Source organism: Campylobacter jejuni, assembly GCF_001457695.1.
Lineage (GTDB): Bacteria > Campylobacterota > Campylobacteria > Campylobacterales > Campylobacteraceae > Campylobacter_D > Campylobacter_D jejuni.
Window position 1 is genome coordinate 692,060 of record NZ_LN831025.1, and the last position, 57,671, is coordinate 749,730.

At 30.4% G+C, this 57,671-nt stretch carries 54 protein-coding genes and 1 pseudogene (2 of these 55 running past the window's edge); 33 read left to right on the forward strand and 22 right to left on the reverse strand.

Going from position 1 to position 57,671, the window contains the following annotated elements:
• From grpE to AT682_RS03630, 9 genes and pseudogenes are all read left to right on the forward strand, one after another.
• A protein-coding gene (grpE, locus tag AT682_RS03590; RefSeq protein WP_002882524.1) for a nucleotide exchange factor GrpE crosses the window boundary here: on the forward strand, positions 1–22 show its end. The gene continues 509 nt to the left of window position 1, outside the view; only the last 22 of its 531 coding nucleotides appear in the window; its start codon lies off the left edge, out of view; it ends in the stop codon at positions 20–22.
• A gap of 21 nt (positions 23–43) precedes the next feature.
• Entirely contained in the window at positions 44–262 is a 219-nt protein-coding gene (locus tag AT682_RS03595) for a hypothetical protein (RefSeq protein ID WP_002882525.1), read from the forward strand.
• Positions 263–307: 45 nt separating this feature from the next.
• Entirely contained in the window at positions 308–2,179 is a 1,872-nt protein-coding gene (dnaK, locus tag AT682_RS03600) for a molecular chaperone DnaK (protein ID WP_002882526.1), read from the forward strand.
• 132 nt (positions 2,180–2,311) lie between these two features.
• Entirely contained in the window at positions 2,312–4,222 is a 1,911-nt protein-coding gene (locus AT682_RS03605) for an N-6 DNA methylase (RefSeq protein WP_002882528.1), read from the forward strand.
• Positions 4,219–5,496, forward strand: a complete 1,278-nt coding sequence (locus AT682_RS03610) for a restriction endonuclease subunit S (RefSeq protein ID WP_002882530.1) — start codon at positions 4,219–4,221, stop codon at positions 5,494–5,496. Before AT682_RS03605 ends, AT682_RS03610 begins: the two co-directional genes overlap by 4 nt.
• A 10-nt stretch (positions 5,497–5,506) precedes the next feature.
• Complete coding sequence (locus tag AT682_RS03615) at positions 5,507–6,451, forward strand: hypothetical protein (RefSeq protein ID WP_002882532.1); 945 nt, start codon at positions 5,507–5,509, stop codon at positions 6,449–6,451.
• 2 nt (positions 6,452–6,453) lie between these two features.
• Positions 6,454–9,369 (forward strand): type I restriction endonuclease subunit R, encoded by a 2,916-nt coding sequence (locus tag AT682_RS03620; protein ID WP_002882533.1) that lies wholly within the window; start codon positions 6,454–6,456, stop codon positions 9,367–9,369.
• Positions 9,370–9,395: 26 nt separating this feature from the next.
• Positions 9,396–10,426, forward strand: a pseudogene (locus AT682_RS03625) (MBL fold metallo-hydrolase).
• Between the two features lie 70 nt (positions 10,427–10,496).
• A complete protein-coding gene (locus AT682_RS03630; RefSeq protein WP_002882534.1) occupies positions 10,497–10,838 on the forward strand; it encodes a cupin domain-containing protein in 342 nt (113 codons plus the stop codon).
• 22 nt (positions 10,839–10,860) lie between these two features.
• On the opposite strand, the gene aspB is transcribed toward AT682_RS03630, so the two are convergent.
• The 15 genes from aspB to AT682_RS03705 all read right to left on the reverse strand — a co-directional run bounded on the left by aspB (position 10,861) and on the right by AT682_RS03705 (position 26,432).
• Entirely contained in the window at positions 10,861–12,027 is a 1,167-nt protein-coding gene (aspB, locus tag AT682_RS03635) for a pyridoxal phosphate-dependent aminotransferase (RefSeq protein WP_002882535.1), read from the reverse strand.
• 172 nt (positions 12,028–12,199) lie between these two features.
• Complete coding sequence (gene cysE / locus AT682_RS03640; RefSeq protein ID WP_002883822.1) at positions 12,200–12,838, reverse strand: serine O-acetyltransferase; 639 nt, start codon at positions 12,836–12,838, stop codon at positions 12,200–12,202.
• Entirely contained in the window at positions 12,839–14,674 is a 1,836-nt protein-coding gene (speA, locus tag AT682_RS03645; protein WP_032595244.1) for a biosynthetic arginine decarboxylase, read from the reverse strand.
• Positions 14,671–15,897: a histidine--tRNA ligase gene (hisS, locus tag AT682_RS03650; RefSeq protein WP_002883823.1), complete on the reverse strand. Its 1,227-nt coding sequence runs from the start codon at positions 15,895–15,897 to the stop codon at positions 14,671–14,673. Before hisS ends, speA begins: the two co-directional genes overlap by 4 nt.
• On the reverse strand, positions 15,894–16,472 hold the full coding sequence (gene tmk, locus AT682_RS03655; protein WP_002852526.1) for a dTMP kinase: 579 nt from the start codon (positions 16,470–16,472) through the stop codon (positions 15,894–15,896). The genes hisS and tmk overlap by 4 nt, the downstream gene beginning before the upstream one ends.
• Complete coding sequence (gene coaD, locus AT682_RS03660) at positions 16,463–16,939, reverse strand: pantetheine-phosphate adenylyltransferase (RefSeq protein WP_002883824.1); 477 nt, start codon at positions 16,937–16,939, stop codon at positions 16,463–16,465. Before coaD ends, tmk begins: the two co-directional genes overlap by 10 nt.
• A gap of 39 nt (positions 16,940–16,978) precedes the next feature.
• Complete coding sequence (locus AT682_RS03665) at positions 16,979–17,542, reverse strand: UbiX family flavin prenyltransferase (protein WP_002883825.1); 564 nt, start codon at positions 17,540–17,542, stop codon at positions 16,979–16,981.
• The gene (gene flgA, locus AT682_RS03670) at positions 17,539–18,201 is read right to left on the reverse strand and encodes a flagellar basal body P-ring formation chaperone FlgA (RefSeq protein ID WP_002883826.1); all 663 of its coding nucleotides are present in this window, start codon (positions 18,199–18,201) and stop codon (positions 17,539–17,541) included. Before flgA ends, AT682_RS03665 begins: the two co-directional genes overlap by 4 nt.
• An 83-nt stretch (positions 18,202–18,284) precedes the next feature.
• On the reverse strand, positions 18,285–19,061 hold the full coding sequence (locus AT682_RS03675) for a MetQ/NlpA family ABC transporter substrate-binding protein (RefSeq protein ID WP_016818251.1): 777 nt from the start codon (positions 19,059–19,061) through the stop codon (positions 18,285–18,287).
• Positions 19,062–19,070: 9 nt separating this feature from the next.
• The gene (locus tag AT682_RS03680) at positions 19,071–19,841 is read right to left on the reverse strand and encodes a MetQ/NlpA family ABC transporter substrate-binding protein (RefSeq protein WP_002857015.1); all 771 of its coding nucleotides are present in this window, start codon (positions 19,839–19,841) and stop codon (positions 19,071–19,073) included.
• Between the two features lie 48 nt (positions 19,842–19,889).
• Entirely contained in the window at positions 19,890–20,663 is a 774-nt protein-coding gene (locus AT682_RS03685) for a MetQ/NlpA family ABC transporter substrate-binding protein (protein WP_002852410.1), read from the reverse strand.
• Positions 20,664–20,854: 191 nt separating this feature from the next.
• Positions 20,855–21,766, reverse strand: coding sequence for a methionine ABC transporter permease (locus AT682_RS03690; protein ID WP_002883109.1), 912 nt, complete (start codon positions 21,764–21,766; stop codon positions 20,855–20,857).
• Complete coding sequence (locus tag AT682_RS03695; RefSeq protein WP_002852619.1) at positions 21,763–22,773, reverse strand: methionine ABC transporter ATP-binding protein; 1,011 nt, start codon at positions 22,771–22,773, stop codon at positions 21,763–21,765. The genes AT682_RS03690 and AT682_RS03695 overlap by 4 nt, the downstream gene beginning before the upstream one ends.
• Before the next feature lie 4 nt (positions 22,774–22,777).
• Entirely contained in the window at positions 22,778–25,390 is a 2,613-nt protein-coding gene (valS, locus tag AT682_RS03700) for a valine--tRNA ligase (protein ID WP_002883110.1), read from the reverse strand.
• 22 nt (positions 25,391–25,412) lie between these two features.
• A complete protein-coding gene (locus AT682_RS03705) occupies positions 25,413–26,432 on the reverse strand; it encodes a hypothetical protein (protein WP_002867971.1) in 1,020 nt (339 codons plus the stop codon).
• 128 nt (positions 26,433–26,560) lie between these two features.
• Here AT682_RS03705 and AT682_RS03710 point away from each other — a divergent pair, with 128 nt between their 5' ends.
• The 14 genes from AT682_RS03710 to purU all read left to right on the forward strand — a co-directional run bounded on the left by AT682_RS03710 (position 26,561) and on the right by purU (position 39,233).
• Entirely contained in the window at positions 26,561–28,591 is a 2,031-nt protein-coding gene (locus tag AT682_RS03710; protein WP_002883112.1) for an ATP-dependent helicase, read from the forward strand.
• A gap of 40 nt (positions 28,592–28,631) precedes the next feature.
• On the forward strand, positions 28,632–29,372 hold the full coding sequence (gene peb2, locus AT682_RS03715; RefSeq protein WP_002883114.1) for an AcfC family adhesin PEB2: 741 nt from the start codon (positions 28,632–28,634) through the stop codon (positions 29,370–29,372).
• A gap of 98 nt (positions 29,373–29,470) precedes the next feature.
• Positions 29,471–29,998: a thiol peroxidase gene (tpx, locus tag AT682_RS03720; RefSeq protein WP_002883115.1), complete on the forward strand. Its 528-nt coding sequence runs from the start codon at positions 29,471–29,473 to the stop codon at positions 29,996–29,998.
• 246 nt (positions 29,999–30,244) lie between these two features.
• Entirely contained in the window at positions 30,245–33,019 is a 2,775-nt protein-coding gene (gene napA / locus AT682_RS03725; protein ID WP_002883116.1) for a periplasmic nitrate reductase subunit alpha, read from the forward strand.
• 17 nt (positions 33,020–33,036) lie between these two features.
• Positions 33,037–33,777 (forward strand): ferredoxin-type protein NapG, encoded by a 741-nt coding sequence (gene napG, locus AT682_RS03730; RefSeq protein WP_002866909.1) that lies wholly within the window; start codon positions 33,037–33,039, stop codon positions 33,775–33,777.
• Positions 33,774–34,556 (forward strand): quinol dehydrogenase ferredoxin subunit NapH, encoded by a 783-nt coding sequence (gene napH / locus AT682_RS03735; protein ID WP_010891886.1) that lies wholly within the window; start codon positions 33,774–33,776, stop codon positions 34,554–34,556. Before napG ends, napH begins: the two co-directional genes overlap by 4 nt.
• Positions 34,553–35,077: a nitrate reductase cytochrome c-type subunit gene (napB, locus tag AT682_RS03740; protein ID WP_072227270.1), complete on the forward strand. Its 525-nt coding sequence runs from the start codon at positions 34,553–34,555 to the stop codon at positions 35,075–35,077. Before napH ends, napB begins: the two co-directional genes overlap by 4 nt.
• 4 nt (positions 35,078–35,081) lie before the next feature.
• On the forward strand, positions 35,082–35,996 hold the full coding sequence (gene napL / locus AT682_RS03745) for a WD40 repeat domain-containing protein (protein WP_002859815.1): 915 nt from the start codon (positions 35,082–35,084) through the stop codon (positions 35,994–35,996).
• A complete protein-coding gene (gene napD, locus AT682_RS03750) occupies positions 35,989–36,327 on the forward strand; it encodes a chaperone NapD (protein WP_002852435.1) in 339 nt (112 codons plus the stop codon). Before napL ends, napD begins: the two co-directional genes overlap by 8 nt.
• Positions 36,328–36,336: 9 nt before the next feature.
• Positions 36,337–36,510: a Sec-independent protein translocase subunit TatA2 gene (tatA2, locus tag AT682_RS03755; RefSeq protein WP_002859817.1), complete on the forward strand. Its 174-nt coding sequence runs from the start codon at positions 36,337–36,339 to the stop codon at positions 36,508–36,510.
• Positions 36,511–36,588: 78 nt separating this feature from the next.
• A complete protein-coding gene (locus AT682_RS03760) occupies positions 36,589–36,837 on the forward strand; it encodes a tetratricopeptide repeat protein (RefSeq protein WP_002859818.1) in 249 nt (82 codons plus the stop codon).
• Positions 36,834–37,325 (forward strand): effector protein CiaD, encoded by a 492-nt coding sequence (ciaD, locus tag AT682_RS03765; RefSeq protein WP_002856776.1) that lies wholly within the window; start codon positions 36,834–36,836, stop codon positions 37,323–37,325. The genes AT682_RS03760 and ciaD overlap by 4 nt, the downstream gene beginning before the upstream one ends.
• Positions 37,294–38,412: a tRNA nucleotidyltransferase/poly(A) polymerase-related protein gene (gene cca, locus AT682_RS03770; protein ID WP_016818248.1), complete on the forward strand. Its 1,119-nt coding sequence runs from the start codon at positions 37,294–37,296 to the stop codon at positions 38,410–38,412. The genes ciaD and cca overlap by 32 nt, the downstream gene beginning before the upstream one ends.
• On the forward strand, positions 38,409–39,233 hold the full coding sequence (purU, locus tag AT682_RS03775; RefSeq protein WP_002883352.1) for a formyltetrahydrofolate deformylase: 825 nt from the start codon (positions 38,409–38,411) through the stop codon (positions 39,231–39,233). The genes cca and purU overlap by 4 nt, the downstream gene beginning before the upstream one ends.
• Here the strand turns inward: purU and AT682_RS03780 are convergent.
• Entirely contained in the window at positions 39,230–40,504 is a 1,275-nt protein-coding gene (locus AT682_RS03780; protein ID WP_079263887.1) for an aminotransferase class V-fold PLP-dependent enzyme, read from the reverse strand. The genes purU and AT682_RS03780 overlap by 4 nt on opposite strands.
• A gap of 35 nt (positions 40,505–40,539) precedes the next feature.
• Between AT682_RS03780 and AT682_RS03785 the strand changes: the two genes are divergently transcribed.
• From AT682_RS03785 to AT682_RS03795, 3 genes are all read left to right on the forward strand, one after another.
• Positions 40,540–41,418: a DUF234 domain-containing protein gene (locus AT682_RS03785; protein WP_079263886.1), complete on the forward strand. Its 879-nt coding sequence runs from the start codon at positions 40,540–40,542 to the stop codon at positions 41,416–41,418.
• Positions 41,419–41,421: 3 nt separating this feature from the next.
• Positions 41,422–42,441 (forward strand): fla regulon two-component system sensor histidine kinase FlgS, encoded by a 1,020-nt coding sequence (gene flgS / locus AT682_RS03790; RefSeq protein WP_002859823.1) that lies wholly within the window; start codon positions 41,422–41,424, stop codon positions 42,439–42,441.
• 98 nt (positions 42,442–42,539) lie between these two features.
• A complete protein-coding gene (locus AT682_RS03795; RefSeq protein ID WP_016818247.1) occupies positions 42,540–43,847 on the forward strand; it encodes a Cj0814 family flagellar-dependent secreted protein in 1,308 nt (435 codons plus the stop codon).
• A gap of 58 nt (positions 43,848–43,905) precedes the next feature.
• On the opposite strand, the gene murF is transcribed toward AT682_RS03795, so the two are convergent.
• The 6 genes from murF to AT682_RS03825 are packed head-to-tail and all read right to left on the reverse strand — an operon-like array spanning position 43,906 to position 49,766.
• Positions 43,906–45,333 carry a Mur ligase family protein gene (gene murF, locus AT682_RS03800; protein ID WP_002860764.1) on the reverse strand — a complete coding sequence of 476 codons (1,428 nt, stop codon included), beginning with the start codon at positions 45,331–45,333 and terminating at the stop codon, positions 43,906–43,908.
• Positions 45,334–46,053 (reverse strand): EstV family lipase, encoded by a 720-nt coding sequence (gene estV, locus AT682_RS03805; protein WP_002883172.1) that lies wholly within the window; start codon positions 46,051–46,053, stop codon positions 45,334–45,336. It abuts the gene before it with no gap.
• Between the two features lies 1 nt (position 46,054).
• Complete coding sequence (locus tag AT682_RS03810; protein WP_002852622.1) at positions 46,055–46,270, reverse strand: type II toxin-antitoxin system Phd/YefM family antitoxin; 216 nt, start codon at positions 46,268–46,270, stop codon at positions 46,055–46,057.
• Positions 46,271–46,329: 59 nt separating this feature from the next.
• A complete protein-coding gene (ddlA, locus tag AT682_RS03815; RefSeq protein ID WP_004306951.1) occupies positions 46,330–47,370 on the reverse strand; it encodes a D-alanine--D-alanine ligase in 1,041 nt (346 codons plus the stop codon).
• Positions 47,371–47,379: 9 nt separating this feature from the next.
• Positions 47,380–47,931 carry a Holliday junction branch migration protein RuvA gene (gene ruvA / locus AT682_RS03820; RefSeq protein ID WP_002933558.1) on the reverse strand — a complete coding sequence of 184 codons (552 nt, stop codon included), beginning with the start codon at positions 47,929–47,931 and terminating at the stop codon, positions 47,380–47,382.
• Entirely contained in the window at positions 47,907–49,766 is a 1,860-nt protein-coding gene (locus AT682_RS03825; protein WP_004306956.1) for a flagellar assembly protein A, read from the reverse strand. The genes ruvA and AT682_RS03825 overlap by 25 nt, the downstream gene beginning before the upstream one ends.
• A 103-nt stretch (positions 49,767–49,869) precedes the next feature.
• Here AT682_RS03825 and murJ point away from each other — a divergent pair, with 103 nt between their 5' ends.
• The 7 genes in view from murJ to AT682_RS03860 are tightly spaced (at most 31 nt apart) and all read left to right on the forward strand, a layout consistent with a single transcriptional unit that may run on beyond the window.
• Positions 49,870–51,321 carry a murein biosynthesis integral membrane protein MurJ gene (gene murJ, locus AT682_RS03830; protein ID WP_052773687.1) on the forward strand — a complete coding sequence of 484 codons (1,452 nt, stop codon included), beginning with the start codon at positions 49,870–49,872 and terminating at the stop codon, positions 51,319–51,321.
• Positions 51,321–52,709: a cysteine--tRNA ligase gene (cysS, locus tag AT682_RS03835; RefSeq protein ID WP_002882895.1), complete on the forward strand. Its 1,389-nt coding sequence runs from the start codon at positions 51,321–51,323 to the stop codon at positions 52,707–52,709. Before murJ ends, cysS begins: the two co-directional genes overlap by 1 nt.
• A complete protein-coding gene (gene msbA / locus AT682_RS03840) occupies positions 52,702–54,444 on the forward strand; it encodes an ABC transporter ATP-binding protein (protein ID WP_002882897.1) in 1,743 nt (580 codons plus the stop codon). Before cysS ends, msbA begins: the two co-directional genes overlap by 8 nt.
• Before the next feature lie 31 nt (positions 54,445–54,475).
• Positions 54,476–55,534, forward strand: a complete 1,059-nt coding sequence (gene pyrD, locus AT682_RS03845) for a quinone-dependent dihydroorotate dehydrogenase (RefSeq protein WP_002882899.1) — start codon at positions 54,476–54,478, stop codon at positions 55,532–55,534.
• Positions 55,531–56,781, forward strand: coding sequence for a M16 family metallopeptidase (locus AT682_RS03850; RefSeq protein ID WP_002882900.1), 1,251 nt, complete (start codon positions 55,531–55,533; stop codon positions 56,779–56,781). Before pyrD ends, AT682_RS03850 begins: the two co-directional genes overlap by 4 nt.
• Positions 56,774–57,670 carry a 4-hydroxy-tetrahydrodipicolinate synthase gene (dapA, locus tag AT682_RS03855; RefSeq protein ID WP_002882902.1) on the forward strand — a complete coding sequence of 299 codons (897 nt, stop codon included), beginning with the start codon at positions 56,774–56,776 and terminating at the stop codon, positions 57,668–57,670. The genes AT682_RS03850 and dapA overlap by 8 nt, the downstream gene beginning before the upstream one ends.
• Positions 57,670–57,671 carry a 2-nt sliver of an enoyl-ACP reductase gene (locus AT682_RS03860; protein WP_002882904.1) on the forward strand. It continues 778 nt past the right edge of the window, so only 2 of the gene's 780 nt are visible here; its start codon straddles the right edge of the window (only 2 of its three bases are visible, at positions 57,670–57,671); its stop codon lies beyond the right edge, outside the window. The genes dapA and AT682_RS03860 overlap by 1 nt, the downstream gene beginning before the upstream one ends.

Sequence of the window (57,671 nt, forward strand, 5' to 3'; positions counted from 1 at the left end):
CAAAGTTAGTGTAGCAAAATAAATTTTAATAAAAGGAATTGTAGTGGCAAAACAAAAAAAAGATAGTGGAAAAAGATATACTAAAGAAGAGATTATATCTATTAAAAACTATATAGACAAAAATGGAAGTTTCAGAACCTACGAGGATGGAAATCAGTATGCTGAAATTCATCTTGAGAATACTGGAAAAGATAGATCAGGGCATGCTCTTTATATGTGTGCTTGGAGGATTGAAAATGGGGAATATGATTCTTACTTTTAAAGAGATAAAAATTTAATATATAAATTTCAATATAAAGGATAAATAATGAGTAAAGTTATAGGTATAGATTTAGGAACAACCAATTCTTGTGTTGCTGTGTATGAACGCGGTGAGAGTAAAGTAATCCCAAATAAAGAAGGTAAAAATACAACTCCTTCTGTGGTAGCTTTTACAGATAAAGGCGAGGTTTTAGTAGGAGATAGTGCAAAACGCCAAGCGGTAACTAACCCTGAAAAAACCATTTATTCTATCAAAAGAATTATGGGCTTGATGATCAATGAAGACGCGGCTAAAGAAGCTAAAACAAGACTTCCTTATCATATTACTGAAAGAAATGGTGCTTGTGCTATTGAAATTGCAGGGAAAATTTATACTCCGCAAGAAATTTCAGCGAAAGTTTTAATGAAACTAAAAGAAGATGCTGAAGCTTTCTTGGGCGAGAGTGTTGTAGATGCGGTTATTACTGTGCCTGCGTATTTTAACGATGCACAAAGAAAAGCGACAAAAGAAGCGGGAACGATAGCAGGACTTAATGTATTAAGAATTATCAATGAGCCTACTTCAGCAGCTCTAGCTTACGGACTTGATAAAAAAGATAGTGAAAAAATTGTGGTTTATGATCTAGGTGGGGGAACTTTTGACGTTACTGTGCTTGAAACTGGCGATAATGTAGTAGAAGTTTTAGCAACAGGTGGTAACGCTTTCTTAGGGGGCGATGATTTTGATAATAAACTTATAGATTTTCTAGCTAATGAATTTAAAGATGAAACAGGCATAGATCTTAAAAATGATGTTATGGCTTTGCAACGCTTGAAAGAAGCAGCAGAAAATGCTAAAAAAGAATTAAGCTCAGCTAATGAAACTGAAATTAATTTACCATTTATCACAGCAGATGCAAGTGGGCCAAAACATTTGGTTAAAAAACTTACTAGAGCTAAATTTGAAGGTATGATTGATTCTTTAGTAGCTGAAACCATCACTAAAATCAATGAAGTAGTAAGCGATGCAGGGCTTAAAAAAGATGAGATCAAAGAAATTGTTATGGTAGGGGGCTCTACTCGTGTTCCTTTAGTGCAAGAAGAAGTGAAAAAAGCTTTTAATAAAGATCTTAACAAGTCTGTAAATCCTGATGAAGTTGTGGCTATTGGTGCGGCGATTCAAGGTGCGGTTATAAAAGGCGATGTTAAAGATGTGCTTTTACTTGATGTTACTCCGCTCTCTTTGGGTATAGAAACTCTAGGCGGGGTAATGACTAAGATTATCGAAAAAGGTACAACTATTCCAACTAAAAAAGAGCAAGTTTTCTCAACCGCTGAAGATAATCAAAGTGCTGTAACTATCAATGTTTTACAAGGGGAAAGAGAATTTAGTCGTGATAATAAATCTTTAGGAAATTTTAATCTTGAAGGAATTCCACCAGCACCACGCGGTATGCCACAAATCGAAGTTACTTTTGATATCGATGCAAATGGTATTTTAACCGTTAGCGCAAAAGATAAAGCAACAGGTAAGGCTCAAGAGATCAAAATCACAGGTTCAAGCGGACTTAGCGAGGAAGAGATTAATAACATGGTAAAAGATGCTGAACTTCACAAAGAAGAAGACAAAAAACGCAAAGAAGCTGTAGATGCTAGAAATGCAGCTGATAGCTTGGCGCATCAAGTAGAAAAATCTTTAAGTGAGTTGGGTGAAAAAGTTGCCACTGCTGATAAAGAAAATATTCAAAAAGCTCTTGATGATTTGCGTGAGACTTTGAAAAATCAAAATGCAAACAAAGAAGAGATTGAAAGCAAAATGAAAGCTTTAAGTGAAGTTTCTCATAAGTTAGCTGAAAATATGTATAAAAAAGATGAGCCAAACACAGCAAACGATAAAAAGAAAAAAGATGACGATGTAATCGACGCTGAAGTTGAGTAATCTTCTAAAATCTCCATTCAAGCCTTTTTAAAAGGCTTGAACTCAATTCTATTTTATCTTATTTAATTTTTAAAAATTTTTTAGTAGTGATTTTATATAATATATTATTAATAAAAATATAAGGAACACATCATGGAACAAAGCCAATTCCAGCCCATTGTCAACTTTATATGGAGTGTGGCAGATGATTTGCTTCGTGATGTTTATGTAAAGGGCAAATACCGCGATGTTATCTTACCCATGACAATCATAAGAAGAATTGATGCGGTTTTAGAGCCTACAAAAGATAAAGTTCTTAAAACCTACAATACCTATAAAGATGAATTTGAAAATTTAGAATCTTTGCTAGGTGGAAAACAAGGGAATAAACTAGGCTTTTTTAATTATTCTCGATTTAATCTACAAACCCTTCTAAACGATCCAAAAAACATAAGAATAAATTTTGAAAATTATCTTGATTGTTTTAGTGAAAATATCAAAGATATCATTTTAAAATTTAAATTCAAAAACCAACTCGATACCCTAGAAGAATCCAATATACTTTTTGGTGTTATAGAAAGATTTTGCTCGCCTAAGGTAAATTTCGGTATAGAAGATATTTTAGATGAAAAAGGTAATGTTATCCATAAAGGCTTGAGTAATCTTGGCATGGGGTATGTTTTTGAAGAGCTTATCCGTAAATTTAACGAAGAAAATAATGAAGAAGCCGGAGAGCACTTTACCCCAAGAGAGATTATAGAGCTTATGACTCATCTTGTATTTTTGCCTGTAAAAGAGCAGATCAAACAAGGAACATGGCTTATTTATGATAATGCTTGTGGAAGTGGTGGTATGCTAACAGAATCAAAAGAATTCATCACAGATCCTGAAGGACTTATACAGTCAAAGGCAAATATTTATCTTTACGGACAAGAAATCAACCCTGAAACTTATGCTATATGCAAAGCAGATATGCTGATAAAAGGCGAAAATCCAGAGCGCATAAAATTTGGTTCTACCTTAAGCAATGATCAACAAAACTTACAATTTGATTTCATGCTTAGCAATCCACCTTATGGTAAGTCTTGGGAAAATGATCAAAAAATTCTAGGCGTGGAAAAGAAAGGTTCAAATTCAACTTGTAATGATCCAAGATTTAGTGTAGGCATTACAAGCAAAAGCGATGGACAAATGATGTTTTTGCTCAATATGCTTAGCAAGATGAAATTTGACACCCCTTTGGGTTCTCGTATCGCAAGCGTGCATAATGGAAGCTCACTTTTTAACTCAGATAGCGGTATGGTAGCTATAAGAAAGCATATCATAGAAAACGACTATCTTGAAGCTATAGTCGCCCTACCTACTAATATGTTTTATAATACAGGAATTCCCACTTTTATATGGATCATCACCAACAAAAAGTCAGAACACAAAAAAGGCAAAGTCCAGCTTATAAACACTACAAATGAAGAATATTTTTCAAAAATGAAAAAGTCTTTAGGCTCTAAACAAAATGAAATGACTAAAGAACATATAGAAAAAATCACTAAATTATTTTTAGAAAATGCAAGTAATAAAGATTGCAAGATTTTGGATAATGAAGACTTTGGCTATACTAAAATCATCATAGAAAAACCAAAAAGCATAGAAGCTTTAAAAGATGATGAAAAATTTGCAAAACTAAAAGACAAAGATAAAATCTTAGAAAAATTACAAGAATTAGAACAAAATCCACAAGACTTTAAAAACAGAGAAGAATTTATCAAATTTTTAGGCGTAAAGCTCAAAAAAAGCGAAGAAAATCTCATCATTGATAGCGATAAAACTAACAATACTGAAAAAATTCCACTCAAAACAAATATACAAGGCTATTATGACACAGAAGTAAAGCCTTATGTAGCAAACTCTTGGATAGCGTGGGAGAGTGCAAGTGTGGGCTATGAAATACTTTTTAGCAAATATTTTTATACCTACACACCACCAAGAAAGCTAGAAGAGATAAATAACGAATTAGAAAAGCTAGAAAAAGAAGTGCAAGATCTTTTAAGAGAGATTGTGCAATGAAAAATTTCAAAGAGAGTGGCATAGAATGGCTTGGGGAAATTCCGGAGCATTGGGAAGTGGTGAAAATCAACAAGATAGTAACTTTTGTAAATGGATATGCTTTTGAAAACTTTGATTTTAATCCAATTTTTGAAATTCCTGTGATTCGTATCGGAGATATGCAAAAGGAAAAAATTTTATATGACAATTGCCTAAAAACAAAAGAAAAAGAAAAATTGAAACAATTTTTAATTAGTAATAATGATATTTTAATTGCTTTAAGTGGAGCAACCACAGGAAAAATAGCATTTTGTGATACTGATAATAAAGCTTATATCAATCAAAGAGTTGCCATTGTTAGAAGTAAATTAAAACTTGTAAAATATTATTTTTTAACTAGAGGATTTTCATTACTTATTGAGCTTGCTTGTAATGGATCTGCACAACCAAATATTTCAACCAAAGAAATAGGGGAATTTAAAATTCCACTTCCACCACTAAAAGAGCAAGAGCAAATTGCAAATTTTTTAGATGAAAAATGCAAAAAAATAGCAAATTTCATAGAGAAAAAAGAAAAACTCATCACACTTTTAAAAGAACAAAAACAAGCCCTGATAAATGAAACTATCACAAAAGGACTTGATAAAAATATAAATTTCAAAGATAGTGGCATAGAATGGCTTGGAGAAATTCCACAACATTGGAGGATTGTGAAACTTAAATATGTAGCTTTTACAAACATAGGATTGGTTTATACTCCAGATGATATTATTGAAAATCCTGATGAAGGATATCCAGTTTTGCGTGCCAATAATATTCAAAATGGAAAAATAGATTATCAAGATTTAATTTATATAAAGTCTAAACAAATTGGAAAAAAACAAATTATCTCCAGTGGAGATTTATTAATGTGCGTCAGAAATGGTAGTGAAAATCTTTTAGGAAAAACAGCAAAAATTCAAGATGGATATTTTTCTTTTGGAGCTTTTACAGCAATTATCAAAAGTCAATTTAATGATTATTTTTATTGGATTTTTCAAACAAATATGTTAAGAAAATCTATTGCTAGTTTTTCTGCTTCAAATGGAATTGGGCAAATTTCACAAGACGATATTAAAAATTTTATTATATCTTTTCCACCCCTAAAAGAACAAGAGCAAATCGCACAATTTTTAGATTCTGAAATTTCTAAAATAGATAAAATTATAGAAAAAACCAAAAAACAAATAAAACTCATAAAAGAATACAAAACCACACTCATAAACCAAGCGGTTTGTGGTAGGATTGATTTATAAAAGGAGAAATATGGAAGAAAATAATTTAGAATATATAAAACAAAATTTTCAAATTCATTATTATTTTGATGATAACTCTCATTCAATGAATGCTTTTGTTCGTAATGCTATGGAAAAAGATTTTTTAAATTTTATTAATGAAATAGGAAATATTTTAGATATTAAAATTAAACTTGAAAGTCAAGCAAGAGAAGAAGGTGGGCTAAAGGAAAATATAATAATATGTTTAATAGGGTCCGCTTTATGTTATTTTGCTCCGGCCGTAAATAATATTTTAACTTTTTACTTAACAGAACAAAATAAGTTACAAAATGCAGATTTGAAATTAAAAGATCTTGAGCTTAAGCTAAAAGAACTTGATTTGAAATTAAAAGAAGAAGAATTAAAAAATAAAAAAACTCAAAATGAATATATTAAAAAAATAGAAGAAAATCATAAAATATATAGATTATTATCAAATTTTTATAAAAAAGTAGAAAATTATGAAAAAATTAAAAAAATAGGATATCAATTTAACAATTCAAATGAATTAATTATTGAACGAGAACAATTTAAATCTTTTATTATTGAAGAGAATAAAGATATAGAAACCATTGAAGAAGCTGAAATAGAAATCATATCACCTGTATTAAAAGAAGGTAAATATAAATGGAGGGGTATTTATAATGGAGAAAAAATTGATTTTAGTATGGGTGATAGTGGTTTTAAAAATGCTGTCATTAGGCAAGAATATAATTTTATTAATGGAACGACTATTAATTGTCAATTGGAAATCAGTAAAACTTTTGATGATTATGGAGAAGAAATTAAAACATCATATAGAGTAAAAAAAGTTTATAGTATACAAGCTAATGATATTTCTAAAATTACAAAATTTGGCCAGAAAAGAAGAAAACAAAAAGAAGAAAGTTTAGAACCAACTTTATTTGATTTCACAAAAGATACTAAGGACTAACAATGACTAACTACCAAGAAAAAGATTTAGAAAATTTCATAGAGTCTTACTTGTTAGAAAACCATGCCTATATCAAAAGAACAAATGAAAATTACGATAAAAATTTATGTTTAGATGTAGAGCTTTTTGAAAATTTTTTACAAGCTACGCAAAGTGTAGCACTTGAAGAGCTTAAAAAGCGTTGCGGACAAAACTATAAAAAAGAACTTTTTGATCGTATTTTCTCGCAGATTAAAACCAAAGGCATAGTTAAAGCCTTGCAAGGCTATGTAGAGATCAAAGGCATCAAAATTTACCTAGCCTTTGCCAAGCCAAATACCAATGCAAACGAAGAAAGCGTGAAAAAATACGAGCAAAACAGCCTTTCTATCATACGCCAGCTTCACTATAGCACGCAAAATAAAAACTCCCTTGATATAGTGATCTTTTTAAATGGCTTGCCTCTTATCACCATAGAGCTTAAAAACCATTTCACAGGACAAAATGTCTTTCACGCTATAAAGCAGTATAAAAAAGACAGAAACCCAAAAGAAGCTATATTTAACTATACGATAGTGCATTTTGCGCTAGATCATGATCTTTGTTACATGAGTACGAAATTAGATCAAGATGCGACTACATTTTTACCTTTTAACCTTGGTTTAAATAATGGTAGTGGCAAAATAGGCTTAGCAAATGGAGCAGGCAATCCACCAAGCGATGGTATAAAAACAGCTTATTTGTGGGAGAAAATCTTTAAAAAAGATACTTTGCTAAATTTATTTTTTAATTTTGTGCAAGTTGTAAAAAAGAAAAATGAAGAAATTATCATATTTCCTAGATACCATCAATTCGATGTAGTAGAAAAGCTACTCGCCCATGCAAAAGAAAACGGCACGGGGCAACGCTACTTGATCCAGCATAGTGCAGGAAGTGGCAAGAGCAATTCTATATCTTGGCTTGCACATAATCTCGTAAGCTTATATAGACTTGAAAAAAATATCTTTGATTCTATCATCGTAGTAACCGATAGAAAAGTGCTTGATAGCCAAATAAGGGAAAATGTAAAATCCTTTTCACAGACAAAAAATCTAGTCGAAGCCATCACTCATGGAAGCAAACAGCTTAAAAATGCTTTAGAGGAAGGTAAGAAAATCATCATCACGACTATCCAAAAATTTCCTTATATTTTAAATGAAGTCAAAAGCTTAAAAAGCAAAACTTTTGCTATCATCATCGATGAAGCCCACTCAAGCCAAAGTGGAAGCAATGTGCAAAAAATGGCAGAAGCTATAAGAGACAAAAGCGGCGATGAAAGCCAAAATTTAGAAGATGAAATTCTAGAAATCATAAAAAGCAAAAAGCTCCAGCCTAATGCCTCGTATTTTGCATTTACTGCTACACCTAAGCCTAAAACTTTGGAAATGTTTGGTATGCCTTGTGAGGTTGATGAAGGGCGAAAATTTATCCCTTTTCATCTTTACTCGATGAAGCAAGCCATAGAAGAAGGCTTTATACTCGATGTATTAAAAGGCTATACGACTTATAAAAGCTACTATAAAATCATATCTTGCACAAATGATAATCCAAAATACGATAAAAAAAGAGCCAACGCAAAACTAAAAGCTTATGTGCAAAACAATATCAGAACAATCGAGCAAAAATCACAAATCATGTGCGAGCATTTTTTCCAAAACAGCTTTAAAAAGATAAAAGGTAAAGCAAAAGCTATGATCGTAACAAGTTCAAGAGAGAATGCTGTGAAGTATTATCTTGTTTTTAGGGAGTATTTGAGAAAAAATTATCCACATTTTAAGGCTATCGTGGCTTTTTCAGGTGAAATCAATTTAGAGGGCGAAATTTATAGCGAAAGTGGCTTGAATGGTTTTTCAGAAGGTGTTTTAAAGGACGAATTTAAAAAAGATGAATATCGCTTTTTAATCGTTGCTGAAAAATACCAAACCGGATTTGATGAGCCATTACTCCATGCTATGTATGTTGATAAAACCTTAAGTGGAGTGAGTGCGGTGCAAACCCTATCGAGGCTGAATCGAACTTGTAAAAATAAAGAAGATACCTTTGTGCTAGATTTTGCAAATACTCATGAGGATATAGCCAAGGCTTTTAGTGTGTTTTATGAGCAAACTTATCTAAATGAACCTACTGATGATAATAGAATTTTTGATCTTAAAGCAAATCTTAGTGAATATGAAATTTACACCCAAGAAGAAATAGATGATTTTACAAATGCTATTTTAGGAAGAGAAAAAGAAAATGTTATACACTCAAAATTAGATATAATGCTTGCTAGATTTGATGAAAAAAGCGATGATGAAAAACTAGATTTTTATAGTAAGGCAAAAACTTATCTTAAAGAGTATTCTTTTTTGGCTCAAATTTTACCTTATGAAGATGTTGAACTTGAAAAGCTTTATATACTGCTTAAAAAACTTGCAAGTAAGATTATTTTACCTAAATCTCAAGATTTGGCTAAAGGAATTTTAGATAATGTGGATTTTGATAGCTATCGTTTACAGCTTGATAAAACACAAGATATCTTTTTGCAGGGAAATGGAGAGTTAAAACCCTCTTTTGCAGACGGATCAAGCAAGAGTGTTGAAACTGAGCTAGAAGAGCTTTCAAATATCATCAAAGACTTTAATAACAAATACACAAATATAGACTTCAATGAAAGCGATAAAATCGCTAAAATTTTATATGATATAAAAGATGATATGGTAAAAAATAAAAGAATTCTCGAATCTTTAAATAAATCCGATATGCAAAATTCTCGTATTGAATTTAATATGCTGTTGGAAGACAAAATTCAAGATATCTTGGAGTTAAATTTAGAACTTTTTAAACAATTTAATCAAAATATAGAATTTAAAGACAAGATAGCAAATACCATGTTTAATATGGTTTGTAATGATTTTTAAAGTATAAAATTGTCAAAAAAGGATAAATGTTTGTGAGTGTAGATTTTTTTAAAACCTTTGATATTTCTAATGTGCAACGATCAAAAGCTAAAAAAGTGCAGGGTAAAAAATATGAAATTTTTCTTAATGAAAACGAGCAAAGCCTTATAACTCCTAAAGTATCTTTTAGAGAAATTTTGAGGTATTATTATCTTTACCCAAAAAATGCCATTCCTTCTTTTAAATTACCTTTTTTAAGCCTGATTTGAGTGATTTTAGCACCCCACATATTACTTGGCTTGGCCATTCTTTGCTTTTTATAAGTTTTAAAGAGTATAAAATTTTGATTGATCCTATTTTTAACACTCATGCTTCGCCCATTTCTTTTATCAACAAGGCTTTTAAAAATGCTCCTGTTTATAATATAAATGATTTTAATGAAATTTTTGCTGTGATTATCACGCATTCGCATTTTGATCATTTAGATGCTAAGAGTGTAAAAGCTTTAAAAGATAAGGCTAAATTTTTTATCACTCCTTTAAAAGTGGGAAATTATCTAAAAAGCTATGGGGCGAGCGAGAAAAAAATTATAGAGCTTGATTGGTGGAGTGGAATAGAATTTGGTGATTTAAAAATCATTGCAACACCTGCACAGCACAGTTCAAGTAGGGGAGATGGTAAAAACAAAACCCTTTGGGCTTCTTTTGTGATGGAATTTTTAAGTGTAGATAAGAGAGTGTTTTTTAGCGCAGATGGAGGGTATTTTACGCATTTTAAAAAAATAGCTGAGTATTTTGGAAGTTTTGACCTAGCTTGTCTTGAAAGCGGACAGTTTAATATCGCTTGGCCATATTCGCACTCTTTTCCTGAGCAAATTTTAAAAGAGGCAAAAGATCTTAATGCAAAGGCTGTCATGCCTATACATTGGGGGAGATTTTTAGCAGGAACTCACGCGTGGAATGAAGTGATAAAATTTCTTTATGAAAATTTAGATTTACCCCTTATCACACCAAAAATGGGCGAGGCTTATGAAATAGGGGCTAAATTTAAACAGGATTTTTGGTGGAAAGAAGGATAAATTAACACAAGTTTATAATTTATATTTTGGTTTTTGCTATAGTTTTATAAAACTAAAAAAAGGAGATTTTGTGAAAATCATTCAATGGAATAGGGCGGAATTTAGCCCAAAAGAAGTGAAAATCAATGTTTTAATTGACAATGAAAAAGGTAAAGAAATTCAAATTTTATTAGCTAAAGATAGTGTGATGAAAGAGCATAAAGCTCCTTTTGCTATACATGTTCAAGTTTTAAGCGGTAAAATTTGGTTTGAAGTGGAAAAGGAAAAATTTGAATTAAATGCTTTAGATATGATAAGCCTAGAGGCAAATGTAGCGCATTCTTTAGGTGGATTAGAAAATTCTATAATAAGATTGAGTTTAAATAAATCAGATAGTATTCAAAGAGTAAATGCTGTGCTTAAAAAGCCTTAAAGTAATTTTAAGGCTTTAGGGCTTAATAAGAAGCAATGAAATTTGCTATTCTTTCTAAACCTTTTTTGATAAGCTCATCGCTTGTGGCATAAGAAAGCCTAAAATATCCATCCATTCCAAAACCTATACCTGGAACAACGGCAACTTTTTCTTGTTCAAGCAATTTTTGGCAAAATTTCATAGAATCTTTTTCTATTTTTTGTATATTTACAAAAAGATAAAAAGCACCTTCTGGTTTATAAACACTGATATTTGGGATTTGTTTAAGCATATCTAAGGCTAAGTTACGGCGTTTTTCAAAGGCTTGACGCATTTTTTCTATATCTTTATCACATTCTCCATTTAAAGCAGGAATGGCCGCATGTTGAGTAATGGAGCAAATATTTGAAGTGCTTTGTCCTTGAAGTCTTTTAACAGCTGAAATTAGGGCTTTATTTTTGCTTGCCATATAGCCAAAACGCCATCCTGGCATAGCTCCACATTTGCTAAGTCCGTTAATGGTCACAGTGCGTTTTAAAGCATCTTCGCTTACACTTGCAAAAGCTACAAAATCAAAACCATCATAGCGAAGTTTTTCATACATTTCATCACTTAAAACAGTGATTTGCGTTCCTTCTAAAACTTTAGCAATTTGAGTTAATTCTTCTTTAGAATAAATCGATCCCACAGGATTTGAAGGAGAATTTAACATTAAAACCTTGGTTTTAGCTGTGATAGCTTTTTTTAATTGTTCAGCGGTAATTTTAAAGCCATTTTCTTCTAAGCCTTCTATAAATACAGGTTTTCCACCTGCAAATTTTACCATTTCAGGATAGCTTACCCAGTAAGGACTAGGGATAATGACTTCATCATCTTTTTCTACTAAGCATTCTATACATTCAAAAAGAGAGTGTTTTGCACCTACATTGCTGATGATTTCATTTGTTTCATAATCAAGATTATTATCTTTTTTAAATTTGGTTTGAATAGCTTTTAATACTTCAGGAATTCCCGCAACAGCAGTGTATTTTCCACATCCTTTTTCAATAGCACTTATAGCGGCATTTTTGATGGTTTGTGGTGTGTCAAAATCAGGTTCACCCGCTGAAAAACTAATGATATCTTCGCCTTTAGCTTTAAGTTCATTGGCAAGTGCAGTGATAGCTAAAGTGATAGATTCTTCTAAAACTTGAGATCTTTTTGTAAGCATTTTTCAATCCTTAATAGTTTTTGTTTAATTTTAGCAGAAAATTGCATTTTTACAATAAATTTAATTTAAAAATGAGTTATAAATTTTAATAAATGTGAAAATTTGTATTAATTTTTTAGGAAAAATTAATACGCATAATAATACATATAATTTTATGTATTATAAAAAATTATTATTTTTGTGATTCATGTTGTTTTAATATAAGATTTTCAAGTTCTAAAATTTTCTTTTCTAGCTTTTCTAGTTTGTCATCGCAATTTGCATCTATAGCTCTAATGTTTTTATTTTTACGCTCTTTGATAATATAAGCAGGAATTCCAACAGCAGTTAAATTTGCACCTACATCCTTAACCACTACAGCATTTGAGCCTATTTTGGCATTTTCTCCTATGGTGATATTGCCAAGTACTTTTGCGCCTGAACCTATGATCACTCCTTTTTTTATGGTTGGATGGCGTTTAGTACCTTTTTCAAGACTTGTTCCACCTAAAGTAACGCCTTGATAAATTAAAACATCATCTTCTATAATCGCTGTTTGGCCTATAACCACTCCATTGGCATGATCTATAAAAACACGCCTTCCAAGTTCTGCTCCAGGGTGTAAATCTACCCCAGTTAGAAATTGTGAAATTCCGCTAATTATTCTGGCAATGCGTTTAAAATTTCTTATGTAAAAAAAGTGTGCAAAGCGGTAATTTACTATAGCCCACATTCCAGGGTAATTAAAAAAAAGTTCTATACAAGAATTAAAAGCTGGATCTTGTGCCTTTGGCTGAGAAAAATCTTCTTTTATAATACCCCAAAAATTCATCTAAACTCCTATGCTTTTTAAATAACCATTATCATTTAAGAAAAGATAAAGTTCCCCTAAAATATGCTTTTTTTGCTTGTCATTTACAAGCTTAGAATTACTTATGCGTTCATTAAGTATATCCATGATAGCGTGTATATCATAGTCTAAATCTTCTAAGGCATCAAGTATGGATTGTGCTTCTATAATCCCCTCAACTTCATAGCCTTTTTCATTGATGCTTATAATAGCTTCAGTAGGATGAGTAAAAAGATTGTGTTTCATTCCAAGTACTTCTTGATAGGCGCCTACAAGGAAAAATCCTAGAAAATAATTTTCTTTTTCTACATCTACATCGTGTAAAAATAAAGGTTTATCTTTAGAGTATGAAATTTCTCCATCGCTATCGCAGGTTATATCCCAAATACTTGCACTTCGAGTCGGTTCTTCATCTAAGCGATCAAGTGGCATGATGGGGAAATTCTGTTCTAAGCCCCAAAAATCGGGTATGCTTTGAAAGAGTGAAAAATTTACCAAATACCTTTCTTGCACTTCATCTTGTATGGCAAGTAAATCCGCAGGATTTTGTTTATCGCCTAAAAGCAAGATGGCTTTTTTCGTAATCAAATGAGTTAAAATTTCAGCATTGGAACGATCTTGCAAATCGACATAGCCCAAATCAAAAAGAGTTAAAATACTCTCTAAATGATCTATGCTATCGTGCAAGTATTCTAAAGCATTGGAAGGTTTTATGCTTTTATAAAGATCGTAAAGCTCATCGATAAGTTTTGGATTTTGTTTTTTAAGTATGAGTTTGTTTTCTGCGTATTCTTGAGAAAAAAGTTCTAATACAGGAGCGATTAAAACAGCGTGATTGGCTGCTACAAAACGCCCACTTTCTATGAAAATATCAGGCTCTAAATCTTTTTTTTGTTCGGCTATGTTTTTTAGGATAAAAACTACATCGTTAGCGTATTCTCTTAGGGTGTAATTTCTACTTTTTTCATTTTTAAATTGTGAGTATTCCACAGCTAAACCACCACCAAGATTGATAGCTTTTAGATTTTTAGCTCCCATTTTTCTAAGTTCTGTGTAAATATTTCCTGCTTCATTTAAGGCTTTTTTCAAGGGATGAATTTCGGTAATTTGTGAGCCTAGATGAAAGTGAATCATGGTAAATTGTTCTAAAAGTTTGTTTTCTTTGAGTAAATTTACCGCTTCTATAAGTTCAGTGGATGTAAGTCCAAATTTAGAATTAATCCCACCACTTTTTGCCCAAATTCCAACTCCAGCAGAATGCAAACGCACGCGTAAGCCTATATTTGGTTTAGGTTTAAAGCGTTCTTTGGCTATGTCTATGATAGCTTCAAGTTCATTAAGTCCTTCTATGGTTAAAGTGATATTATGTCCCATTTCAGCTGCGATAAAGCCTATATTGATAAGTTCTCTATCTTTAAAGCCATTTACGGTAATAGGTGCACCTTCGTTATTATAAGCCATAGCGAGTAAAAGCTCTGCTTTAGAACCTGCTTCAAGTCCGTAGTTATAGTCTTTTCCAAGCTTTACAAGATTTTTTACAAAACCAGGGTATTGATTTACCTTTAAAGGATAAACAGCGTTAAATCCTCCTTTATAGCCAAATTCTTTTCTTGCCTTGTTGAAATTTCCGTAAATATTTTCAATTTGTTTTTGGATAAGATGAGGAAATCTTAAAAGTAAAGGACCCTTATATCCATCATCTCTTAATTCTTTAACTATATCAATAATAGCAGGTTTTTTCTCATGGTTAATACAAACTTTACCATTTTTGATAATAAAATTTTCATTTCCCCAAATATCAATACCATAATCCATCATAAAACCTTCTTTAAGTCTGAAATTTTAATCATTTTTTCTTCTTTTTTTGCTAAATTTTTATAAAACAAACTTTCATTTTGTGCTTCATTTTCTCCCATACAAAGAAAAATTTCAGCATTATTTTTATCCGCGTTTTCGAGATGTTTAGCTAGTTTTCTTGCTTCATAGCTTAAAAGCACTTTATGTTCTTTTCTTAAATTTGTAGCGATATGCAAAAGTTTTTGGATATAAATTTCATCCATAGCACAAAGATAAATTCCTTCTCTTTGGACTTTTTCTTCTTTTTGTTCTAAAATGGCTATAATTCTTTCTATACCCATGGCAAAACCTACACCAAAACCACTTTTTCCATCAAGGTATTCAATAAGTCTATCATATCTTCCGCCCCCAGCAATAGCAGCTTTTGCACCAATTTCATCGCTAATGAATTCAAAAGCCGTTTTAGAGTAGTAATCAAGCCCTCTAACAAGTTTAGAATCTACTTCAAAATCCACTCCATTTTCTTTTAAAACGCTTTGTAAAATTTCAAAATCTTTTTGACAAGATGAGCATAAATTTTGATTTAAAAGTGGAGCATCGTTAAGTAAGCTTTGGCAATGCTCATTTTTACAGTCTAAAACACGAATGGGATTTAAGTTTTTTCTACGCAAACAATCCTCGCAAAAACCTTTTTTGCTATCTAAAAAATGTATTAAATTTTCACGATATTTTGGCATACATTTTAAACAGCCTAAAGAGTTAATCAGTAATTTAAATTTAATATCCAAGCGTGAAAAAATTTCTACTAACATTAAAATAATACTTGCATCTTCATAAACGCTTGCGTTTCCAAAACTTTCAACGCCAAATTGATGAAATTCTCTTAAGCGTCCCTTTTGGGGTCTTTCATAGCGGAACATAGAGCCATGATAAAACCATCTTTTCACACTAGTGTTTTTATCGAGTTTTTTTTCTATATAGGCACGCACCACCCCAGCAGTTCCTTCAGGACGTATGCAAACATGATTTTCGCCTTTATCGATAAATTCATACATTTCTTTACCTACTATATCAGAACTTTCTCCTACGCTTCTTTTAAAAAGGGTGCAAAGTTCTAAATGCGGTGTGTTGATAAAAGTAAAGCCATAGTTTTTAGCTACTTCTTCACAGGTTTTAATCACTTTTTCATAATAATATGCATCTTTATCTAATAAATCTTTCATTCCTTTTAAAGCGTTAATCATTGTAAAAATTCCTTTATTTGTTGGTGTAATTTTTCTTTACTTTCTTTTGCGTCAAGTGTTAAAATTTCTACAGAAATTTTTTCTTTTAAAAAATGAAGCACTTTTTCGAGTTTGTCCTGTACACTTAAAAAATACTCAATGCCACGTTTTTCTATACTATCTAGTTCTTTTTGACTGAGGCGTTCTTGGATAAGGTTTGCATCTCCTTTTAAAAAGATAATTTTTTGTGGAAAAAAATTTTCTAAAGCAAAACTATTTAAAGCAAAAAGCAAATCGTTTTCAAAATCTTTGGCATAAGCCATGCCTGAAATAAAACTTCTATCGCTAATAATGAGTTTGTTTTGATTGGTTTTTAAGATTTCTTCAAAATGTTGAGCACGATCAGCTAAAAAAAGCAAGAGTTCAGCTCTTTTGTTAATAGGATGAGTTTTATTAAGTAAAATTTCTCTTAAATGTTTTCCAAGTTCTGTTCCGCCAGGTTCGAGTGTGAAAATGGCATCTTTGTAAATTTCTTTTAAAAGTGAAATTTGCGTACTTTTTCCTACACAGTCAATACCTTCAAAAACTACATACAAGATTGATCCTTTAAAAAAGGTAGAATTTCTTTTGGAACAAGAGAACTTACATCACCCCCATGTGCTACTATAGAACGCACAATAGAACTTGAAATAAAAGCATGTTTTAGACTTGGCATAAGATAAATGGTTTCCATATCTTCCCAAAGTGCGTGATTTGCATAGCCAATTTGCAATTCGTATTCAAAATCACTCACTGCTCTAAGTCCACGGATTATAGTATTAACTTTTAATTCTTTAGCTAAATCTACAAGCAAATTATCAAAAGCAATGATTTTAACATTTTTTAAATTTTGCGTAGCAAGTAAAGTAAGTTCTTTGCGTTTTTCTAAATCATAGTAAGGTTTTTTATGTTCACTTTTTGCTATGGCAACGATGACTTCATCAAAAATTTTTAAAGCCCGTTTTATAACATCTAAATGCCCGTTGGTAATAGGATCAAAAGTCCCAGGATATAAACAAGTCATTTTTGCTCCAATTTTTTTTAAAAATATAACAAATTTAAACTAAAAATTTTGCCATTTTTCATATAAATTGTGTTTTATTTCTAAAAGATCTAACCATTTGCCTACGATAAAATTTTCCATTTGCTCTAGATTGTTTGCTTTAGAATAGCTTGCGATAATAGGAGGTGCGATAATAACTCCCATTTGGCTAAGTTTTAGCATGTGTTCTAAATTTAAAGTAGAAAAAGGCATTTCGCGTACACCTAAGATGAGTTTTTTTCTTTCTTTTAAGGCTACTGCTGCAGCACGCATTAAAAGAGTGTCTGCAAAACCAGCGTGAATTTTTGCTAAACTTGAAATCGAACAAGGAGCAATAATAGTTTTTTCTATTCCAAAAGATCCACTTGCTACACTTAGACTTAAATTTTTATCATCTAAAAAATGAGTATATTTAAAATTTTCTTGACACATTTCTTCTAAATTTGCTTGATTTTCAGCTTTGAAGCTAAGTTTTGCACCTTGGGTTAAAATACAATAAAGTTCGCATTGATTTTCTAAATTTTTTAATAATTTTAAACCTAAATTGACACTGCTTGAACCAGAAATTCCTAATAAAACCTTCATTGTATAATCATCCTATTTTTACCCACTACGATGCCTTGCATAACTTTACCTTCTTTGTTTTTTGCACGAATCCTTTCGCCCATATTTGCACTTTGCAAAGCCACAAGTTCGATTAAAACATCAACATTTGCTTCGCTTAAAACCCCGATTATAGGATCATTTCGGCGTATTAAAGCTGTGGTTTTAAACATATTTGCTCTTAAAATGGCGTTTTTGTTAATATTGCTTTTAGCTACAAGATTATCCACATCATCTAAGGTTAAGGCATTTAAAGGAACTTTATCAAAATCAATCAATACGCTTTTATAGTCAAAAGCTCCAAGTTTATCTCCTCTTTTTATAGCGCGTTTGCTTTTTAAAACTTCTAAATTTGCTTGAATGAAATATCTAAAAAATACATTTTTTTGTATGTTTTGCGGAGTTTTAAATTCAGCCTTTAAAAAGCCTTGTGCTTGATTAAAACGCCCATTAGCGATTCTTAGAAATTCATATTGATCAAAATCTTTAGGCAGTGATGTTATTTTTAAATCAATTTGAGAAATTATAATTTTAGGAAAATTATTTCTAAATTCTTTAGCTAGTGCTGTTTTGATTTCTTCTAAACTAGCTGCTTGGATATAATTTATCACAATAAAAAAAGTTAAAAAAATAATTTTCATTTTTATCCTAAGAATTATAATGCAATAAATAGTATTTTAGCTTTTATAAGTTTAACAAAGCCTTTAGAAGGCTTTGTATAGAGTTAAAAAGTAGGAATAACAGAGCCTTTGTATTTTTCTATGATGAAATTTTTAATTTTATCGCTTGTTAAAATTTCTTTAATAACAAGACTTTTTTGACTTGTTTCTTCACCTTTTCTTGTAGCTAAAACAATAGCATATAAACTGTCTTTATCTTCTATAAAAATACCATCTTTTAAAGGGTTTAAACCTGCTCCAAGAGCATAGTTTGTGGTAATAACAGCCAAATCAGTATCATTTAGGGCTCTTGGAAGTTGTGCGGCTTTAAGCTCTATAAATTTAAGATTTTTTGGATTTTTACTTATGTCAATAGGGGTTTTAAGGGTGTTTTGACTTTTAAACTCTATTAAATTTGCTTTAGCTAGCAAATCAAGGGCTCTGCTTTCATTGGTAGCATCATTAGGTATAGCGATTTTAGCACCATTGGGAATGTCTTTTATATCTTTTATGGAGTTAGAATATATAGCCATAGGAACTAAAACAATAGCACCTAAAGAACTTAAATTTGTTCCTTTGTGGGTATTAAAATCATCTAAAAAAGGTTTATGCTGATATAAATTTGCATCTAAATCTTTTTCATTTAAAGCGATATTAGGTATATTATAGTCATTAAATTCCTTAATTATTAACCTCCAACCTTTTTCTTGAAATAAGGGTTTGGAGAAATTTAAAATTTCAGCATAAGGCGTTGGTGTTGCACCTATGATTATGGTTTTATCTGCTCCAAAACTAAGGCTAATTGTAAATAAAACACTTAAAAATATTTTTTTAATATTCATGCTATACTCCTAAAAAGCTGGGATTAATATATCTTTATAATGTTCATTAATGATGGCTTTAAATTTATCGCTTCTTAAAATTTCATCAATTACTTTGGTCTTTTCGCTATTTTTATCTTCTGAGCGTACCACAACATAATTTACATAAGGGCTATTTTTATCTTCCCTAAAAATAGTATCTTTACTTGGATTCAGACCGGCTCCAAGTGCGAAATTAGAATTAATTATAGCAATATCAACATCATCTAAAGCTCTTGGAAGTTGTGCGGCTTTAAGCTCTATAAATTTAAGTTTTTTTGGATTTTTGTTTATGTCCAATGGGGTTTTTAGAGTATTTTTGTTAAGCTCTATTAATTTTGCTTTCTCTAAAAGCTCTAAAGCTCTACTTTCATTGGTGGCATCATTAGGTATAGCAACTCTAGCACCTTCTTTAAGATTTTCTAAATTTTTGATTTTTTTACTATAAACTCCTACTGGAGCTATAAGTACGGGCGTTGTTGCAATTAAATTTGAACCTTTCTTTAGGTTGTATTCTTCTAAAAAAGGTTTGTGTTGATATAAATTTGCATCAAGCTCTTTTTCCTCTAATGCACGATTGGGCAAAATATAGTCTGAAAATTCTACTATTTTAAGCTCATACCCTTTGTTTTTAAAATCATCTTTCATTAGTTCTAGTAAGCTGCCAAAAGGATTTGGAGTGGCTCCTATAGTAATGTTTTGTGCAAATAGACTAGATAAATTTAGAATGCAAGCGAGTATAATAATTTTAAATAAATTCATAAAAACTCCTTTGTATTTAAGAAAAAAGTCCCTAGGTAAGGGACAAAATTAAAAAGCAGGTAAAACAGATCCGTTGTATTTTTCTATGATAAATTGTTTGATTTTATCACTTTGTAGAGCTTGGATTAAGGCTTTGATTTTTGGATCGTTTTCATGTCCCACTCTTACAACAAGAATGTTTGCATACGGGCTTTCTTTATCTTCGATAAATACGCTATCTTTTGCAGGATTTAGATTTGCAGAGAGAGCGTAGTTGGAATTAATTACAGCAAAATCAACATCATTTAAAGCTCTTGGAAGTTGTGCGGGCTTTAATTCTACAAATTTAATTTTTTTAGGATTGTCTATAATATCAAGAGGTGTTTTTAAAGCCTTATCTTTAAATTTTACCAAACCTTTTTTTGCAATAATATCTAAAGCTCTACTTTCATTGGTTGGATCATTTGGAATGGCGATTTTAACCCCTTCTTTAATATCATCTAGACTTTTGTATTTTTTGGAGTAAACAGCCATAGGTTCTATGTGTATGGCAGCTACTTTGATAAGTTTGGTGCCTTTGTTTTTATTAAATTCTTCTAAATAAGGAGTATGTTGGAAAAAATTTGCATCGGCTTCTCCGTTATCAACAGCTAGATTAGGTAAAACATAATCTGTAAATTCTTTGATTTCAAGTTTATAACCTTGTTTTTCTAAATCAGGTTTTACTTGTTCTAGGATTTCAGCATGAGGGACGGGAGTTGCTGCAACTGTGATGGTTTCTAATGCATTTGCATTAAGACTTAATGTTAAAATACTTGCTATAAATAAAGATTTGATTTTCATTTTTTTCCTTTTTAGTCATTTTGTGCTTGCTTTAATCTTAATAAATTCACTCTGACTATCAGGAAGAAGCATATAAAAACTTGTTGATAGTCAGATTAACGCATCTGATACATCATTTTAATTCCTTTAATTTTTTGTTTAAATTTTACTTAAAAAAACTTATATTTATCTTAAAAAGAGATATAATCTCCTTATTTTTTGAAACCTTTATAAAGTAAACTTCCTAAAAATAGGATAAAAACAATTGCTTGCCAAAAGAAATTTTCATCATTTTTTATATTGATAACTATACTAACTCCAAGTAAAATCAATAGAGTGGCAATGATATATGTAGTTTTACTATTTTTAGCCCAAGTATAAAATAAATTACCTAGAATTTGAACTAACTGAACTAATATAAGTAAAATAACTACAGTTTGAATCATAACTTCTTTGTTAAATCTTTCATAACCATAGCGAATAGCGACATCTCCCAAACCTCCACCACCGACAGTTCCAGCAAGAGCAGAAAAACCAATGGTAAAGATCAAAGTTAGGGTAATTCCGCTAATTATAGCAGGAAGGGCCTCACTAAAGATAACCTTGAAGATAATTTGAATATTGCTAGCACCATAACTTTTTGCTGCTTCTATGATTCCTTTGTCTATTTCTTTAAAAGCGCTTTCAAGCATCTTTGCCAAATAAGGAGCTATTCCGATAGCTAAAGGAACTATGGCAGCATTTGTACCTATGCTTGTGCCTACTATGATTTTAGAAAGTGGTAAAAGAACAACTATAAGAATTAAAAATGGAAAGGCGCGTAATATATTGGTAATAAAATCTAAAATACTATAAGCGATTTTATTTTCTTTAATTCCATTTTTATCCCAAATAGCAAGTAAAATTCCAGGAATGATAGCCAATAAAAATCCAAATAGTACAGCCATTAAACTCATATAAATTGTTTCATTAAGTGCAGGTTTTAAAATGTTTTCATAATTTTCACTGAAACTTGTAATAGAACTTAAACTCACTTCTTTAATATCCTGCCAAGAAAATTCATTAAAAAATTGAGAAATTCTACTAAAAAAAGCACTGATGATAGAGATGTTTTCTTCATTCATGATGCCACCTCCCATAATACTCCACTTTTTTCTATGTAATCAAGAACCTTGTCTTTATCCTTTTCATTTATATTTATAACTAAATTTCCCAAGGCTTTTCCATTCAGTTTTTCTATTTTACCCCAAACTATGTTAAAGTCTATATTTAGAGTTCTTGCCATATGAGTGATGACGCTATTTTGGGCAACTTCTTTTGGAAAGTAAAGTTTGATATTAAGTCCGTGCTCAGGCAAGAAGTCGCTTTCTCCTAAAAATTCTTTCATTTTGGCATTAGGCCTTAAAAAAAGCTCATCAATTGCTCCACTTCCTATGATTTGTCCATGTTCAAGTAATAAAGCTTTTTGAGCTATGTCTTTTACCACATCCATTTCGTGAGTTACTAAAACAACAGTAATCCCAAATTCAGCATTGATTTTAGATATAAGCTCTAAAATATTTTTTGTAGTGTTTGGATCAAGAGCCGAAGTAGCTTCGTCACTAAGTAAAATTTTTGGGTTTAAAGCTAAGGCTCTAGCAATAGCAACGCGTTGTTTTTGCCCTCCGCTCAGTTCTCTTGGGTAGGATTTGTTTTTATGATCAAGCCCTACGATTTCAAGTAAGGAATTGACTTTTTGGGCAATTTCTTTTTCGCTCATGTATTCTTTATTAAAAAGCTTGGCATGAAATTTACACTGAGTATAGTGTGTTCTTAAAGGCATAGCAACATTTTCAAATACATTTTTGCGCTCCATTAGGGCAAAATTTTGAAAAATCATCCCTATATCTTTTCTAAGCATTCTTAACTCTTTTGATTTTTTTTGACTTAAATCTTTAATTTCTTGATCAAAGACTTTTAAACTTCCTTCTTGATAATTCTCAAGTCCATTAATACATCTTAAAAGAGTGGATTTTCCAGCTCCACTATGACCTACTATGGCGTAAATTTCACCCTTTTTAATCTCCAAAGAAACATCGTTTATCACGAGTTCCTTGCCATAATATTTTTTTAAATTTTTTATTTTTATCAAATTTTTAACCTCTTAGATTTTGAAGTTCAACTGATATTTTTTCAAGTTGAATTTTTAAATTTTCTAGAGCTTCTTTATTTTGCTCAACCACCTCTTTAGGTGCGTTAGCGATGAATTTTTCATTTGAAAGCATGGAGTTAAGCTTGAAACTTTCTTTTTCAAGCTTATTTTTTTGATTTTCAAGTCTTGTTAAAATACCACTTAAATCAACATTTTCAAGCGTAATAAAAATTTCTAAATTCTCGCTAACATCACATATTGCCTTTGGTAATTTTTCTTCACTAAATTCTATTTGCTCGCACTTTGCGAGCATCATGATAAAATTCATATAAGCTTTGATTTCATCTTTGATTTTTTTATCGTTAAATTTGATATAAGCTTTTTCTATTTTAGAATTTCCAAGATCGATTAAACTTTTAGCACGGCGGATACCAACTATGCTTTCTATGAGCAAAGAAAAGATTTTTTCTATATTTTTATCTTGTTCTTTAAATTTTGGATATTTGCTTATCATAATAGAAGGGCTTGTTTTAAGTTCTGTATCGCTTAGTTTGTGGTATAAATACTCGCTGATAAAAGGCATGAAAGGATTTAAAAGTTTTAAAGCTTCTTTGAAAATACTACCAAGTTCTTTAACGCTTGATTTTTCGGCTTTGCTAAGCTCTATACCCCAATCGCAAAAATCATCCCAAAAGAATTTATATAGAGTATTAGCTGCATCATTAAAGCGATAATTGTCTAAATTTTCTCTTACATCCTTAACACAAGTTTGAAATTTGACATAAATATATTTTGCTAATTCTGAATGAAGTGTGATATTTTCCAAATCTTCAAATTTACTTTCATTTAAAAGCAGATAATTTGTAGCATTATAAATTTTATTTGTAAAATTTCTAACTTGTAAAAGTTTATCATTGCTAAGTTTAATATCGCGTCCTTGTATAGCAAGAAGTGCTAAAGTAAAGCGTAAAATATCAGCACTATATTCTTTAATGCTTTCATTTGGATCGATGACATTTCCAAGGCTTTTGCTCATTTTTCTACCTTGCTCATCTTTCACAAGAGCATGTAAATAAATATCTTTAAAAGGAAGTTGATGTAAGGCATTAGTGCTTTGAAACATCATTCTAGCCACCCAGAAAAATAAAATATCAAAACCTGTAATGAGTAAAGAATTGGGATAAAAATCTTTTAAATCCTTTTCAGACCAAATTTTATCTTTACCCCAATTTTCATTCCCCCAGCCTAGAGTACTCATAGCCCAAAGTCCTGAAGAAAACCAAGTATCAAGTACATCTTCATCTTGTTTGAAATTTTGACTTTGACATTTTGGACAAGTTTTAGGCGTATGTTGGCTTGCCCATTCATGAGAGCATTCGCAATAATACACAGGAATTTGATGCCCCCACCAAAGTTGTCTTGAAATACACCAATCTCTTAAATCTTTCATCCAAGCATTAAAGCTATTTATCCAGTGATTTGGGTAAAATTTACTTTCTCCAAGCGCAACTTTTTCTATACTTTCTTGGGCGATTTCTTTTTTTACAAACCATTGTTTGGAGATATAAGGTTCAACTATATTGTTGCAACGATAACAATATCCTATTTGATTGTTATACTCTTCTATTTTTTCTATAAAACCAAGACTTTCAAGTTTGGCTACGATTTTTTCTCTTGCTTCTAAGCGTTCTAAACCTTGAAACTCTAAACAATGTTCGTTTAAAATTCCTTTTTCATCAAAAACACTTATAAAATCTAAATTATGTCTAAGTCCTACTTCATAATCGTTCATGTCATGAGCGGGAGTAACTTTTACAACTCCTGTTCCAAATTCTTTTTCTACATGTTTATCGGCTATGATTTTAATGGCTTTTTTGCTTATAGGCAAAATCACTTCTTTGTCCACAAATTTAGCATAGCGTTCATCATCAGGATGCACCATAACTGCAGTATCGCCAAAAAAAGTTTCAGGACGCGTTGTGGCTACTACTAAAAATTCATCGCTATCTTTTAAAAAGTATTTAATATGATAAAGTTTTCCTTTGTTTTCTTTGTATTCAACTTCTATATCACTTAAAGCGCCATCATGAGTACACCAATTTATCATGTAGTTTCCACGTACAATAAGTCTTTTATCATAAAGTTCTACAAAGGCTTTTTTTACGGCATTAACCAAACCTTCATCCATAGTAAAACGCAAGCGACTCCATGCAGGAGTGATGCCTAGAGTTCTCATTTGGTCTAAAATTTTTCCACCGCTTTGCTCTTTCCACTCCCAGACTTTTTCTATAAATTTCTCTCTACCTAGTTCTTCTTTTTTAATGCCTTGAGCAAGGAGTTGTTTTTCTACAACATTTTGAGTGGCAATACCTGCGTGATCAAGCCCTGGTTGATAAAGAACCTTATAGCCATCCATTCTTTTATAACGCGTCATAATATCTTGTAGAGTAAAAGTTAAAGCATGTCCTATGTGTAAAACTCCAGTGACATTAGGAGGAGGCATCATAATGCAGAAATTTTTATCTTTTTCTTGTATGGTTTTATTGCCATCGATTTCAAAATATCCGCGTTCTTCGCAAATTTGATAATACTCTTTTTCTAAATTTTTATCATACATTATTTGCCTTTATTGTTTTAGCTTATTTAATAGAGCTAATTTCTATAATTTCACAAAACGGGAAGAAATATTGTGCTGTATTAAGTCCAGTTTTCAAACTTTTGATATGTTTAGAAAAATCACTTCCTTTGCCGTCTTTTTTAATTTGAAGTTTAAGTCTTTCTAAAATTTCTTCACGTGCTACATGTTCATTTAATTCTTTTGGATTGTTTAAATATGGGCTTAATCTATCTAAACTAATATATTTATAAGCTTTTTTCATATCTGAAAAGATAATTTCTTTGTTATAGATAGTTAATTTCATTTCCCCTTTTGGTAGCATTTTAACAAAAATACTTAGATAATAATCTTTTGCATTATCTTGTATAACGCTTAGCATATCTTTTAACAGATTGATTCTGTATTGGCTTAAAAATTTTCCATCTAAAATGTAAACTTTCATATTTTCTGTGCTAAGCTCAGGTTCTAAACGACTGTTTTTTCCTATGCTTAGATACTCTCTAGCGGTATTTAGATATTTATTTTTGTTTGATTTGTTTGATTGAAGTTCTTTTTTTACAGCTCTTTCTCTTTCTAAGATCTTTTGTTGTTTGCTGATTTCTTTTTTAAGAGCTTCTATTTTGGCTTGTTTATTTTCTTGTTTTAATTTTTCTTTATCCGTATCTAAAATTTGCTTATTTTCATTTGTATTAATATTATTACTTGTATTGGTGTTATTATTTAAGCTTTGATTGTTTTCGCTTATTGATGTATTAAATGTATTGTTATTTAAGCTTTGATTTTCATCTAATAGGTTTGTTTCTTGCTTTTGGATGGTATTGTTATTAATATTTATATCTGATGAACTATTGTTGGTTTGGATCGAGGGTGAATAGGAATTATCGTAGTTATTGGTATATGATTTTTGTTCGGTGTAAGTGTTGGTATTTAAGGTGTAATTCTTTGGTTTTGAATATTCAAAAAGATAATAATATGTTCCACCTAATATCACAATAACAGCAATTAATATGCCAACAATAATAGAAAAAATTTTCAAATTCATTTGCTATCCCTTAAAAACAGAAAGTTAAATAATTTTAGCATTGTACTATAATCTAATATAAAGTAATTTTAAATTTTTATATTTTTAAGTAATTTTTTTTTATAATTTTAACTTTTATAAGGAAAATAATGCCACTTTCAAAATTAAATAATGAACAATATCTTGCTGCTACTGCTGATTTTGGACACAATCTTGTTATTGCAAGTGCAGGGACGGGAAAAACTTCTACTATTGTTGCAAGAATTTCTTATCTTTTAAGCAAGGGAGTGGCACCTCAAAAAATCATGCTTTTAACTTTCACAAATAAAGCCAGTAAAGAAATGATAGGGCGTTTAGGGAAATTTTTTGATAAAAATATTACCAGTAAAATACTTGCAGGAACTTTTCATAGTACGGCTTATACCTTACTTAGAAATGCGGATAAAAATATAGCCTTAAAGCAAGCAAGCGAGTTAAAAACTCTACTTAAAAGTGTCTATGAAAAAAGAACTTTTAGGCATTTAAGTGATATAAAACCTTATCAATCAAGTTATTTATATGATCTTTATTCTTTGTTTCAAAACAAAGCGCACAATCAAGATTTTTATACTTGGTTTTGCCAAAACTACGAAGATCAAAGTATTTATGCTGAAATTTATGAAGATATTTTAAAAGAATATGATAATGAAAAAAAGCGTTTTAATTATGTAGATTTTAATGACTTGCTTATCAATCTAAAAGATCTTTTAAAAGAAGAAAAATATGAATTTGATGAAATTTTAGTAGATGAATATCAAGACACAAATACTTTGCAAAGTTCCTTAATAGAGGCTTTTCATAGTAAAAGTTTGTTTTGCGTAGGGGATTATGATCAAAGTATTTATGCTTTTAATGGAGCGGATATTAATATCATAGGTGGGTTTAAAGATCGTTTTAAAGATGCAAAAATTTTTTCTTTAAATAAAAACTACCGTTCATCAAGAAGTATTTTAGCTTTGGCTAATAAAGTGATTTTAAATAACGAAAGATTATATCCAAAAGAACTTATTGTTACAAGAAATGATGAGTTTAAAGCCCCATCTTTGCTTACTTTTGAAGAATTATTTGATCAGTATCAAAATATAGCCAAAATGATACTTACAAGCGGAGTAAGTTTGGAAGAAATTGCCGTGATTTTTCGCAACAACTCAAGTGCTGATGGGGTTGAAGTAGCTTTAAGGGAGCAGGGCATTGCAAGTGTGAGAAAGGGAAGTGGAAGTTTTTTTGAAAGTTTAGAAGTTAAAGCTTTTAGCTCTATGCTTGCTCTTGTGGTAAATCCTAAGGATATTATGGCTTTTATTCATTTGGTTCAATACACCAAAGGTGTGGGTGGGGTTTTAGCAAAAGAAATTTTTGACGCACTTTTAAAATTAGGGCATGGAAATTTAATAAAAGGTTTTTTAAATCCTGATAAAAATGTAAATTTGCAAAATCATCAAAAAAGAAATTATCAACTTGGGCTTTTTGCGGATTTAGAAGAATTAGCCAGCGAAACTCGTTTTAAATTTGAGAGTGAATTTGATGCACATCCTATTTTAAAACTTTCAAAAATCAATGATTTATGTGCTAGAAATTTAGAAAAAATTTATCTTTTTTTAAAAAAAGCTATGGAAATAAAACATTCTTTGACTTTGGTAAATTTAATTTGTGAAAATTCTTTTTATAGAGAAATTTGTGAAGAACTTGCAACCAAAAGAGCAACAAATAAAGCAGGACAAGTGGATTTATTAAGAAAGAGTGAAAATTTAGAAAAAATAGAAACAAAATTCAATGTCTTAAAAGAGCTTACAAAAAATTATAGCGATATTTATAAGTATTATAATTTTCTAACTTTAGGTGCAAGTGAAATGAGTAGTGGCAAAGGAGTTAATTTGCTTAGCGTACATGCAAGTAAGGGCTTGGAATTTGATCTTGTTTTTGTGATTGATCTTGCGCAAGGTCGCTTTCCTAATCAAAAGCTTATGGGAATGGGTGGAAGCTTAGAAGAAGAAAGAAGGCTTTTTTATGTTGCAGTAACTAGGGCAAAAAATATACTTTATTTAAGCTATGCTAAATATGATAAAAATAAAAAAACTTCTTTCGCCCCTTCTCGTTTTCTTATAGAAGCAGGGCTTTGCAAGGGAGAGTTAACTATAGATTGATAAAATTTCCTTTATATTATTATAAAGAAAGGTTTATTTTATGAAAAAAATATTAATTTTAAGTTTAGCAGCAGCAAGTTTTTTAAATGCTGAAATTTTAGTTTATGGTCCAGGTGGTCCCGCTCCTGTGCTAAAAGAGCTTGCTTTAAAATTTGAAGAAAAAACAAAAGAAAAGGTGATTGTAACCGCAGGTCCAACTCCAGCTTGGATAGACAAAGCAAAAGAAAATGCAGATTTGATTTTTTCAGGCAATACTTCAATGATGGATGATTTTGCTAAAAAAATTCCAAGTTTAAGTTTGGAAAATTTAAGCGTTTTAAATGTGCGTCCATCAGGTATTATCGTGCGTCCAAATAATCCAAAAAATATTAAAAATTTTGAAGACATTTTAAAAGATGACATAAATGTTATGGTGGTTGATGGCGCAGGACAAGTTGGACTTTATGAAGATATGGCTTTAAAAAGTGCAAAAAGAGAAAATTTGGTAAAATTACGTAAAAATATAAAAATTTATGCTAAAAATTCCAAAGCTGCTGTAGATGAGTGGAATAACAATCCAATTATTGATGCTTTAATCATTTGGTCTCATTGGGCAAAGGCTTTAGGCGATGATAAAGCTTTATTTATCAAAGATAAAAATGCAGTGATTTATCGTGCAGCTGAAATTGCTCCTACAAAAAAAGGTTTAGAAAATAAAAAAGCTTTAGAATTTGTAGATTTTATTAAGAGTAAGGAAGCTCAAAAAGTGTGGAAAAAATATACTTGGAAAGAAGTAAAATAATTTTGAGTGAAATTAAAAAATAATTAATATTTATAGGATATAATCACTCCTAAAACATTAATTGCAATAATGTTTAAAATATCAAAAAAGGAAATTAAATGAGTACAGTAAATTTTAAAGGAAATCCTGTAAAACTTAAAGGAAATTCAGTAGAAGTTGGAGCAGATGCTCCTAAGGTAAATCTTAAAGCTAAAGATTTAAGCGTGATTGAAATCGGTGCAGCGGGTAAAACTCAAATCATTTTAAGTGTTCCAAGCTTAGATACACCAGTTTGTGCTACAGAGGCTAGAGAATTTAATAAAAAAGTAGCCAGTTACAATGGTGCTGAAGTGGTTGTAGTAAGTATGGACTTACCTTTTGCTATGGGAAGATTTTGCAGTACGGAAGGTATTGAAAATTTAAGTGTTGCAAGTGATTTTGTGGCAAAAGAATTTGGTGAAAAATATGGTGTTTTGATAAATGAAGGTGCTTTAGAAGGGCTTTTAGCTCGTGCCGTATTTGTGATTAAAGAGGGTAAAGTGGCATATAAAGAACTTGTAAATGAAATCACAGAAATGCCAGATATTGCAAAACTTGATGCATTTTTTGGTGGTTCTAGCTGCTGCGGTGGTTGTGGTTGCCATTAATTTTGATTAAGCCCATTCTTAGGGCTTAATTTTTATATCTTCATTTTTTTATTATTTTAAGTTGATTATATTTTAATTGTTAAGTTGATTATTTTTAATATTTATTTTGTGTAAGAATAATATAAAAAGGACAATAAAACTCCTATAAAATAGAGCTTTAAAATTATTATTTTTATTAAAATTTCAAGAGATTTTTATACTTCATTTTTTATAATAAGATGATTTTTTTATTTTGGAGGAATAAGGATGAATAGAAGGGATTTTATTAAAAATACCGCTATTGCAAGTGCTGCTAGTGTTGCAGGGCTTAGTGTTCCAAGCTCTATGCTTGGTGCGCAAGAAGAAGATTGGAAATGGGATAAAGCTGTTTGTAGATTTTGTGGAACTGGCTGTGGAATTATGATAGCTAGAAAAGATGGCAAAATCGTAGCAACAAAAGGTGATCCTGCAGCACCCGTAAATCGCGGACTTAATTGTATTAAAGGTTATTTTAATGCTAAGATCATGTATGGTGAAGATCGTCTTGTTATGCCTTTGCTTCGCATGAATGAAAAAGGCGAATTTGATAAAAAAGGCAAATTTCAACAAGTTTCTTGGCAAAGAGCCTTTGATGAAATGGAAAAACAATTTAAAAAAGCCTACAATGAACTCGGCGTTACAGGTATAGGGATTTTTGGTAGTGGGCAATACACTATCCAAGAAGGTTATGCTGCTTTAAAGCTTGCAAAAGCGGGTTTTAGAACAAATAATATCGATCCAAATGCAAGACATTGTATGGCCTCTGCAGTGGTTGGTTTTATGCAAACTTTTGGTGTAGATGAGCCATCAGGCTGTTATGATGATATAGAGCTTACAGATACTATTATCACTTGGGGAGCTAATATGGCTGAAATGCACCCAATCCTTTGGTCAAGAGTAAGTGATAGAAAACTAAGCAATCTTGATAAGGTTAAAGTTGTGAATCTAAGCACTTTTTCTAACCGTACTTCAAATATTGCTGATATTGAAATTATTTTTAAACCAAATACAGATTTGGCTATTTGGAACTACATAGCAAGAGAGATTGTTTATAATCATCCAGAGGCTATGGATATGAAATTTATCAAAGATCACTGCGTATTTGCAACTGGTTATGCTGATATTGGTTATGGTATGAGAAATAATCCAAATCATCCAAAATTTAAAGAAAGTGAAAAAGATACGGTTGAAAAAGAAAATGTAATCACTTTAGACGATGAAGAGGCTGCTTCTTTATCTTATCTTGGCGTTAAAGCGGGTGATAAATTTGAAATGAAACATCAAGGTGTGGCTGATAAAAACTGGGAAATTTCTTTTGACGAATTTAAAAAAGGTTTAGCCCCTTATACTTTAGAATACACTGCAAGAGTAGCCAAAGGTGATGATAATGAGTCTTTGGAAGATTTTAAGAAAAAACTTCAAGAATTAGCTAATCTTTACATAGAGAAAAATCGCAAAGTCGTAAGTTTTTGGACTATGGGCTTTAATCAACACACAAGAGGTTCTTGGGTAAATGAACAAGCTTATATGGTACATTTTTTGCTAGGAAAGCAAGCTAAACCAGGTAGTGGAGCCTTTTCTTTAACAGGACAGCCAAGTGCCTGTGGAACAGCTAGGGAAGTAGGAACTTTCTCACATCGTTTGCCTGCAGATATGGTTGTAGCCAATCCAAAACACAGAGAAATTTCTGAAAAAATTTGGAAAGTTCCTGCAAAGACTATCAACCCAAAACCAGGTTCTCCTTATCTTAATATCATGAGAGATTTAGAAGATGGAAAAATTAAATTTGCATGGGTGCAAGTGAATAATCCATGGCAAAACACTGCAAATGCAAATCACTGGATTGCAGCAGCAAGAGAAATGGATAATTTTATTGTTGTAAGTGATTGTTATCCTGGAATTTCAGCAAAAGTAGCTGATCTTATTTTACCAAGCGCTATGATTTATGAAAAATGGGGTGCTTATGGTAATGCTGAAAGAAGAACTCAACATTGGAAACAACAAGTCTTACCTGTAGGTGCTGCCATGAGTGATACTTGGCAAATTTTAGAATTTGCAAAACGCTTTAAGCTTAAAGAAGTTTGGAAAGAGCAAAAAGTGGATAATAAGCTTACCTTGCCAAGTGTTTTAGAAGAGGCAAAAGCTATGGGTTATAGCGAAGATGATACACTTTTTGATGTACTATTTGCCAATAAAGAAGCAAAAAGCTTTAATCCAAACGATGCCATCGCAAAAGGCTTTGATAATACCGATGTTAAAGGTGATGAGAGAAAAATTCAAGGCAGTGATGGAAAAGAATTTACAGGCTATGGCTTTTTCGTTCAAAAATATCTTTGGGAAGAATATCGTAAATTTGGCTTAGGACACGGACATGATTTAGCGGATTTTGATACCTATCATAAAGTAAGGGGTTTAAGATGGCCTGTGGTTAATGGCAAGGAAACACAGTGGAGATTTAATACTAAATTTGATTATTATGCTAAAAAAGCGGCTCCAAATTCAGATTTTGCTTTTTATGGTGATTTTAACAAAATGCTTACAAATGGGGATTTAATAGCTCCTAAAGATGAAAAAGAGCACAGTATTAAAAATAAGGCTAAAATTTTCTTTAGGCCATTTATGAAAGCACCTGAAAGACCAAGTAAAGAGTATCCGTTCTGGCTTGCAACAGGAAGGGTTTTAGAGCATTGGCATAGTGGAACTATGACTATGCGTGTGCCTGAGCTTTACCGTGCTGTGCCTGAAGCACTTTGCTATATGAGTGAGAAAGATGGAGAGAAATTAGGCTTAAATCAAGGTGATTTGGTTTGGGTGGAATCTCGTCGTGGTAAAGTAAAAGCAAGAGTAGATATGCGTGGAAGAAACAAACCGCCTGTAGGACTTGTGTATGTGCCGTGGTTTGATGAGAATGTATATATCAATAAAGTTACTTTGGATGCGACTTGTCCGCTTTCAAAACAAACTGACTTTAAAAAATGTGCTGTAAAAATTTATAAGGCTTAATTTAGGGTTTTGATTAAATGAAAGGTAGAAGAGAATTTTTCGTTAGTGCCTTTAAGGCTGCATGTTTATGTACAGGAGGTGGATTTTTGGCTAATTTGGCTTTAAAAGCCGATGATAATTATGCTTTGCGTCCTCCTGGGGCTGAAGATGAAGCTAGATTTTTAAGCAAATGTATTCGTTGTGGGCTTTGTGTAAAAGCCTGTCCTTATGATACTTTAAAGCTTGCTAGCTTGTTAGATAGTCCAAAAAATGGCACGCCTTTTTTTAAGGCAAGAGAAATTCCTTGCTATCTTTGTAAGGATATTCCTTGCATTAGAGAATGTCCAACTGATGCTTTAGATAAAAAGCATTTAGAGCAGGGTATAGAATCTTTGAAAATGGGTATTGCTATTGTTGATAGTGCTTCTTGTGTGGCACACTGGGGAATTCAATGTGATGCTTGTTATAGAGCTTGTCCTTTGATAGATAGGGCTTTAAAACTTGAGCTTAAACGCAATGAACGCACCGCCAAACATGCTTTTTTACTACCTAGTGTGGATCATGAAGTGTGTGTAGGTTGTGGGCTTTGTGAACTGGCTTGTATTACTGAAAAACCGGCCATTCGTGTTTTGCCAAGGGAGTATGTATTGGGAAAAGCAGGATCTCATTATGTAAAAGGCTGGGATGAAAAAGATGAAGGTCGTATAAAAAATGCAGATACTTCAAAACATTTTGATGCTAAAAAAGCAACCAATTATTTAAATGATGGAGAACTGTGATGAAGTATTTAATTGCTAGACGCATCGTTCAGCTTGGAATTTTAGCGCTTTTTAGTTTTAAAGCTACAGATTTTATCTTGCAGGGAAATTTAAGTTCTTCTAGACTTTTTAATACCATACCTTTAAGCGATCCTTTTGCGGTTTTGCAAATCATTTTAGCAAGCTGGAGTATAGATTTAATGGCTTTAATAGGAGCTTTGATTATATTTTTCATCTATGGTTTGCTTTTAGGAAGGGTTTTTTGCTCTTGGGTTTGTCCTGTTAATTTAATCACAGATTTTGCTGCTTTTGTGCGAAATAAATTAACCCTTAATAATAAATTTTTAATTTTGCCTAAAAATTTACGCTATTTTGTATTGGTCTTGGTTTTAGTCCTTTCTTTTGTATTTTCATTGCCTGTGTTTGAAAGTTTTTCTTATATAGGAATGATACATAGAGGGATTATTTTTGCTACAAGTTCTTGGATTTTTGTAGCCTTTATACTTTTTTGTATCGATACTTTTTTAAGTCCTAGGGCAATTTGTTCACATTTTTGTCCACTAGGAGCTTTTTATGCTTTTATTTCTCGTTTTGCTTTGCTTAAAATAAAGCATGATAGTGATAAATGCACTAAATGTTATGAATGTATCCGTATTTGTCCTGAAAAACAGGTTTTGTGGATGGTTGGAAAAGAAAGTACTAGCGTGAAATCAGGAGAGTGTATAAGGTGTGCAAGATGTATAGAAGTTTGTAATGATGATGCTTTGAATTTTAATATTTTTGATTTAAGGAATAAATGATGAAGAAGAAATTGGTTTTATTAGGAAGTGCTGCAGTGGTATTTTTTGCCGCTTGTGCAATGAATAGTGGGGTAAGTTCGGAACAAATTGGACTTAGAAAAGCAAGTTTAGAAAATGAAAATAAAGTAAATTTAGTGGAAGCAAATTTCACAACTTTACAACCTGGGGAATCTACTCGTTTTGAGCGTTCTTATGAAAATGCACCACCATTAATTCCGCATGCTATTGAAGATTTGTTACCTATAACTAAAGATAACAATATGTGCTTAAGCTGCCATGATAAGGCTATAGCAGCAGATGCTGGTGCAACTCCACTTCCTGCTAGTCATTATTATGATTTTAGACACAATAAAACCACAGGAGATGTGATTAGCGATAGTCGTTTTAATTGTACTCAGTGTCATGTTCCACAAAGCGATGCAAAACCTTTAGTGGGAAATAGCTTTAAACCTGAATTTAAAAATGAACAATTAAAAAGTCGTTCAAATTTAATTGATGTGATTAATGAGGGTGTAAAGTAAATAAATGAAAAAATTTCTTTTTATTTTGAGTCTTTTTTGTGTTTTGTCTTATGCTTATGAGCTGAAATTAAATGCTAATATAACAGCTTTAAAGCTTGATAAGCAAAACTTATATATAGGCACTGATAAAGGTGAAATTTTACAATATAACATTAAAGATAAAAGTTTAAAAGAACTTTTATCTTTGCCAAAGATTAAAAATTATTATGGTGATGATTTTGCTAAGATTTATAACATTGATGTTTTTAAACATACACTTTTAATACTTAGCGAGGGTGATTTTGGTGCTAAAAATTTAAGTTTTTATAAGGAAAATTTACAAATCAAAAAGCTCGAAGAAAATAGCATAATAAAAGCATTTTTTATCAATGAAAACACTTATCTTTTGATTTCTATTGGTTCTGAAATAGAATTGATTGATAAAAGCTTAAAAAATATAAAAAAATTTAATTTTTCCCATTCTAGTCTTAATGATGCAGTTTTAAATGAAGATAAGAGTAGACTAGTTGCAGGTTTTGAGAGTGGAGAAGTAGAACTTTTTGATTTGAAAAATTGGAAGATGTTAAAAAACTATGATAAAATGCATAAAGATAATATCTATCAAGTAGATTTTAAAAATAATGTTATTTTAAGTTGTGGAACGGATAGGCGTATAGGAGTTGTAAAAAATGAAGAGCAAAATTTTTTGCAAAAAGATTTTTTGATATATACTTGTGCTTTAAGTCCTAGTGGAGAATTCGCTGTTTATAGCGATAATGAAGCTGGAGTTAGTGAAGTTTTTAGCACAAGTGATTTTAAGCCTGTTAAAACTTTTAATAATGAAAATTTGATGAGTGAGTTTATTATTTTTTTAAACAATAAAGATTTTATCGTTTCAGGCTTTGGTGATAGTATAATGTTTAGGAGTATTGATGAATAATCTTTCTAGTGTTTTGATTTTAGCAAAAGAAGAATATATAAATGATTTAAAAAAGGCTATATCTGAAATTCCTTTTTGTTCTGTAGAACTTTGTGAAAATGAAAAGATTATAGTTGTGATTGAAAGTGAAAATTTAGAAGATGAGTTAAACTCTTATAAAATGCTTGAGAAATTGCCAAATATTATCAGTATTAATATGGTTTTTTCTTATCAAGATTTAAATGATGATATCCAAAAAGCAATCAATAGCGGTGCAATAGAAACGATAGAAAAAAATGAAAATGCTGAGAATGTTCGCTACTATGGTAGTGTATTTAATCAATTTTCTTAAAGTGTAAAGATGGTATTTTTAATCCCATTGCTTATTATAATTGGTGTTATTTTTGGAATTGATTATGTGTATTTTAAAAATCAAGATTTAAAAGCACAAGTTAAAAAAGAACAAAAAGAATTAAATTCTAGTTTAGAGAAAGAAAAAAAAGAATATATAGAAAAATTGTTTAAAACAAAATAGACATTAAAAAACATCTTATTTTCTTAAAGATAAATTAAAAAGCTTTTTGCTAGAATTAAAGAAAAATTTTAGGAAACAGTGATGAAAAATACAGTCACTGAAGCTTCTATCTATGAGGCTCAAGGGTTAAAAGACGAAGCTTTAGAAATTTATAAAAATATCTTAAAAGAAGATCCGGATAATCAAAACGCTATCGATGCGGTTCGTCGTCTTAGTGGTTTTAGATCCAAGCATAAAGACTTAAACACTCAAATGTTGGATTTTTTTATTAATATGAAAAGCGATGAAGAAATTAATGAATTTAAAAGGTGGTTGATAAAAATATGAATTTGGAAGATTTAGCTAAAAAAACCATTAGCGAAGTTAGCTCTATCATGGAAGAGCAAAGAAGACAAAATGAAATTTTAAAAGAACAAGAATTAAATAGAAAAACTGAAATAAAAGATGAATTACCACCTATGGAGTTTGTATGCGAAGAGCTTGATACTCCGCAAGACTTAGAAGATAAAATTTCTATGGCAAAATTTGAAGAAGAGCAAAAAATACAAAATAATATTGAAATTTCTACTCAGGAAAATAAAGAGTTTAAAAAAGAAGAGCCTTTTTTACAAAGTGAAATTTTAAATCCTAGTGTTATGACAGAGGTTCAAACACTTAATGAGGACATTTTTTTAAAACATCTTAGAGAGAGAATTTTAGTTCTTTTTGAAGGTTTAAATAGCATAAAAAAAGATGATCTTGAAAATAGGTTAAACTTGACCATAAATTTTTTAGAGTTTTTACTTGCAAATATCGAAGATAAGCTTAAAAAATAATCCCGATTTACAGTTTATTGCTGAGTTTTTAAAGCCTTATACCAAACGAGCGTATTTGGTTGGAGGTAGCGTTAGGGATTTGTTTTTAGGCTTAAAAATTTGTGACTATGATATAGAGCTTTATGATATAAAACCTAAAGATTTTGAAAAGATTATGCAAAAATTGGGCGCACAAGGCTTTGGAAAAAGTTTTTTTGTGTATAAGTTTAAAAATTATGATTTAGCTCTTGCTAGAACCGAAAATAAAATAAGCTATGGACATAAAGGTTTTGAAGTTCAAATTTGTAATGATGAAAAACTTGGTGCCAAAAGACGCGATTTTACCATAAATTCTATGATGATTAATCTTTTTAACGATGAGTTTTTAGATTTTTATGGAGGATTAAAAGATCTAGGAGCAGGCTTTTTAAGGCATATTGATAAACAAAGCTTTCAAGAGGATAGTTTAAGGGTATTAAGAGCGGTAGTATTTGCTTCAAGGTTTAACTTTAAGATAACTAGCGAAAGCTTGAAATTGATGCAAAGTATGGATATAACTGATCTTAGCAAAGATAGGATCAATGCAGAGCTTTATAAATTCTTTAAAAGTCCTAGACTTGATGTCGGCTATAGATATTTACAAGAACTTGGCTTAGAGAAACAGGTTTTCGGCTTTGAGAGTGTTTTTAAGAGTTTGGAATTTCAAAATTTACTCAGACAAAGTAGAGAATTTGTAAAAAGCGATGCTTTATTCTTGTATTTGTATTTGAATTTTTTTAATTTAGAAAAAGATATATTTTTTAAAAGAACTAAACTTAAAAAAGAATACCTAAAATACGCAAATCAAGCTTTTTATCTTGATGATATAAGTGATTTTGAACTAGCAAAAATTGCTTTTGAAATGCCTTTGAAGGAATGGCTTGGACTTTGGAGTAAAAAGCGTATTGAGCAAGCTAAAAGATTGGGGCTTTATGAGAATAAGTTTGAAAGTAAAATTTTAGCAAAAGATTTCATAAATGCTGGATTTTGTGGTAAAATTCTTGGTTTAAAGCTTCAAGAAGCAAGAGAGAATGAATTAAAAGAATATATAAAAGGTTTAGCTAAATGATTTCTGTATTAAAAATTTGCACCAAAGATCAAAAAGGTTTAATCTATAGAATTTCTGATGTTATTTTTAAATATCATATCAATATAGTAAAAAACGATGAATTTGTAGGTAAAGGAATGTTTTTTTTTCGTGCTCTTTTAGAAGGTGAGTTTGATAAAGAAGCTTTTATAGGAACGCTTGAGGCTATGCTTGGACAAGAAGCCTTGATAGAGCTTTGCGAGAAGAGAAAAAAAGATATTGTTGTTTTTGTTACTAAAGAAAGTCATTGTTTGGGAGATTTGCTAATAAAGCATTATAGTAACGAACTTGAAGCAAATATCAAAGCTGTGATTTCAAATCACAACTCTTTAAAGGATTTAGTTGAGAAATTTGAAATTCCTTATCATTTTATCAGCGCTGAAAATTTAGATCGTAAAGAGCAAGAAAATCAGATTTTAAAATGTCTTGAACAATATAAATTTGATTATTTGGTTTTAGCAAAATATATGCGAATTTTATCTCCTGATTTTGTTAGGTATTTTGAAGGCAAGATTATAAATATTCACCATTCTTTTTTACCTGCATTTATAGGAGCAAATCCTTATAAACAAGCCTTTGAAAGAGGGGTTAAAATAATTGGAGCTACGGCACATTTTGTAAATAATAATCTTGATGAAGGTCCTATTATCACTCAAGCTGTTTCGCCTGTAAACCATGAATTTACTTGGCAAGATATGCAACAAGCAGGTAGAAATATAGAAAAAGATGTTCTTTCAAAAGCACTTGATTTGGTTTTTGAAGATAGAATTTTTATACATAATAATAAAACTATAATATTTTAATGCGATAATTTTACTATAGTTTTATTTAAAGCATTAAAAAAATAATCAATATCCTCTTTTTCATGCGTATAATGCAAGCTTATTCTTAACCAGCCTGGTTTTGTTTTAAGTTTTTGATTATCTTTTAAGTCTAGCAAATCATGACCATAAGGCCCAGCACAAGCACATCCAGCACGTGTTTCTATGTGGTATTTTTTACTAAGTTCGTAAGCGATATCAAAAGGAGAAATTCCTTTGATATTGAAAGCAAAAATAGGCAATCGGGTTTTTAAATTCTTTGCGTATAAAATTAAATTAGGTATAGTTTTTAGTTTTTCAAAAAAATAATCTTTTAAAATTTCTTCTTTTTTTTCTATATTTTTAACCCCTATAGAATCTTTGATTTTAAAAGCTAAGCTAGCGCGAATGAGTTGTAAAATTCCAGGTGTTCCTCCTTCCTCTAAAGATTCTTCATTACAAAGGTAGCATTGTGAAGTGCGAGAAACATAGCCCACAGTTCCACCTGCTGCAAAGCTAGGCTTGTTTCCACAAAGATCTTTTTTGATAGCTAAAAGTCCAGAACCGCCAATACCACCGATTAATTTATGAGAACTTATAAACAACGCATCATAGTATTGACAAGATATGTTTTTATAGGGAATAAAACTAGATGCATCAAAAGCAACTATCCCTTTAAATTTACGAACCATTTCAGAAATGCGTTTGTAATCACTTAGTATCCCAGTAACATTTGAAGCTAAAGAAAAGCTAGCGATTATTTTTCTTTTTTTGTTTTTTTGTAAAGTTTTTTCTAGAAAATCAAAATCAATTTCCCCATTTTTATCCAAGGGAATTCTAATACATTCGCACAAGCCTTCTCGAAATGAAAGTTCATTAGAATGATGCTCATAAGGCCCTACGATAACTAAAGGTAAAGTATTTTTATCAATTTGCGTAAAATATCTTTCTTTTACAAGAGGGGGAATGTAAATGCCGATCAATTCTTGAAATTTTTTAATAGCACTGCTTGATCCTGTTCCGCAGGCTATAAGGGCAAAATTTTCATCTAATGATAAACTTTTTTTTATATCTTTTCTTGCTTGTTCGTAAATTTGTTGAGTTTTAAAAGAATTTAAAGAGCTATCAGAATGTGTGTTTGCATAGGTTGGGAGAATTTTTGAAATTTCTTTTTCTACACATTTTAGAGCTAAAGCACTTGCTGTGAAGTCAAAATGCAAAATACCTTTTTTTAAGATCAATTCTTTTTTTAAATCTGAAATTTGCAAATACAATCCTTATAAAAATTTGCTAAAATTATACTATAAAAATGCTTTATAAAAGGAAAAATATAAAATTTAAGAACTTTGTAGATTTGCATAAGAATTTGTCTTTAAGTAAGCTTTTTGATTTTTATAGTGTGTTTGAAGGTTTTGAAAAATTAAACATTTTAAATTTTGAAGACGATGTATTTACAAATATAGAGCGAATTTTGCTTGATGATTATCTAAAAATTAAAAGTTATTTCGCCTTGGATGAAACAAGTTCTTATGCTCTTACTTTGCTAGCTAAAAACAATCGCAAGCGTTTTTCTATCAATAGAAAAATTCAGCATTTTAAAGCTTTATCTACACTTAAATATCTTTTAGAAACAGGTATAATAAAACTTGAGTATAGTAAGGAAGCTAAAAAAATAAAAGATAAAAGACAAAAAATCAAAAAAGAACTAAGATCTTATGTTGTCCAAGATAAGATTATATTTGGCAACCATTTTACTCGTTTCTTTTTTTATTTTTTAAAGCCCAATGAAAAGCTTATTTTGCAAAATCGTTATAAAGAAGTTTTAGAATGCATTAAGGAAAAATTTGAGCTTTATCAAAGTTTTTGTTTTGAGCAACTTTCTAGAGAATTGCTTGAGAAAAAATTCAATATCAATGGAGTGCAAAGCTACTGGGATAAGAATTTAGAACTTGATCTTTATTATCAAGATGAAAATTTGTGTTTTGTCGGAGAAGTTAAATTTAAAAATAAAAAAATTTGTAAAAATATTTTAAATCTTTTAAAATCAAAAGCAAAGTCTTTAAATTTGGCTCCAAATTATTACATTATAATCTCAAAAAATGGTTTTAGCAAGGAATTTGATAAAATATGCGAACAGAATTTGCTTTTACTTGATTTGAATGATTTTAAGATTTTATTAGAGGAATGATAAATGAATGAAAGTATTTTAAAAAGTTTAGACTCAAATGAAAAAGAAACCCTACAAAAAGGCTTAGAAAGTCTTATAGAACAAACTTATGTAATAGAAAATGAATACAAAACTTTAAATGAAAACTATAATTCCTTACGTGCAATGGTTGATGAGATTATAGAGGTATTGCCTAGTGCACTTTGGATTTTAGATAAAGAAAAAAATATTATTTTACAAAATCAAGAAGCCTTGAAAAATCCAAAATTACTTAGTATCATTAGTCTTGATAAAATTCGCGATGAGCTTGAATTTGAAGGTAGGTTTTATGCGGTAAAAATCATAGCACATAATGAAAAAACTATAGTTTCAGCTACAGATATTAGCGATGAAAAACGCAATGAAAGGCTTGCAAGCATGGGTAGTGTAGCGGCTCATTTGGCACATGAGATAAGAAATCCTATTGGATCTATATCTTTGCTTGCTTCAACTCTTTTTGCTCGTAGTGAGCTTAAAAATAAGCATATAGTTCTTGAAATCCAAAAGGCTATTGCTAGAGTAGAGCGTATCGTAAATTCAACTTTACTTTTTACTAAGGGTGTGCACATCAATGCTTTAAATTTTAATCTTTTAGAGTTAAAAGAAGAGTGTGAAAGTGCCATTAACTCTTATAATTTCACTTCTCAAATAGACTTTGAAATATCTTTTTTGGATAAGCAGATTTGTGCTGATAAAGCTCTTCTTGGTTTGGTTTTGCAAAATTTGATTTATAATGCTATTGATGCGATAGAAGAAAGCGAATGTGAAAAGCCTATGATTAAAATTTTAGCAAGTTGTGATAATGAAAAAATATGCATCAGAGTGTATGATAATGGTTGTGAAATAAAAGATGAGAAATTGGTTTTTGAAGCTTTTAAAACAACAAAACTTAAAGGCAATGGGCTTGGCTTGTCTCTTTCTAAAGAAATCATAAACGCCCATAAGGGAGAGTTAAGTTTTCAAAGCGATCCTAAGAATTTTTATTTTACCTTACCTTTGGTGTGATAAATATTTTCTTTTCACCCCAAAACGGAACAGATTTTGCTTATATTATTTTAATATATTTAGGTTGAAGGCAGAAAAATCTAAATTAAGGAATTAATATGAGTATCTTTAGCATCAATGATAACTCAAACTACGGCTCTATACTTTCACAAGCAAAAGCCAATAAAGAAAGTAAAGAAAATTCTAAAATAAGTTTTGCTAATGCTTTTTTAAAACAAAATGCTAGTAAATTAAATGAAATTCAAAATGCAAATTCACAAACTCTAGCAAGAAGTGAAGTATTAAATTCTACTAATATATCAAATACTAGCAATAATACTAATTTTAGTATAAGTAGTAAAACAAGTTCTCCCAACTATGATATATCAAGTGAGTTTAAAAACTCTATTTATACTCTAAAATACAAACAAGCAGATATAAGCACTTCTACCAATACAGCCTATGGTTATAGTGTAGATAAAGATGGTTATATGGGAAGTGATTTTAATAAGGCTGCAGGATTACCAAAAGATTTTAAGATACATAAATCTACTTTGGATGAGATTAAAAAAGCTGCCGAAAATGATCCTGTTGTTTCAAGTACAAAAGAATACTTAGGCGTAAGCGAGTATTATACTAATATCGATATGGCTGAAACCATAAAACAATATTATAATCTTTTTTCTAATGCTTTAGGTCAAAGTTTTCCAAATGATAAAACAAGTTTTAGCCAAGCAGATATAAATTCTATGCCTAAGGGAATTAGTGAATTATCATCTGATAAAACTATAGGTATTATGCCGAAAAATTATGATAAGCTAACAATAGCAAACTATTATAATACACAAGAACGATATAATGAAGCAGAACAATTAGGAATGTTTGGGCATGTTAACATAGGCTTACAACCATTAAATTTCACTCCGCAAAGTATGCAAACTCAAAATTTAGATAAAGACACTGCAATAGATACTTTTAATCCTGATATGTCAGTTTATCCACAAAATGAAGATGGAAGTTACTCTAAAGAGGCTTTGTTTATGAGTTTTTTAAAATCAACGGGTGTATCGCCAAGAGAAGGTAGTGCAACATTAAATCCTATAGCTAAGTCTTATGCTGAAGCTATGGCCAAAGAAAGCTTTGATGGATCATTAACTTCCTTAGATGACATCATGACAGGCAAAGTTGATTTTGCAAGTTTATTAAAAGGTTATGCACAAGATGGCTGGCTTGATGCAGATATATATGCAATGGAAAAAGGGGTTGCTTGGCAAAATACAAGTATAGGTTATGGTGGAGCTTGGTTTGATAGAGAATTTAATCAAGCAAAAGCTAATGGCTGGAAAGCAAGTAATGAAAGTATAAATTCTTTTGTAAATAATATAATGGATAGACTTAATAATCTTATAGGGCAGACTAGGGTTTAAAGAAGTATTTGCACGAAGTCAAATTGAAAATGATGACATTTGCAAATACTTATGCGAATCACATAAAGCTAGGTGCATCGTTTGAAAAGAGTATTAAATCTCCGTGTTTTGTTTCTTTAGCTAGAGTTTGAACTAGCTGACTCTTTTCTTTAAGTATAATGGTTTTTATTTTTAACTCTTTTTTGAAAATTTCAGCATTGATTTGTGCACTAATGATAGCAAGATCAAAACACTCATTGATGATTTTAGCAAGTTTTATATTTTCTTCTTCGCTTACTTCCACTATACCAGGACTTACTAAAACTTTGCGTCCTTTATAGCTTTTACAAAGTTTATAGCTTGTGCTCATACCTTTAAAATTTCCATTAAAACCATCATCTATAATAAATTTAGGCTCTCTTGAAAGCACTTGCAAGCGATGTTCTACGGAGTTTATATTTAAAACTTGCTTTTGAATTTTTTCTAGTTTTATGCCAAGATAATGAGCACAAAGTATACAAACACAAAGATTTTGCGCATTAAAATCCCCTAAAATTTGACTTTTAAAATCATAGGATTTATTTTCTATATCGATTTTAAATTCTAAACCTTCAAGACTTGAATGAATAAGACTTAATTTATCATCATAAAGGTTGATGAGCTTATCTTCTTCTTTTTGGGTGCTAGAGTGTAAAAAAGCCTTTTCTAGTCTTTTGGAATTTAAGGCTTCAAGTTTGGTTGAGCGGATATTTTCAACACTTTTAAAATACTCTAAATGTGCATTGCCTATCTCTCCTACTATGCTGATGTGAGGTTGTAAAAAACGCGTGATTTCATCAATATCGCCTTTAAGTCTAGCACCTGCTTCAGCTATGTAAATTTGAGTATCTTGGCTTAAATTGGTGTTGATATCAGCAACTATGCCTAGCAAGGTATTGACAGAGCGTGGTGTTTTGTAGCTTTTAAAGTCATCTTTTAAAAGTTCGTATAAAAAATTTTTAATACTTGTTTTTCCAAAACTTGCGGTAATGAGTATGATTTTTAAATTTTCATTGGCTCTTAGTTTGGCTTTGGCTTGTTTTTTATAATATAAATTTGTAAAAAACTCATAAATTTTAAGACTAAATAAAGCAAAAGGAAGGCTAAAAAGATTAAAAAGAAAAGAAAAACGCAAAGCAAGGATAGCAAAAATAGCATTATAAACAAAAACAAAAACAAAAAACCATTTAACCTTACTTGTAAAAACAAGCTTTTTATCTATACCTTTGTTCCAAAAATACAAAATCGGAGTATGGATCAATGCAAAATATGCCAAAGAGTATAAAGGAAAAGCTAAGAATAAAAAATAAGGAATAAATAAAAAATACAAATGCCACAAAGGTTTATGATAATGAAAAAACACGCGTTTAAATTTATAAGAATACCATTGTAAAGCACTCATAAGATAAAAAGCTATACAAAAATTAAAAAATAAAGAATTGATAAAATAAAGAGTATTGACAAGCATTTAAATTTCCTTAATTTTTTGAGCTATGAAAGCAGAATGTTTTAAAAAGAAAAAATGATCTCCCTCTAAAGGATAAAAAGTGCTATTTTTTAAAAATTGATGCATTTTTTCACCACAATACAAAGGCGTAGATTCATCGCTTTTCCCCCAAAAAACCAAGCTTTTAGCCTTTTGCTTGGCAAAAATTTCACTAAAATCCTCATCAACAACCCTTTTAAAGGTTTCATACATCATAGGACTAAGATTTGCTCCATCTTTACTAGCAAAATAGCGATAAAATTTTCCCAAACCAAAGAGTTTTAAAATTTTAAAAATACGGATTTTAAAACGCACTTTTGGGGATTTTTTAGCCAAAATTCCCGCACTTGAAAGTAAGATTAGAGTGTCTTTTTCTTTTGCGAGTAGGGTACTTACTTTTCCACCAAAAGAATGCCCCATGAAAAAACAGACATTGAGTTTTTTTTGTTTTAAAAAAAGTTCTGTGATATTGGCGTAATCTTGAGTGTTTAAAATTTCTTCCACGCTTGAATTTCCAAAACCCGCCAAATCCATATAAATTTGACAAAAATCTTTTAAAAAAGGACAAAAACTTTGCTTCATAAGTTCTTTATTAGCTCCCCAGCCGTGTAAGATAAGTATTTGCGGTAAGGAAAGATCGCCTAAAATTTCATAAGAAATTTGATAAGTTTTGTTTTTATAAGAAAGTTGAGTTTGAGCCATTTTAAGCCTTTTGATTTTTGTAGATATTTTCTAAAAGTTGCATGGCATTTTGTAAGCGTTCAAATTCTTTCATACTAAGCATTACAGCTTCAAATTTGTTATTTTTTAAAATAACTATTTTTCCACTTTCACTTTTTTTGAGTTTTTCCATAATGGGGCTAAAATTTCTTACCACCTCGGTGGCAGTGTAAATTTCATCTTGTTTAAAAGAGAGCATTTTTCTTCCTAAAATACGCTAAATTTTATGTATAATTTAGCGTATTTTGACTTAAAAGCTTATAATTTTCCTTTTTGTCCGTTGATGGAGTGAAGGAAGTTGTAGTTGATTTTTATCATTTTTTCAAGTGAAATTTGATCAGCTAAAGCGTTTAAAGTGGTATTAAAATCTTTAAAAAGATAATTAGCCAAAGAACCAGGATTTGGGTTGATTTCATTTAAATATGTTTCATTATCCAGTATAAAAAAATCGCAGCGTATTAAAGCACCTTTAAACAAAGGATTGTAGATCTTTTTAAAACTGTCTTCGAGTTTTTCTTTTAATTCTTCGCTTAAATCCGCTTCTATAAGCTCATTGTGTCCTGAAAAGCTAAGATATTTTTGTTCAAAGTCTAAAAATTCTTTTTTCTTTGGCTCTTCTATGATGGAAAAAACAAACTCATCATTGATCATACATCCTGCAAGATTGTATTCTTTGATATTGTTTTTAAATTCTTCCACTACAAGATCATTATCAAATTCAAAACCCACATCTTTGGCGTATTCTAAATCTTTTTCATCTTTTACTATACTAATACCTATGCTACTTCCAAGTCTTGCAGGTTTGATAATGCAAGGAAAATTAAGCTTTTCTTTAGAGTTTTGATTTTTTCTTAGCATGGTATAATCAAGTGTTTTTACTCCAACGCTTTTGGCATAAAGTTTGGTAAGTTCTTTGTTGAAAGATAATATACTAGCTTCAAGCCTAGGTCCTATAAATTTAATAGAATAAAACTCAAATAAAGCCGCAATTTTTCCATCTTCTCCATCTCTACCATGGATAAGATTGATCACGCATTCGCACTCTAGTTTATTTTCTTTTAAAAAGCCTTTGCTAAAAAAACCTCCTTGTTTGATGAAAAGTTCTTTTTCTTTTTTATAAGCTTTGGTGCTAAAAGTTTTAGAATTCATTTTTTCACTTGGGATATGATAAAATCTTCTTTCTTCATCACAAAAAATAAATTCTAAATTTTGATTGATAACTTTTTTAAGTACTACAGCACTTACTATACTGATCTCATGTTCATAAGAATTTCCGCCAAAAAGTATTGCAAATTTCATTTTATTCCTTTATCCTAGTTTTTTAAGAGCTTCTTTGATGAGTTCGCTTGTGCTTGTTGCTTGAGCACTTGCTAAAACACTTATGATTTTTTCTTGTTTAAAGCCTAGAGTAAGAAGTGCGGCTAAGGCTTCGCTTTTATCATCGCTTACATTTTCAAGTTTGGTTTTTGTGTCAGAAAGTTCTACTATAATGCGTTTTGCACTTTTTGGACCTATGCCAGGTACTTTTTTAAGCACGCTTTCATCGCCCAAACTTAACGCTTTGTAAAAAGAATTTACATCAAGACTAGAGCATACCGCCATAGCAGTATTTGCACCCACTCCATTGACTTTTAAAAGCATTTCAAACATTTTTTGTTCATCTTTATCCAAAAAGCCATAAAATTTATTAGAATCTTCTTTGATGATTTGAGTGATAAAAAACTCATGCTTTTCTTGAGTTTGAATTTTAGCAGAACAAAAAAGCGAAATAAATATCCCATAGCTTAAACCACTAGCGCATTTAACAATGATAAAAGTAGGTTCTTTTTTTGTGATTATTCCTTCGATGCCGACAACCATGCTATATCCTTTTCTTTATAATCTAATTTTTTATGTATTTCTATACTTTCTTGGTTGTTTTGTATGACTTTTTTAATGCCTATGAATTTAGCACTTTCATTAACAAATGAAGAGTAAAAAACATCTTCTTTAGGCTCTAGAAGTGAAAATTTGATCTCATTCATATCAGTCCATTTGCCGCTTTTATTTATAAAAGTTGCTTCAAAAAGCATTTTTTGCAAATTGATTAATTCTAATTGTAAAGATTTTTTGCGTTCAAGAAGTTCTTTTTCTTCATTTTGTAATTTATTTAATTCAAGATTTTGTAAAGAGAAATCTTTTAGGGCTTTTTCGTATTGTACAGGAACATTTTGACCTTGATTTTTAAGTTCTGTTATCTTTTTTTCAATGCTTAAAATTCCATTTTTGCTTGATAAAATGTATTGTCTTATTTTATTTATTTTATGATTTAACTTAGAAATTTGCTCTCCTAAAATCGCAAATTTTTCATCATAATTTTTATCAAGAGTTTTAATTTTAGCATGAAATTTATTATTATCCCCGTTGATGTGTTCTATTGTGGTGTTTTCAAAAAACACACAAGAATTATTACTTTCTAAATTTTCTATATATATTTTATCAGCTTGTATATTTCCACCTAAACTTTTTTTAATTCTCACTTCTTTGGCTTTGATTGTTCCCCCTTCGAGCAAATCTATATTTAAAATTTCGGCTTCTGCAAATCCCCTATGAGTTTTTATATAGGCTTGTTTGGCTTGAATTTTGGCTTTAGAGTGTGTAGTGCCTTCAATTTTCATTTTAGTGGCATTAAGTTGAGTGTTGCTTCCTACGCTTCCGACTACATTTAATTCTTCACATTCTATCCCAACGCCAGAATTTACAGCATCTTCTACTTCTGAAAGAAATTTTATATTGATTTTGACATTTTTGTCTAGTCCAGCTCTTATAATCCCTATATTTTTAAAATCTACTCCATGAAAATCTAGTTCATTGGCGATATCAAATTTTTCACCATCTTGTACTACATAACCTTTTTTTAAGGCTATATATTCTGTGTATCCATCTTGCTCTACTTGTTTAAAAGCCGAAGAACAAGAAAATTTAACTTTATTTTCATTTGCGGCTAAAACTTTTAAGGTGTGTAAATTTAAGTCTTTTCCTTCTTTACCTTGTTTAAATTTGGCGTGTTTTAAAACAACTTCATTTTCATCAACAACAATAATACCTGAGCGTTTTTCATCGATAGTGTAGTTTTTGGTTTTTTCTTTATAAGTCAAGATCAGGGATTCGTCTTGACTTTCTATAGGATCAATACCTTGTGCAACGGTGATTTGTATAGTTTTATTTAAAGGGGTATTTTTATGTTGGTTACAAAAAGACATTAAATTTTTCTTAAAATCAAAAATGCGGATACCTATTAAAAATTTAAGTTTCAACATCTTTTTATAAATATTTTGCAAAAGTTCTAGTGCTAGTTTTTCATGAAAGTCTAAATTTGTAAAATCAATTTGAGCCATTATTTTGGTTAAATTTTTATTCGCAACTAGTTTGACTGCTTGAGATGCTTTGCTTTGGTTTATACCATGGAAAATTTCTATTTTGTATTCTTGCTTGATTTGAAGATCGTTTTTTAAAAAAATTTCATCTTTATCAAAAAGAGTTAATTCTTTTTCAGAGATTTTTTCCCATTCTAAATCTCCAAAGCGATATTGTGTAGAAAATGCCAATAAACTAAAATCAAGCTCATTTAAGCTAAGGTTTGTTCGTGAAGTTACGCTTAAAAGCTCTCGAGCTGGATTTTCTGTATAGGCAATAATTTTTTCATCCAAAGCCAAAACTTTCCCCTTGTAAAAAATTAAGAATGTAATTATAGTCAATTTTTAATCAATTTTAGTTAAAATAGTTCTCTTTATATTTTGAAATTTATGAAAAAATTTAATGAAGAGTTTAGTATTTAAAAATTTTATTATCAATGCTTTAGGAATTTTATTTTCAAGAATTTTAGGGCTTGCTAGAGATGTTTTAATAGCACTTTTTTTAGGAGCAGGGCTTTATAGTGATATTTTTTTTGTGGCTTTAAAAATGCCTGCTTTTTTTAGAAGAATTTTTGCAGAAGGAGCTTTTGGACAAAGTTTTTTGCCTAATTTTGTAAAAGCGAAAAAAAAAGGAGCTTTTTGCGTTAGTGTAATGATGCAATTTAGCCTTATAGTTTTTTTATTTTGTCTTTTGGTAAGTTTTTTCTCCTCTTTTTTTACTAAGCTTTTTGCTTTTGGGTTTAACGCAGATACTATAGCTTTAGCAGCTCCTTTGGTGGCGATTAATTTTTGGTATTTGTTTTTTATTTTTTTAGTTACTTTTTTAGGAGCTATTTTAAATTATAGACAAAAATTTTTCATTACCTCTTTTTCTGCGGCATTATTTAACTTAAGTATTGTTATAGCTGCCTTTTTTGTGGATAAAAATGCACCGCAAAATACACTTTATTATTTTTCTTATGCAACGGTTTTAAGTGGGGTAGCACAGCTTATTTTACATTTGCTTGTTTTAAAAAACAATCCTGTAATCCGTGCTATGGCTTTAAGTATAAAATTTAAAAAAGCTAAGGCGAAATTACAAGGTTTTTATGGCAATTTTTTTCATGGAGTTTTAGGTTCTTCTGCGACTCAATTTAGCTCATTGCTTGATACAACCATAGCTAGTTTTTTAATGAGCGGGAGTATTTCTTATCTTTATTATGCAAATCGTGTCTTCCAACTCCCCCTTGCGCTTTTTGCTATCGCTTTAACTCAAGTTTCTTTTCCAAAAATTTTAAAACATTTAAAAAGTGATCAAGAAAATTTAGCCTTAAAATTTATGCAAAGAGCATTAGCGCTTTTAAGCATTTTGCTTATTGCTTCTAGTATTGTAGGTTCTGTATTTGCTTTGGAAATTTCAAAGCTTTTATTTGAAAGAGGAAATTTCACTCACGAAGATAGTGTGATTACGGCTTATGTTTTGATTGCTTATCTTATAGGGCTTTTACCTTTTGGTTTGCAAAAGCTTTTTTCTTTGTGGCTTTATGCAAAATTTAAACAAAAAACAGCAGCTTGGATCGCGGTAAAATCTTTAATTATCAGTGCTTTATGTTCTATGGCTTTTATATTTTTGATTAAAGATGAAAGTTTAAAGGTTATTGCAGTAGCACTTTCAAGCTCTATTAGTGCTTTTTATTTGCTTGGAGCTAATATCAAAGAATTTGGTTTTAAGAAATTTTTTGCTTTAATATCTATTAAAATTTGCTTATTGGTTATAGTTGCTTTGATTATTTTTACAATCTTACTTATTTTGGTTAAACCTTATATTTTAAGTTTTTTTATAGGAATTTTTACAAGTTTTAAAGGAGTTTTTTAATGAGATTATTAGACAGTGTAACAAAAGAGAAAATAAAACTTGATAAAAAAGATATTAGTATTTATTTATGCGGGCCTACGGTTTATGATGATGCACATTTAGGACATGCAAGAAGTAGTGTTTGTTTTGATCTTTTGCATAGGGTTTTACTTGCTCAGGGCAATAGGGTAAAATTTGCTAGAAATTATACAGATATTGATGATAAGATTTTGAAAAAAATGGCTCAAAGTGGTCAAACTTTAGAGGAAATTACGGAATTTTATATCAAAAGTTATGAAGAGGATATGAGGGTTTTAAATGTATTAGATCCTGATTTTAAACCTCGTGCAACGCATTATATAACAGCTATGCTTGATTTGATTAAAAAGCTTGCTAAGGATGGGTTTGTTTATACTCTAGAAGATGGAATTTATTTTGATACAAGTAAAGATGAAAAATATTTAAGCTTATCAAATCGCAATTTAGAAGAAAATATCTCTCGTCTAAGTAATGAAGTGCAAAAAAGAAATGAAAGTGATTTTGTGCTTTGGAAATTTGATGAAAATTTTTACGAAAGTGAATTTGGCAAAGGGCGTCCAGGTTGGCATACTGAATGTGTTGCTATGATTGATTCTATTTTTGAAAATACTCTTGATATACATGCTGGAGGGATAGATTTGCTTTTTCCTCATCATGAAAATGAAGCTACGCAATGTCGTTGTGGATGTAAGAGAAAATTAGCAAATATTTGGCTTCACAATGGTTTTGTAAAAATCGATGGTGAAAAAATGAGTAAAAGTTTAAATAATAGTTTTTTCATAAAAGATGCTTTAAAAGAATTTATGGGCGAGGCTTTAAGATTTTATCTTTTGAGTTCTCATTATAGATCTCATTTTAATTATTCTTTATCGGATTTAGAAAATGCTAAAAAACGTTTAGATAAATTTTATCGCCTTAAAAAAAGATTGGATTTAGGTGAAATTTCTGATTTTGATGTTTTAAATGATATTGAAATAAAAAGCGAAATTGCTAAGCAAATTTTAGAGATTTTAAATGATGATTTAAATATTTCTAAAGCCTTAGCTCTTTTGGATGATTTTATCAGTAGTGCAAATTTAGAGTTGGATAAAGAAAGCAAAAATAAAATTTTAAAACAAAATATCAAAGAAGCTTTAAGTGAGCTAGCTAAAATTTTTGGCTTTGGTTTTATGGATACAACTTTATATTTTCAATGGGGTGTAAGCAAAGAAGAACGAGAAGAGATTGAAAAGTTAATTTTAGAAAGAACTGAGGCTAAGAAAAACAAAGATTTTAACACAGCTGATGCAATAAGAGAGCAATTAAATAGTAAAAAAATCACTCTTTTAGATACTCCAAATGGAACAATTTGGGAGAAAATAAATGCATAATGAGATGAATTTAAAAGAGGTTTTAATACGCTTTAAGCCCTTTTATAAAAGATATTGGAAACAATTTGCTATAGCTATTTTTGGTATGATTTTAGCAAGCGGAGGAACTGCTGGAAGTTTTTATGCTTTAGAACCTATTTTAAATTATATTTTCGTTGAAAAAAATGAAGCTTTACTTTATACAGTGCCTTTTTTGCTAGTATTGATGTATTTTTTTAAAAATCTTGGAACTTATTTACAAAGTTTTTATGTTTCCTTTATAGGAACAGATATGTTAAGAGTATTGCGTGCTAGGGTTTTGAAAAATATTTTACGCTTGGATATGGATTTTTTTAAACGCTATAGAAGTGGAGAGCTTGTAAGTCGTTGTACTAATGATATTAATACACTTCAAAGTATAGTATCAAACATTATTCCTGATTTTTTTAGAGAGCTTTTAACTGCTATAGGACTGCTTGCGGTAGTCTTGTATCAAAGTCCTACTTTGGCTTTTTTTGCTTTAGTGATTTTGCCTTTAGCTATTTTTCCTTTGGTATGGTTTGCTAAAAAACTTAAAAAATATGCAAGAAATATACAAGAAACAAATTCGGATTTACTTTCTTATTTGGGTGAAATTTTTTCAAATATTGAATTGATCAAAGCTAATGATAATGAAAAAAAAGAAAGTGATAAATTTGCTAAGCATAATGATACTTTATGTAAATTAAACCTAAAATCCGCACGTATTGATGCACTTACAAGTCCTTTAATGGATATGATGGGTTCTGTTGGGGTTGCTGTGGTGATTATTGTAGGGGGTAGAGAGGTTATCAATGGTTCTATGAGTGTGGGAAGTTTTATCAGTTTTGTTTCGGCACTTTTTGCGATATATACTCCTTTAAAGCGTCTTTCGTCTTTATATGGAAAACTTCAAGGTGCTGTTGCGGCAAGTGAAAGAACTTTTTATTTATTGGATTTAGAACCTCAAATTAAAGGTGGAAGCAAAGAATTAAAAAACATTGAAAAAATTAGCTTTGAAAATGTTGAATTTGCTTATGAAAACCCGCATAAAAGTGTTTTAAAAGGCGTAAATTTTGATTTTGTTAAAGGGCAAATGCTTGCTCTTGTAGGGACAAGTGGGGGTGGTAAATCTTCTATTATTAATCTTTTGATGTATTTTTATGAAAAGCAAAAAGGTAAAATTTTACTTAATCAAGAAGATATTAGCACTTTTACCATAGAAAGCTTACATGCTAAAATAGGACTTGTAACGCAAAATATTTATCTTTTTAATGATAGTTTTGCTGCAAATATTGCTTATAGCGAAGAGTTAGAAGAAGAAAAAGTCATCCAAGCTTTAAAATTGGCCAATGCCTATGAATTTGTTAAAGAAATGGGCGGGATTTGGGCTGAAGTGAAAGAACATGGTAAGAACTTAAGTGGAGGGCAAAAACAAAGAATAGCAATCGCTAGAGCTTTATATAAAAATCCTGATGTGCTTATTTTTGATGAAGCAACTTCAGCTTTGGATAATGAAAGTGAAAAAGCAATAGTTAAAACTATAGAAAACTTAAAACAAGACAGATTGATTTTAGTGGTTGCACATCGTTTAAGCACTATAGAAAATGCAGATAAAATAGTAGTATTGGATAAGGGTAAAGTATTGGCAATAGGTAAAGATGAAGAGCTTTTGCAAACTTGTTCTTTATACCAAAAATTTAAAAGCAAAGAAAAAACAAAGCCTAGCTTTAGTTAATTTTAGTTAGAATTTTAAAAAGGATTAAAAAATGGCTTATGAAATGATAAAACCTTTACTTTTTAAGTTAAACCCTGAGCATGCACATGCTTTGGTTGAATATAGCTTAAGGGCTTTAAGTGCTAGTTTTCCAGGAGCTTTAAGTTTTTTAGCACACAAATATATAGTTGATGATGAGAGTTTAAGGCAAAATTTACTTGGACTTGATTTTAATAATCCTGTAGGTTTAGCAGGAGGCTTTGATAAAAATGCCACTATGATAAGACCTTTGAGTGCTTTAGGATTTGGCTTTTTGGAAGTGGGAACTTTTACTCCAAAACCCCAAGAAGGCAATGAAAAGCCACGCTTATTTAGACTTGTAAAACAAGAAAGTATACAAAATGCTATGGGTTTTAACAACGAAGGTGCTGAAAAGATTGCTTTAAGGCTTGCAAAAACTTATCCTTTTGTTTTGCCTTTAGGGGTAAATATAGGGAAAAATAAAATCACTCCAAATGACAAAGCCTTGGAGGATTATTTTACTTTGTTTAGAGATTTTAAGGATTTGTGTGATTATTTTATCGTTAATATCTCATCTCCTAATACTAAAAATTTAAGAGAGTTGCAAAATGATGATTTTTTAAATACCTTGCTTGAAGAAGCCAAAAAAATCACTTCTAAGCCTATTTTGATAAAAATTGCTCCTGATATGAAAATAGATGATGCTTTAAATTTATGTGAAAATGTCATTAAAAAAGGTGCAGATGGATTTATATTAGCCAATACTAGTGTTGATTATAGCTTGCTAGATAATAATCGTACTTTTGGCGGTATTAGCGGAAGGCTGATTACGGAAAAAAGTGGTATTTTTTTCAAAGAAGTAGCTAAAATTCTTTTTGGCAAAACCTTGCTTATTGCAAGTGGAGGGATTGATAGTGCTGATATTGCTTATGAGCGTATTAAAAATGGGGCTAATTTGGTGCAAGTTTATACAGCTTTGATTTTTAAAGGTCCTTCTTTGGTAAAAAATATCAATCAAAATCTTATAGAGTTTTTAAGAAAAGATGGTTTTTTACACATTAGTGAAGCTGTTGGGGTAAATTTAAAATGATTGCTTATGAAAAAATTCAATTGAAAAACAAGCTTGAAATTTATGCTTTGCCTGTAAATAAAAATAGTGATGTGATTAGCGTTGATATTTTTTATAAAGTGGGTTCAAGAAATGAGATCATGGGAAAAAGCGGCATAGCTCATATGTTAGAACATTTAAATTTTAAAAGTACTAAAAATTTAAAAGCTGGCGAATTTGATGAGATTGTTAAGGGTTTTGGTGGTGTGAATAATGCAAGCACAGGTTTTGACTATACTCATTATTATATTAAATGTGCGAAGAAAAATTTAGATAAAGCTTTCGAGCTTTTTGCTGAACTTATGGCGAATTTAAATTTAAAAGATGAAGAATTTCAGCCTGAAAGAGCGGTAGTTTTAGAAGAGCGTAGATGGAGAACAGATAATAATCCTTTAGGATATCTTTATTTTAGGCTTTTTAATCACGCATTTATGTATCATCCTTATCATTGGACTCCTATAGGTTTTTTTAAAGATATAGAAAATTGGAGTATTGAAGATATTAAAGAATTTCACAGTATTTACTATCAACCTAAAAATGCGATTTTACTTGTAAGTGGCGATATAGAAAGTAAAGAAGTTTTTGAGCTTTCAAAAAAACATTTTGAAAAGATTAAAAATACTAAGACTATGCCTAAAATTCACACAAAAGAGCCTAAGCAAGATGGAGCAAAAAGAATATATTTGCATAAAAACTCAGATACTGAACTATTAGCCCTTGCTTATAAAATTCCAAATTTCAAGCACAAAGATATACCTGCTTTAAATGCTTTATCCGAGCTTTTAGGAAGTGGGAAAAGTTCTTTAATGAGTGAAATTTTGATTGATAAATTAAATTTAATCAATGATTATTATGCTTATGTTAATGATTGTATAGATGAAAATTTATTTATTTTTATTTGTAATTGTAACCCCAATGTTAATGCAGAAAAAGTAGAAAAAGAGCTTTTAAAAATCATTGATAAGCTTAAAATGGGTAAAATTTCTCAAAAAGATTTGCAAAGAGTGAAAAATAATGTCAAAAGCGATTTTATTTTCTCATTTAACAATGCTAGTGCAGTGGCAAATATTTATGGTTCATATCTAGCAAGAGGAGATATCAATCCTTTGTTAAATTATGAGAAAGATATACAAAATTTGGAATTAAAAGATTTGATTTCTTGTGCTAAAAAATATTTTATTCAAGAAAATTCAACTACGGTAATTCTAAGAAAGGATTCAAATGGATAAAAATATTATTATTGGGGCGATGACGGCTCTTATTACACCATTTAAAAATGGAAAAGTTGATGAGCAAAGTTATGCAAGATTGATTAAAAGACAAATAGAAAATGGCATCGATGCAGTAGTTCCAGTAGGAACAACAGGAGAAAGTGCAACTTTAACCCATGAAGAACATAGAACTTGCATAGAAATAGCCGTTGAGACTTGCAAAGAAACTAAAGTTAAGGTTTTAGCAGGTGCGGGAAGTAATGCAACTCATGAGGCAGTGGGTTTGGCTAAATTTGCTAAAGAGCATGGTGCTGATGGGATTTTAAGTGTGGCACCGTATTATAATAAACCTACACAACAAGGACTTTATGAGCATTATAAGGCTATTGCACAAAGTGTAGATATTCCTGTGCTTTTATATAATGTTCCAGGAAGAACAGGTTGTGAAATTTCAACGGATACTATTATCAAGCTTTTTAGAGATTGTGAAAATATTTATGGAGTAAAAGAAGCGAGTGGAAATATCGATAAGTGTGTGGATTTGCTTGCGCACGAACCTAGAATGATGCTTATTTCAGGGGAAGATGCGATCAATTATCCTATACTTTCAAATGGCGGAAAGGGAGTGATTTCAGTAACTTCAAATTTATTACCCGATATGATTAGCACTTTAACTCATTTTGCTTTAGATGAAAATTATAAAGAAGCTAAAAAAATCAATGATGAGCTTTATAATATCAATAAAATTTTATTTTGCGAAAGTAATCCTATTCCTATTAAAACGGCTATGTATATAGCTGGATTGATAGAAAGTTTGGAATTTAGACTTCCCCTTTGTCCTCCAAGTAAGGAAAATTTTGCTAAAATTGAAGAAGTGATGAAAAAATATAAGATTAAAGGATTTTAAT

Bases quoted from the DNA above. Each gene is read 5' to 3' on its own strand.
- pyrD (WP_002882899.1), top strand. From the start codon at position 54,476: ATGGCTTATGAAATGATAAAACCTTTACTTTTTAAGTTAAACCCTGAG.
- AT682_RS03810 (WP_002852622.1), bottom strand. From the start codon at position 46,270: ATGCTCTCTTTTAAACAAGATGAAATTTACACTGCCACCGAGGTGGTA.
- AT682_RS03795 (WP_016818247.1), top strand. From the start codon at position 42,540: ATGAGTATCTTTAGCATCAATGATAACTCAAACTACGGCTCTATACTT.
- flgA (WP_002883826.1), bottom strand. From the start codon at position 18,201: ATGAAAATTATTTTTTTAACTTTTTTTATTGTGATAAATTATATCCAA.
- napB (WP_072227270.1), top strand. From the start codon at position 34,553: ATGATGAAGAAGAAATTGGTTTTATTAGGAAGTGCTGCAGTGGTATTT.
- AT682_RS03665 (WP_002883825.1), bottom strand. From the start codon at position 17,542: ATGAAGGTTTTATTAGGAATTTCTGGTTCAAGCAGTGTCAATTTAGGT.
- AT682_RS03785 (WP_079263886.1), top strand. From the start codon at position 40,540: ATGCTTTATAAAAGGAAAAATATAAAATTTAAGAACTTTGTAGATTTG.
- AT682_RS03680 (WP_002857015.1), bottom strand. From the start codon at position 19,841: ATGAATTTATTTAAAATTATTATACTCGCTTGCATTCTAAATTTATCT.
- hisS (WP_002883823.1), bottom strand. From the start codon at position 15,897: ATGATTAACGCTTTAAAAGGAATGAAAGATTTATTAGATAAAGATGCA.
- napD (WP_002852435.1), top strand. From the start codon at position 35,989: ATGAATAATCTTTCTAGTGTTTTGATTTTAGCAAAAGAAGAATATATA.
- purU (WP_002883352.1), top strand. From the start codon at position 38,409: ATGATTTCTGTATTAAAAATTTGCACCAAAGATCAAAAAGGTTTAATC.
- AT682_RS03615 (WP_002882532.1), top strand. From the start codon at position 5,507: ATGGAAGAAAATAATTTAGAATATATAAAACAAAATTTTCAAATTCAT.
- AT682_RS03620 (WP_002882533.1), top strand. From the start codon at position 6,454: ATGACTAACTACCAAGAAAAAGATTTAGAAAATTTCATAGAGTCTTAC.
- tatA2 (WP_002859817.1), top strand. From the start codon at position 36,337: ATGGTATTTTTAATCCCATTGCTTATTATAATTGGTGTTATTTTTGGA.
- dapA (WP_002882902.1), top strand. From the start codon at position 56,774: ATGGATAAAAATATTATTATTGGGGCGATGACGGCTCTTATTACACCA.
- coaD (WP_002883824.1), bottom strand. From the start codon at position 16,939: ATGACTTGTTTATATCCTGGGACTTTTGATCCTATTACCAACGGGCAT.
- AT682_RS03690 (WP_002883109.1), bottom strand. From the start codon at position 21,766: ATGAATGAAGAAAACATCTCTATCATCAGTGCTTTTTTTAGTAGAATT.
- flgS (WP_002859823.1), top strand. From the start codon at position 41,422: ATGAATGAAAGTATTTTAAAAAGTTTAGACTCAAATGAAAAAGAAACC.
- napA (WP_002883116.1), top strand. From the start codon at position 30,245: ATGAATAGAAGGGATTTTATTAAAAATACCGCTATTGCAAGTGCTGCT.
- murJ (WP_052773687.1), top strand. From the start codon at position 49,870: ATGAAGAGTTTAGTATTTAAAAATTTTATTATCAATGCTTTAGGAATT.
- estV (WP_002883172.1), bottom strand. From the start codon at position 46,053: ATGGCTCAAACTCAACTTTCTTATAAAAACAAAACTTATCAAATTTCT.
- AT682_RS03675 (WP_016818251.1), bottom strand. From the start codon at position 19,061: ATGAATATTAAAAAAATATTTTTAAGTGTTTTATTTACAATTAGCCTT.
- cysE (WP_002883822.1), bottom strand. From the start codon at position 12,838: ATGAATTTTTGGGGTATTATAAAAGAAGATTTTTCTCAGCCAAAGGCA.
- napL (WP_002859815.1), top strand. From the start codon at position 35,082: ATGAAAAAATTTCTTTTTATTTTGAGTCTTTTTTGTGTTTTGTCTTAT.
- ciaD (WP_002856776.1), top strand. From the start codon at position 36,834: ATGAATTTGGAAGATTTAGCTAAAAAAACCATTAGCGAAGTTAGCTCT.
- AT682_RS03685 (WP_002852410.1), bottom strand. From the start codon at position 20,663: ATGAAAATCAAATCTTTATTTATAGCAAGTATTTTAACATTAAGTCTT.
- ruvA (WP_002933558.1), bottom strand. From the start codon at position 47,931: ATGGTTGTCGGCATCGAAGGAATAATCACAAAAAAAGAACCTACTTTT.
- AT682_RS03605 (WP_002882528.1), top strand. From the start codon at position 2,312: ATGGAACAAAGCCAATTCCAGCCCATTGTCAACTTTATATGGAGTGTG.
- valS (WP_002883110.1), bottom strand. From the start codon at position 25,390: ATGTATGATAAAAATTTAGAAAAAGAGTATTATCAAATTTGCGAAGAA.
- speA (WP_032595244.1), bottom strand. From the start codon at position 14,674: ATGATGGATTATGGTATTGATATTTGGGGAAATGAAAATTTTATTATC.
- napG (WP_002866909.1), top strand. From the start codon at position 33,037: ATGAAAGGTAGAAGAGAATTTTTCGTTAGTGCCTTTAAGGCTGCATGT.
- ddlA (WP_004306951.1), bottom strand. From the start codon at position 47,370: ATGAAATTTGCAATACTTTTTGGCGGAAATTCTTATGAACATGAGATC.
- cysS (WP_002882895.1), top strand. From the start codon at position 51,321: ATGAGATTATTAGACAGTGTAACAAAAGAGAAAATAAAACTTGATAAA.
- tpx (WP_002883115.1), top strand. From the start codon at position 29,471: ATGAGTACAGTAAATTTTAAAGGAAATCCTGTAAAACTTAAAGGAAAT.
- murF (WP_002860764.1), bottom strand. From the start codon at position 45,333: ATGCTTGTCAATACTCTTTATTTTATCAATTCTTTATTTTTTAATTTT.
- AT682_RS03710 (WP_002883112.1), top strand. From the start codon at position 26,561: ATGCCACTTTCAAAATTAAATAATGAACAATATCTTGCTGCTACTGCT.
- aspB (WP_002882535.1), bottom strand. From the start codon at position 12,027: ATGCTTACAAAAAGATCTCAAGTTTTAGAAGAATCTATCACTTTAGCT.
- dnaK (WP_002882526.1), top strand. From the start codon at position 308: ATGAGTAAAGTTATAGGTATAGATTTAGGAACAACCAATTCTTGTGTT.
- peb2 (WP_002883114.1), top strand. From the start codon at position 28,632: ATGAAAAAAATATTAATTTTAAGTTTAGCAGCAGCAAGTTTTTTAAAT.
- AT682_RS03850 (WP_002882900.1), top strand. From the start codon at position 55,531: ATGATTGCTTATGAAAAAATTCAATTGAAAAACAAGCTTGAAATTTAT.
- AT682_RS03705 (WP_002867971.1), bottom strand. From the start codon at position 26,432: ATGAATTTGAAAATTTTTTCTATTATTGTTGGCATATTAATTGCTGTT.
- msbA (WP_002882897.1), top strand. From the start codon at position 52,702: ATGCATAATGAGATGAATTTAAAAGAGGTTTTAATACGCTTTAAGCCC.
- AT682_RS03610 (WP_002882530.1), top strand. From the start codon at position 4,219: ATGAAAAATTTCAAAGAGAGTGGCATAGAATGGCTTGGGGAAATTCCG.